This window comes from Chryseosolibacter histidinae (assembly GCF_018598225.1).
Lineage (GTDB): Bacteria > Bacteroidota > Bacteroidia > Cytophagales > Cyclobacteriaceae > Chryseosolibacter > Chryseosolibacter histidini.
On record NZ_JAHESF010000005.1, the window covers coordinates 229,732 to 287,402 of the forward strand.

Sequence of the window (57,671 nt, forward strand, 5' to 3'; positions counted from 1 at the left end):
AAAAATGGAGAAGTGGTTTCGTCCGCGCGCGACATTGGTTTCAAAGACAGATCTTCTCCGTTTGTCTCTGTGAGCTGACGCAGCAGCCTGGACAAATTATGACAACGCTTCACCACCACGTGGATCACTTCACCCTCGCGCTGCAGCTGCCCTTCTACCATCAGCAGCTTTGATTGTATGATCTCCTTACGGTATTGGTTGAACAGGCTTTGAAATACCACCAGGTTGGCACTGCCTGTTTCATCTTCAATGGTGATGAAGCAGATGCCGCTGGCGGTGCCGGGCCGTTGGCGTACCAGCACAAGGCCCGCAACTTTTACACGGTCTCCGTCTTTGGCGTCAGCCAGCTTTGACAGGGGCAGCACATGAAGTCGGTCCAGCTGCTCTCTCACAAAGCTCACCGGGTGTGCTTTGAGCGAAAGCGATGTGGTGGCATAATCATACACAACATGCTCTCCCTGCGTCATGGGAGGAAGCATGATTTTCTCAGCGGCGGCATCTTTGGATTGCTGGCCCGTGAAAAGTGCTTTGGGATGGTCTTTGGTGGATACTTCCCACAACGCCTGCCGGCGGTCGAGGCCGATGGACCTGAAAGCATCTGCATCGGCTAATCTTTCGAGTACGGTGTCTGGCAGCGCCAGGTCGCGAAGCTGGCGAATGGATGTATACCCGTCTTTTCTGCCGTTCACCAGTATCTTCATGTCGTCTTCACGAAGGCCTTTTACCTGCCTGAAGCCCAAACGAACGGCGCAGTATTTACCATTCTTTTCTTCTAACTGGTTTTCCCAGTCAGCATAATTGATATCCACGGGACGAACTTCCACGCCATGTTTTTTTGCATCGATAATGATCTGCGCGGGCTGGTAAAAACCCATAGGCATACTGTTGAGCAGGGCGCAGGCAAAAACATCGGGATAATAACACTTGAGCCACGATGACACATACACCAGAAGGGCAAAGCTCACGGCATGGCTTTCGGGGAAACCGTAAGAGCCAAAGCCTTCAAGCTGCTTAAAGACCCGCCGGGCATAATCTTCTTTGTAACCGTTTTTGATCATGCCGCTGATGAGCTTGTCTTCAAAATAGGAGACTTTTCCTTTTGCCTTGAAGGTGGCCATGCTGCGGCGAAGCTCATCTGCTTCGGTCGGCGTAAACCCTGCAGCGACAATGGCTATCTGCATGGCCTGCTCCTGGAACAACGGAACGCCTAATGTTCTTTTTAGTATCTCTTCAAGTTTTTTGGAAGGATATTCCACATCCTCTTCTTTATTACGCCGGCGAAGATAAGGATGCACCATATCCCCCTGTATAGGCCCGGGACGCACAATAGCTACCTCGATCACCAAATCATAAAAACAATTCGGCCTGAGCCGTGGCAGCATCGACATCTGCGCCCGGCTTTCGATCTGGAATACGCCTATGGTATCGGCATGACTTATCATTTCATAAACCTCACGAACATCCTGCGGAATGTTGGCCAGCGTAAGATGGCGGCCGTGATGTTTTTTGGCGAGGTCAAAAGCCTTGCGGATGCAGGTGAGCATGCCCAATGCCAGCACGTCGATCTTCAGAAAACCGAGGGCTTCAATATCGTCTTTATTCCATTCAATACACGTGCGGTCCTCCATACGTGCATTCAAAATGGGGCAAAGGTCCGACAGCTTGCCTTGGGTGATCACAAAGCCACCGGTGTGCTGCCCGAGCTGACGCGGAAAGCCCATGAACTGTGCCGTGAGCTCCAGCACTTTTTTGATGGTGGGGTCATCCGGGTTTATTCCCTGGCTGATGATCCTGGCCCTGTCGAAACCTTCATCGGCAAAGTCCCAGATGAGCCCGGCGAGTCGATTGATGGTATCAACGGAGAGGCCCATCGCTTTGCCTACATCCCTGATGGCCCCCTTGTGGTGCTGCTGGGTAACGGTGGCAACGATGGCCGCCCTGTCACGACCATATTTTTTAAAGATATATTGCATCACCTCTTCACGGCGCTCGTGCTCGAAGTCTACATCTATATCCGGAGGCTCGTTGCGCGCGGAAGAAATGAAGCGTTCAAACAATAAGTCAAATTTTGATGGATCTACAGAAGTGATTCCCAGGCAATAACAGACCGTGGAGTTTGCTGCCGATCCGCGCCCCTGGCAAAGAATGCCTTGCTTCCGCGCATACCTTACAATATCATGGACAGTAAGAAAATATTCAGCATAGTTCTTCTGCTCCACAAAGGCCAGCTCATACAGAATGGAATTTTTGATCTTTTCAGGTATTGCTGCACCATAGATCTCTCGCGCTCCCTGCCAGGTGAGAAACGTTAGCTCTTCCTGCGGCGTGCGGCCATCGGTGGTGAGCTCTTTCGGATATGTGTATTTTAATTCCTGGAGGGAGAACTGGCAGGCATCTGCAATTTCCTCTGTACGCGCTATTGCATCGGGGTATTGCCTGAAGAGGCGGATCATTTCGTTGTTGGGCTTCAGGTAACGCTCGGCGTTGGGATGGAGCCGGAACCCTGCTGTATGAATGGTGCATTTCTCCCGTACACAGGTAACAACATCCTGCAGCTCTCGGCGCAGGGGATGATGATAGTGCACGTCATTCGTAGCCACCATCGGTATTTGCAACGCTGCCGATAGTTGCCAGATCCGATGCAATAGCTTGGCGTCATCACCATTGTATGCGCGTGAGGCCGCCAGGTAAAGGTGCTTGCCAAAAGTATCGCGATATTCTTCTAGCGCTTCTTTGAAGTCGGTGCCGAAGTCGAACATTTCATCCAGTGTGGCTGGTGGCAGTACAATGAACTTTGATCCCTGCGCATGCTGGTATACATCGGCTTTGTATAAATGGCATTCCCCTTTTTCGGCGCGCAGGTTGCCCGTGGTAAGCAATGCCGATATGCGCGCGTAAGCTTCAACATCGGTAGGGAAGGCCAGCAGGCTCGGACCATCCAGCAGATCGAGACGACATGCCGGGATAATGCGTATGCCCAGCTTTTTCGCGGTAACATGCCCGCGCACAATTCCGGCAAAACTGTTGCGGTCTGTGATGGCGATCGCTGTATAACCATACGCTGCAGCCTGCTCCACAAGCTCTTCAGGATGCGAAGCGCCGCGCAGAAAACTGAAATTGGTGGTAACCTGTAACTCCGTGTACTGCATATCTCACTTCGTTAAGAAAAAAATCCGTGAAGGAACCACTGATATGTTTTATCATCGTAATGCCCGAGCCGGAACAGCCAGTACCGGCGCCCTTCTTCATCTTCAACGTGATAATAGTCGCGATGCTGACCTTGCTGCAGCCACCATTCCTGCTCGATGCGTTCGGGGCCATCAGCTTTCACGATCTTGTGCACCTTTCCCTGATGCCTGAACAGCATCGGCGGATAATCGGGTATCGGGGCGCTAACCTCGATCTTTTCAGGCACCGCTAAAAGTTGAATCGGGCGAAGCTTGTCTCTCCAAATGGTGGTGGGTTTCTCCTGGAGCGATGCAGCGGGTTTAAATGATCGCTCGGGCCAGTAATGTTCCGTAGGCAGATAACGGTGGATAGACTCTGCGCCTATCTTGCCTGCCAATCGATCGAGCAGCTCTGACAGTCGCTCATCTTCCAGTCCACCGCCGCCTTCCCACAACTTGTCCTGCCGTGGAAAGTGATCTTCCACCTTAATCGCTTCCAGCTGGAACAGCTCAATGCCCAGCGCCGGCTCGAGCGTAGGCAGCTTAATCTCGAACAATTTGAAAAGATGCTTCACATTATGCGAGGGGCGACTGGTGGCGATGTCTGCCTGCACTACTTTTCCATCTACACGATAACCTTTGAAGACTGCTGCACGCAGTCCCTTGTATTCATTGCGCAGCCGCAGGCATAATGTTTCGAGCAATTGCTGCAAGGCTATTTCTATTGCTGTTGCCGTAGTCACCGGCTCGAGGCAAGGCAACCGTTCCTGGTAAGGCTCCAGGGGCTGCACGGGCTGGATCGGTTCTTCTTCATGGCCGAGAGCCTGATCCAGGCGCATAATGAAGTGTTGGCCGAAACGACGCCTGAGCGAGGCGCGTGGCATTTGAATAAACTGGTTGATGCGCCGAAGCCCGAGCTTGTGTAAACGTTCAACAACTTCCGCCTCCAGGCGCAGTGCCTCGGGTGGCAAGGGCAGCACCGCTTCAATATGCCGGCCACTGTCAATCACAAGCGGTTCTTTTCCAAAACGCGCCACAGCCCACGCGGCTCCCGGTGTATCGGCTATTGCCGCACGAACATCGTAGCCGCGTATGTTCAATCGCCTGACGATATCGGCGAGATAAGGTGCATCTCCGCCCCAAAGGTGCGCGCATCCTGTAACATCCAGCAGAAGGCCATCGGGGAGATCAACTGCAGCGAGGGGTGTGAACCGGATGCACCATTCAGCAAGGCGTTTGAGTAATTTACCGGCAAGGTCCGGCATGTCGTCAAGCACTTCCAGGTCGGGAACAAAAGCTCTCGCATCAGCCAACGCCATGCCTGCGTGCACACCTTTGATCTGGGCACAGGCATTGGCAGCCATAACCATCATTCTTCCTTGCACAGGCGCGCGCAGTACAAAAGGCATCACACGAAGCTGAGGCCGGCGGAGGGTGAACCAGTCCGTAGCCAGGTGACGGAACCATATCGAAACAAAGCGCCGCATACATCATCATCCTGCTTTCTTTTTCTGTTCGTGGAAGAAAGGAGGCAGCTTGTAAACAGGCCTGAATGCTCCGCGCTCCCACATGAGGTTCCAGGCACCAGGCCTGCCGTTCCTGACGCGCAGCAGCTCAACCTGCCAGTGCGGAAAACCAACACCGGGCAGATCGTCAATGGGCTCACTGGCAAGGGAGGTGATCTTCCAGCGCGTGACACAGGCTGTAGTGCCTACGTTGCCTGCACCGCGCCTCAGAACAAAACCTGTTGCCCGGCTCTGCTCAACGGCCAGCTGAAGCCGCCGCGATGCCGTGAAGCTTAGATCATGCACTTCACCCACCACCGCTGCCAGCGCGCCACATTTCAGCGCTTCATCCATCGCCCACAAAGCATCTTTCTCTCTTTTTACATCGATGAATATGAACTGGTCAGGCGCTATACCAAAATTTTTTAAAGCAGGCGGAAAGAGCGTTCGGGAAGTACTGATCCAGAGCGACGTTCCGCCGCTGCGCATCAAAGGAGCAAGCAGGCCTGCAATAAAACCGCTGGTAACAGCAGCATTTTCAGCTGTGGGTGATAAAAACTCATGTACAGCGCCCAATGGAAATGAAGCATTCGGAAAAGCATCTTTCACAGGTCCGAGTCCCAGATCTACGGCCGCGCTGTTCAATGGCCTGAAGCCCTGCAAAAGAAGGATTTCATTTTGCAGTTGTGAACGCATATCCACCTTATTTGAAACCAGCGCAGCCATTGTTCCATTCCCTTCCGATAATCCATTGGGTCTTGAATTATTTTTACAAATATAGTATGTTTAACTAATATTGTTAGTTTATAAAAACTAAATAAATTAGTTGTGTAATTTTGAGCTGCGGAGTAGTTTTAGCGGGCAGAAGGCTTTTTAAAGTGGAAACTGATATCTTTAACACTATAATTTTAACCCCTAAACTAACACTATGCGAGATCTCATGCTGATGGTTCACTTTATTGGTTTGTCGATGGCCTTGGGTACGGGCTTCGCCAACCTCTTTCTGAGTATGGCTGCCGCCAAGCTTGAACCTGCCGAACGTGGCCCCTTTATGTTCAGAACCCTGGTACTGATCCGCATGGGCCACATAGGTCTTGGGTTGCTGCTGATCTCAGGATTTTATCTCATCACACCATTTTGGAAAATACTGGGACACATGCCCACGCTGATTGCCAAGCTGTGTTTTGTAACACTTCTCGTGATACTGGTTTCCATCATCACCGTCATCGCCAAAAAAGCGCAACGACAGAACAACCCGGCCATGCTCGCCAGGCTCAAACCGTTTGGCATGCTTAATTTTTTTGTGGGCTTCACCATTGTAGTGCTGGCAGTATTGTCATTTCACTAGGCAGACACCGATTAAAGAAATAATAAAATGGATAAAAAATATTTCGCACTATACCTCCTTCCTTCACGGCCCGACTTTGCCCAAACAATGACCGATGAAGAACGGGCCATTATGATGAAACATGTGGGCTACTGGACTGACCTTATGAACAAAGGCAAGGTGGTGGCGTTTGGCCCGGTGTTGGACCCGAAAGAAGTTTATGGTCTGGGAATTATTGCCGTGGACAGTGAACAGGAAGTAAAGGACTTTATAACCAATGACCCGGCAGCAAAAATTAACCGGTACGAGTACTTTCCAATGAAAGCAGTCGTACCGGCTAAGTAGATAATCACTAGGAAAGACCATTACTCCCAGTCGGTATCGGTCTTCTTATATTTTATCCTGTCGCTGATCTGTTGTTCTAATACACCCAGGCAAGTAGGCTTACACCATGCCGGTTGCAGGGCAGTGCCATTATCGGTGGTACACCATCCGGTCATGTTTTCAGGTTCAGTAATTTTCTTGGTGCCGGTGTCCCCTTTCATTTTGATGTTCCGCAGGCTGGCCCTGTATTTCCCGGATTTGATCTCGAAGATCAGCTGACCTGTAAAGTTTCCGGTTTGCATGATGGTGGGTGTCGTCGCTGACGCCACTTTGAGTTTTTTAAAATCGATTGTCATGAAGAGAAGGTCTGCGGTAACTGTTCCGTCGCCGGGTTGAATGTTGCCGATGGTGGGCACGGTCTTGAGGAATTTAACCATTTTATCAACCGTGATGGAGTCTTCATTGAATACCTTCTGATAAATGACTTCGCCATCCGAGATCTTGAAGCTGCCGAATTGGGTCACCTGGGCCTGCAATGCGGGAGATAACAATAAAAGGAATGCGTAAAAGAGGTTTCTCATGTTCCGATGGTCATATTGGTTTGACGGTGAAGATACGCCATTATTACAGACGTAAAAAACGCTTTCATGGTGATTTACATACATGAAGTAAGGTTCTTTGGGTTGTTTTACTGGCGACTTTCCGTGAATAATATGCCGAAAAAGCTGCGGCAGCATTCCTGTGCCCGAGGATCTTTTTGAAGACATATCGTGATGTTCAGCGGAGAAATTCCCCCGGGGCGCATACGGTGATAAAAGGGGGAAAATCCCGTTACAATAAAATTCAAATGCCTATAATATTGTATCAGCAAACAGATATTTATATTAGGTAATGCAACAACACATTGGCTTACGGCATTGGGTACTGAATCACATATATGAAAGTAAAAATCGGTATTGCTGACGATCAGCAGCTATTTGTTAAGTCGTTGGGCGAGCTCATCGATCGTTTCAGGAATTTTGAGACAGTGGTCGATGCGTTGAATGGCGAGCATTTGCTGGAGCGGTTGAACAGCGCGCAGCACCAGCCTGATATTATTTTGCTGGATGTGAATATGCCAGTAATGGACGGCATCGGCGCGGCCAGGTTGATTGCCGAACGGTATCCCAGTATCAAGATCGTTGCGCTATCAATGAAAGATGATGATACCACGGTGATCAATATGCTGAAAGCGGGCTGTTGCGCCTACCTGCTGAAAGATATCCATCCCAATGAGTTGGAGAAGGCTTTGGAAGAGGTACATCAGAAAGGCTTTTACAATGCCGACGTGGCCAACATCCGCTACCGGCGGCTTCTCTTGCACGGGCATTCGGCAGAGCATGTGAAATTGAGTGACAGGGAGCTTACGTTCCTGAAGCTGGCGTGCAGCGACCGCACGTACAAGCAGATCGCGGCTGAAATGAGTCTGGCGGAGCGCACCATCGATGGTTATCGTGAAGCTTTATTTGAAAAATTCAACGTGCAAAGCCGCGTGGGAATGGCCATGGAAGCTATCAGGAGAAAGATCGTTACTGTTTGAATTAAAATAATTTTCTCAACCTTAAAACCCCTATTACTATGGCAGTACGCTTTGATCTCAACAAAGGCCTTTGCGAGGCCCATGCAACCAACAGTCTCACCTTCAGCGAGGAGGGTAATGACCTGTTTCTCGTTCTCAGGGTGAAGATAAAAAAATCCCAGCCGTATCCCGGAGAAAATTCCGGAGATGAAATTCAGGAGGCGTTGGCAAACGACAACATCACAGAGAATTGCCGGAGTTCAATCGACCCGGCGTACAATCACCTTAAAGGTGGCGTCTGTGAGGTCGAGATCAGAAAGAACGACCTTAAGAATATCACCGGTGACTCGACGTTGACCATCCGCGCAGACATCGACCCTAAGCTTCCATACACCAGTTTTGGGGTCATGACTCTCCTCAAACGCCGCAAGGTGGCTTAAGCAGGCTCGGCGGGTGCTTATGGGCAGTTCTTGGCCGCACCCGCCGATTCCATTGATTCCATTTGTTTTACAAGCGTGCTCCAGGCATCGGTGGCTTCATAAGTTAATAACATATCTTTTTGTGGTTGCCGCGGAAAAAAACGCATGATCTTCTGTATCAGGCTATACCTTGCAACCGGCACTTCTATCGGGCTGGAGATTGAGATGCCATGATAGGTCAGGCGTGGAGCGCTCTTAGGAAGTCCCTTACCACGGAAGAGCCGGGGCACACATTGTTTCTCCAGCGCAAGCATTTCGTCTATCCATTGGCGCTCATCCTGCTCGGTAGTTTGCAGGTTGTTCAGGAGTGAGAACAGGTCCACCAGCTTTGGTTTCAAGTACACACCTTGTGACTGAAAGAAAGACCTCCGCAGCTCGCAAAAAATGGTGGGAAGCCTGTGCGTCAGTTTCACGGTCAGCTGTGCCAGCAATACCCCCAGCTTATCAAAATGATTGAGATTACAGGCCGACACCGCCCGCATGTTCAGGCGTACAGGAAAGGGACCGCGGGTATTTTCGTTGTCTGTAAAACACTGTATGACATAGAGCGCCAGTGCATCGGCCGGAATGCCCGGGTCATCTACCAGCTTTTGGAATAGCTTCTGATAATCATAGTCTTCAAAACCAAGCAATGTCTGTGGAGCGATCAGGTACTCCACGTTGTGGCGCAGCGTGTACCCTGTATTGAACACCTGCATCAGGCAGTTCATCATGATCATCAGGTCGATTTTTCTTTCTCCCATGGTCCGCGAAAGCGCCTGGCTAAGCTCTTCCATGGTAAGCACAGGCACGTTGACGTTGGACTTTATTATTTCCGTCGGTCCCGTCGCACCGGAGAATATTCCGAACCCATTGCCATGGTCCCAGGTAAACAGGAGGTAGCGATTGGCCTGATACTTTGATAAAGTTTTCAGGACGAGAAAATTTTGCAGGTCGTCAGGTTCTGTGACCAGGAGCCCCGGCCTTTCTTCAATGATCTTGATCGCGCTGGTGCGCCCGATGTTTACCAGCTCAAAAAAATAGGTTGTGAAGTTCTTCATGTCCCGGTCAGGGATAACAAGATCAGGATTCGTTTGCAGGATAGCCTCGAGATTACCTTTGAAGAAATTGATGCAGAATACAATAGCAATGTTGTCAGGTAGAACTACGGTTGTAAGCTTGCGCAGCATCTGCACCAGGGGTCTCATCGTGTCGGTGTCGACAGCCTTGATCAGATAGAAAACTGTCCATTCCTTTTCCATTGTGTGGGTTATTTTTTATTTTAATGTTGATTGGAAAAAAACCTGAACTATATCGCTATCGGGTGCCTGGTCTTCTGCACATCGGCCATATTAGGGCAGCCCCTTAGGACGGTAAGAGTAATTCAATATACACAAAACGAGGGCTTGAGCAGTTACTATGTTACAAAAATCGTCCAGGACAAATATGGTTTTCTTTGGGTAGGCACCCAGGAAGGACTTAACCTGTTTGATGGTATCCGGTTCCGGATCTTCTCGGGTGAATCGGTCGAAAAGCACAACATTGGCGGTAGTTTTATTGGCGACCTTGTGGAAGACAGGAAGCGATCGCTGCTGTGGGTGGTCACGTCTTATGGCGACGTCTGTGCGATCAACCTTGCCACCCGGATCGTTGAAAAAAAGATCTCACACGATGGCGAAGGGAAAAAATTTTCAGAGAAATGGATCCGATGCCTGCAGTTACAGGGCGACATTCTATGGATCTGCGGCCTCAACACCATATCGGCCTACAACGTGGAGGAAGACAGGTTCCTCGATACAGGCCCGTTGCTGCAGACCATGGCCGCGCAGGGAGAATGCAACATTGCAAAAATGGTTCGTGACAACAGCAACAGGATGTGGTTGTTCAGCGAGGGCTATGGTGTGGTGGTGATTGGTGAAGACCTGAAGCCGGTCAGGTCTTTCAATGAAGCGCAGTTTTCCAGCCCCACTCAGCAGAAATTACTCTTCCGTGAGGCGATTGTCAACGGCGATGCCGTTTATACTGCAACAAGCCGCGGCCTGTTTGTTTTCAATAGTGGAAAAAAAAACAACGCCCCGTTCTTTACAAAAGGGAATATGCCCGGCCTTTCTCACCAGCCCGAGATCCGGGCCCTTGTATTTACCGGGCCGTCTACGTTGCTCTTCTCAACCCCGTCGCGCGTATATTCTTTTGACACGGGTGTAAAAAAGATCACGGAGATCGAGGATGAGAACCCTGACAATACGGGGCTGCGGTCAGTATTCCAGATGCACTATGATTCGTTGTCAGGAAAGATTTGGGCAGGGTCTCAATCGGGCCTCAGCGCATTTACACTTGAGGAAAGCGCTTTTCAGGCTTTTTCAAAATCACGCGTCAGCAGTACAAAGATCAAACATCTGTATGGTGTCTTGCCAGTCTCAGACCGTGAAGTATACGCCGGCGACGAGAACGGTGTTTATTGGATTGATACCCATACGCGCGAGATCGTGCGCATGGATACCAGCAGCGGAAACTTTATGCTATTCGGAGACGCTGCTAAAAACATCTTCCTTTCCAACCTGAGCGGTCTTCACCTGGTCCGCAACAAAAAGCTTATTGCAGCGCACAAGGTCTTCCCGGAATTGCACCGTCTTGAAAGCGATCTCCTCAGCAGCGGCCTGCAGTACAACGACTCACTCATTCTTTTTGCCAGCGCTATTCAGAAAGGCCTTTATGTATGGAATAGTCAGTCGCGTTTGCTTACAACCTTTCATGGCGACTCTGCCCGCCATGCCATTCCCGGTCTGAGCATCATCAATTACCTGTTCAGGGGCGCCGGCCCCGATGTATTTGTGCTCACCGAAAAATCGGTTGTGCGTTTCAATCCTGTCACAGGCGTGCATAGTGTTCATAAGATCGGTAGCCCGTCATCAAAGGAGAATTTTAACCTGATGGACATGTGTGAAACTGATAGAAGCTATTGGTTTGCAACCTATGGCGCCGGACTGGTTGAAACTGATAAAGACCTCAATCCAAAAGGTTTCATCACTGTGAAGCAGGGGCTGAGTAACAATTGTATATACCGGGTGTTCAATTACAACGACCGGTCTGTGATTGCAACATCTAACAACGGCTTATCGATCATCAACACCGGCAACTATGATGTCGATAAATATTTCAAAGCCGATGGATTGCATGGAAGCGCGTTTGAGCAGCTTTGCGGCTATACACTGAACGGGAAGATCTATGCCGGCGGCGCTGACGGATTTACCATCATTGACCCGGTATATTTGTCGGTGAACAGAAGCGCGCCTGCTTTATACATGCAAAACATCAGGATCGAAACGCAGGCCGGAGCGGTAGACACCTGCAACCTGGCAATCCGCGAGATCGTTGTGCCGAACAACGTGCTGCAAACAACGCTCAACTTTAGCGCGCTCAATTACCGGAATCCGCGGCGGGTTAGTTACCAATACAGGATCGATGAGCTGGGCGACGAATGGATCGACATCGGCAACCAGGATTTTGTGAACCTCATCGGCTTGCGCCCCGGAACGTACAGGTTCCAGGTCAGGGCTTCGAACGAAGAAGGCATACGCACCGAGCCGTTGGAGCTGACCATGACCTACCTGCCAAAGTGGTATCAGACAATATGGTTCAGGTTGCTCCTGCTGTTGTCAGGAGGGCTGGTCATCTACGGTATTCAGTTATACCGGATCGGCCAGATAAAAAAACAACAACAGATCAGGAGGGAAATAGCCAATGACCTGCACGATGATATTGGCAGCACATTGAACTCGCTGAAGATCTTTGCACACCTTGCCCAGCATGATGCGGACAATAAAGAGCATGTTCTTCAGATCGAAAGTTCTGTTTCAACGGCTACCGTCAGCCTCCGGGATATGATCTGGGTGCTTGATGACGACCAGGACTCCCTCTACGAGCTGATGGAGCGCATCAAAAAATTTGCGCTGCCTGTATGTATGGTCAATAGCATCAACCTCGTTACTTCAGTAGATGCTGCTTCGGGCATGCTGGTCTCCAAAAAGGCGAAGCGGAACCTGCTGCTGATTGCCAAGGAATCGGTGAACAATGCCATCAAATACGCCGCCTGCCAGAATATTCGTGTAACACTTATTCAAACAAAAAACCTTCTTACACTCAAAGTGGAAGATGACGGAAGAGGTTTCAACATAGGAACGTTAGTGCCCGGTAAAGGGCTCGCCAGCATCCGTTACAGGGCGGGACAGATCGCGTTCAAATGCGATATTATTTCAATTCCCGGAAAAGGCACAACGATCGAGTTGTCAGGGAAGGGATAACAACAAAGGTTGCTGTGATAACGCCCTGGTAGCGCACGATGTTATTGTTTGAATTCCTTCACCAGCATCTTTTTGTATTCTTCTTCTTTCCATTCAACGGTGGCGGCATGCGATGCGGCCAGGGAGTCTACTTTTATGGAGGTGGAGAAATAACCGTCGTTGCCTGTAAGCATATATAGTGTATCCGCAGCCGCAGCTTTTGTCTTATGCTCTTTGAACGATTGTACCTTCAGCACGATGGCTTTATTCTTGCCAATGTTACCGGTGATAACGAGTGTTGCTCCGCGTTTATTTTTTACCAGCAGCCCGTCAAAGCTATCGGTGCGCGGCGCGTGGTAGTTTGAATAGATAAACGATGCGATCAGCACGATGGCCACGTAAGCTGCCGTTGCGCTGATGATTGTACGAGCCACATCCAGGTTTTTCTTTTTACTCGCGAGCGCCGCTACATAGGTTGTTTTGATGCTGCCCGGTGCCTTGTAGTCAAATTCAATGTTCTCGGGGAAAAGCGCATTGGAGGCGTATACATGCGACGCGATCAACAGCAGATAGGGTAACGCAAAAAAAAGCCAGTGCCAACACGTGAGGTGAACAAAAACGGAAGTGGTAATGGTGGCCGCAGCATAGATCCCCCAGAGCCAGACGCTCAGGTCTTTCAGCTGGGTTGCGGTGGTCTCTAGTTTTGTGATGGCGCCAGATACCAGCCCGGCTCCCAGCTCGAACCAGTATTCATCGTCTTTAGGGGTGCTCATGACAGCTCGTTTACGTAATAGATATGCTCGTGCTGGGGATTTCCGGTACACTTCAGGTAAACCTTTTTCAAGGTAATGGTGGATATATTGTGCATTTCCATTTCTGATTTTGTCATGGAGATGGAGTTGCCGACCTTTTTCAGGAAGGGTATTACGATCACACCTTCTCCTGGATCATAGATCACGTCTGCCTTGCACGACTTGCATTCGAATTTTTGAATGGCCATAATGTTGATTTTAAGTGAACTGATGTATCAGCGCCTGTATGGGCAAACCGGGAAGGGGAACAGGCTAACCTACAAGCCCATCCCCGCACCGGCTTTAAACTGCTAAGGGGTTTATAAGATCAGATCTCAAATTCTCCGGTATCTATCCACTCCGCTTTCAGAAGCGACCACCAGTCTACCGCCAGCTGGCGTAGCACATATTCATAGGGGATCCAACCATAACCTTTGTTGCCCCATCCAGTACCCCATGAGTTGCGGATCAGCAACGCGCCCGTGGTGGTATACCCATTGTTCCTGTTCACGATGGTAACAGTATCGTCATAGCCTGCCGCTACTACAGCATGGCCGCCCACGATCGTTTCACCCTGAACAGGGTAAGGGATCTTTCCGTCTGCGTTGCTCTGATCGATGGATGAATAACAAGTGAACCCGAACATGGCCGGTACCCCCGCGGCAAGCCACGTTTTAATGCTCTGAAGTAATGCTTCGGGAGTCACACCTTGTGCATCGTGCCTGAAATAGCTGATGGATTGATAATTTTGGGCAAATGAATAACAGAATGCCAAAGGTTCGGTATCAAAGTTATTGATGCGGTAAGGCCAGTACCGTTCGGGGCATACGCCAAAAACGGTAAGCGCTTCCATGGTGGTGCGCAGGTAGGCACCGGTGTCGCCGGTCCAGTTAAGAAGGTTGCGCGTAGCTTTATATAAGAAAAGGCGCGAGGCGTCGAGATGTGTGCCGAATGCCTTTCGTTCAAAATATTCCAGGATGCCCACGCCTGCGTTGGCAGTGCATGAGCCCAGCGCTCCCTGATCTTCTACCGGGGGGAACCATGCGGCGAGGTTGACTGAAGATGGAAGCTGCGGATCTTTGAGGATGCCCATCTGGTTTGCCATGTCCCTGATAGATCGCTTCACGCCCCTGGATCGCCTGTTGGCGCTCACTTCTTCGATGTTGGTGTGGATGCTGAAATCGCGGCAGTCCGGAAGCTCACGCAGCCATCCCATACCTTTCTGTTCCGGCGAAGGCTCTGGTGCGAAGCGTGGAAAGGGAGTGCTGGGCTCTGTGGGAAGGTGGTCCCTGACAGCAAGACGTGCCATGATCTCTTGCAGCTCAAGTACCTGATCGAGCGTCTTCATGTTCTTGTTGTTGGATTTAATTTTGCTCATAGTCTTTATGGATAAGGTTGTGTACTTTTGACGGTGCCGGTGCATTTATGCAGGCTGGCAACCAGCTTGTTGAAACTGCTATATTTTAATTTTGAACGACACGGCGTAGTATTGCTGCCACGCAAGGCCCGTCAGTGGGTCGCGCCCGCGAACAAAATCAACCCCCAGCCTTGAGGTGGCTTCACGGTCTTTGGAGAGGTTCACATAGATCGTAGCGTTTAGCAGGGGGTGATCTGTTTTTTCCTCGATGTTGTTATGGAAATCTTTGAGATACTGGAACGAAATGCTGGTGCCAAGCAACGAATAGCTTACGTTCTGCTGGGTGCCTGATATATTGACAGCGTACTGATGCTGGAGGAAGTTAGCTTCAAACACCACCATCAGGGCGTACCGGGCAATGTTCCCGTTTTTACTTTCCGGCGACGCTTGATAGATCCTGTCATAATTGAAGCCTATGCTGGGTTTCCAGAAATACCGGGAATCGCCATTCGAAATGATGCCACCTGTTGCTCCGGGAGCGTGCCACGTATTGGGTGTCAGACCTCCGATGACATTGGTTGCCAGCACGGGAAAGACCGTGAGCATGCCCTGTAGTTTTTCCTCCTCCTTGATCCTGTCATTATTCCAGGTTGTTGCTGCGTCAACGACAATTGCGTTCAGGAAACGTCCGCCGTTGATCATCAGTCCGGCCTTTACGTTATTCTGTGGTTTGTCTATGATATTGTTGTAGTGCCACTCCACCATGGGCATAAATGTGGTGGTCTGATTTTCTATTCCGATACCCAGTGCCGCATGGATGGCAATAAACTCATCCTTTTCTTCTGGAAAAGTGGCTGTGACGCTGGCTGGTTTTTCGGCTTCTTTTGTGTTTTCAAATATGGTCTTCCGCAACTTTACGGCTACCTGACCTTGAATGGTACCTGCAGATGCCAGGATGAAGACCGCCGCAATGAGGTGTACAGCATTTTTCATAGTTTTCCATGGATTAGGTCTACACAATCTTTAACCGTCTGGCACTTGCCACACTCAGACCCTGATACCCTGTCAGGATCCTTATAAGAAGCAAGGATGCCGTTGAACTTTTCAGGCAGCACATACCTGACCTGGTCTGATGACAGGCCGATGTTGGCGATGAGGTAGTGCCTTTCCAGGATCGCGGAGGGGTCGGTGATCTTCGGCTTTATGCCCATCAATACGCGCCTGACCTTGTCCAATATTTCATTGCGCATTTCCTCGGCGCGAAGAGCGTTTGCAAGGGAATTGATGATAACGTCCTCCTCTGCCGTAGCGGAGGCTCTTAGCAGCACAAGGATTTTTTTTGTCTGCTGAGCGGTGAGTGGTACTTTAATAATAAGATCATCCATAGGGGTGTTGGTTAGGATTGAATTTTTGTTTTGCCTCTGCGGCCACCGGATGGGCGCAAATCATGAACAAAGATGTCAGTCTATGTTAACCCTGGTTAGCGTAAAATTCCCCTTGTGCATACCGTATTTTTCCCGTTCCAGGCATTTTGCCTGCCATGCACGCCGGCCTGTAACTCCGGGCAAGAGCCTCTCGAATGCTCTATTACTTACAATTTTGTATATATATTACTTATAATTTTGTATATTCGTCTTAAATAATGAAAAATGAGCCGGGTTATTGGAGAATTGGAAGAGCTTATTCTATTGGCGGTCTGGATCCTGGAAGGTGATGGATACGGCATTTCAGTAAAAAAGGAAGTGGAACGCCACACGGGCCGCTCTATATTATTGGGTGCCGTGCACATTACGCTCTACCGCCTGCAAGACAAGGGTCTGCTGGAATCAGAGCTTGGCGGCAGCTCTGAAAAGAGAGGAGACCGGCGGAAGCGACTCTTCCGGATCACTAAAAAAGGAATGGTACAGCTGCGGGCGTCGCAGGAGGTACGGCAAAAAATGTGGAGCCTGATCCCGCAACTCAAACCTGGGTCATGAGCAACCAAAGATCATTCGCACGCAGATTGGCCGGCACACTGATTGAACGGTGGGTGGGCCGCGCATACGTCGAGGAGTTTCTGGGCGACCTCGATGAAATGTATGAAGATCGCCTGGCAAGGGGAAAATTCATCGCCGAAGCAATGTATTGGGTCGATAGCATCCATCTGATCTTCGGCTTCTCGTCAACGGAAAAACAACAAAGTCATTCTATGTTTATCGGCAACATGATCAAGATCGCCTGGCGTAGCGCGGTGCGTCAAAAGCAATTCACCATTCTTAACCTGCTAGGCCTCACGTTGGGCATCGCCACCTGCCTGGCCATCGGACTGTATGTTTACGAGGAAAGCACTTACGATTCTTTTCACGTCAATGGCGACCGGATCTACCGGATCAATCAACCCATGATCTGGGGCGACTGGAACGAGCAGCTCTCCTGTATGGGCCCTGGCATCACCGAGGCGATCAGAGCCGAGATACCCGACTTCGAAGAGGTGACAAGAATTATGTTTGCAGATGAACAGCTGATGAGCGTGACCATTGACGATCAGGCAAAGCACTTCAATGAGGCGAAATACTTTATGGCCGAAGACAATTTCTTCAAGGTGTTCACCTTCCCGTTCCTGAAGGGCGATCCCAACACCGCGTTGAAAGAAGCCAACAGCATGGTGATCACCGCTTCAACGGCCAAACGGTACTTTGGTGATGCCGACCCCATGGGTAAGCTGATCGATGTTAAATCCCCAACCGGTACAAATGCACTCTTCACGGTTACCGGCGTGCTTGCCGATGTTCCCGCGCAATCACACCTGCAGTTCGATATGCTCGGCTCACTGGCTTCTGTTACAGGATTCGATAGTGGCCGGTCAACCTGGATCTGGACCATTTTCGGCACCTACGGAATGGTGAAGGAAGGAACGGATGTGGCGGCGCTGACAAAGAAACTTCAGGCGCTTCCTCCCAAGTGGGCTGAGCCAACAACGCAGGGAGTCTTCAATCAAACATTCGAGCAATTCACAAAAGGCCAGCCATGGACAATTTATCTCCAGCCCTTACGGGATATCTACCTGGCGAAGTCGCCAACCTTCAACCGGTTTGGTCCTTCAGGCAACCCGGAGTTTGTGATGATCTTCGGTGCTATTGGCGTGCTCGTGCTCTTGCTGTCGTCCATTAACTTCATGAACCTTTCCACGGCACGATCGAGCAACAGGGCCAAAGAAGTTGGTGTGAGAAAAGTGCTGGGCTCGGAAAAAAATACACTGGTGCGGCAGTTCATCGTCGAATCGGTTTTGTTTGTGACGGTGGGCACGGTGGCGGCATTGGCCATTGTACAACTTTCGTTGAATGCTTTTAATACCCTGGCTGAAAAACAATTAGTGTTGCTGCCACATTTTACCAGTCCGTATTTTCTCGGGGTCATCATCGCTTTTATATTGATCGTTGGGCTTGCCGCGGGAAGTTATCCGGCCTTGTACCTGTCGGCGTTCAAACCCGCAGAAACCCTGAAAGGAAAACTAAGGGCTGGCTTCAAAGGCACCGGCATCCGCAATGGCCTGGTGGTGTTTCAGTTCACGGTCTCCATCGCGCTGATCATTTGCACTTTCTTCGTTCAGAAACAGCTGAACTACACGCGCACCATAGATGTAGGCATCACCAAAGACCACGTGCTGCAGCTTTACAACATGCATCAGTTGGGTGAAGGCGCTGACGTGCTGAAGGCAAGGCTCGAAAACAATCCCGCCTTCACAGTGGTAGCCAAATCGGGTTTCCTGCCACCCAACGTCTGGACGGGCGACCGTTACAGGGCAGAAGGTCCGAATCAACCCGTGGTAGATCTCCACTACATGCGCTGTGACGAAAATTACCTGCCGTTGCTCCAGGCGGAGTTTATCATCGGCCGGAACTTTGATCCTGCCAACGCCGCGGACAAATACAATATTATCATCAACGAAGAAGCTGCCAAGGTTCTGGGCTACGGATCGAAAGAAACATGGCGCGAGAATTCGCCATTGGGAAAATCCGTTGTGCAGTCGTTCGGCTCGGAAGAGAAGCTCCAGATCATCGGTGTGGTCAAAGACTTTAACTTCAACAGTGTGAAGCAAAAGATCGGGCCCTTGCTGATCATGCGCAATGACAATGACAAACACTGGAGCTACGGCGCAGGTTTTCCTTCGTACCTGTCCATGCGGCTCAACCCTGGCTCGGTCAGCAGCGGAGACGAGCTTCAGCGGATCATCGACGGAGTCAAGGCAGAGGTCGCGAAGGTAGATCCCGCCGTCACGTTCCAGTACAGTTTTATGGATGAAGAGTTCGACAACACTTTCCGTGAAGAGCGAAAGATGAGCGTCATCCTGAACCTGTTTACCGTGCTGGCGATCGTTATTGCCTGCCTGGGGTTATTCGGACTGGCTGCATTCTCCGCCGATCAGCGAAAGAAGGAGCTGGGCATCCGGAAGCTGCATGGCGCCAGCGTTCGTCAGCTGGTGTTCCTGTTCTCGTCAGAATTCACCAAGCTTGTGGCACTGAGCATTGTGATCTCAACACCACTTGCATACCTGGCAACGGACTACTGGCTCAGCAACTTCGCTTACAGAACACCGATCAATATCTGGGTGTTTATGGCCGCAGGTGTCACGGCCATGTCGATCGCAGCCTTCACCGTTGGCTTCCAGTCATTTTCCGCGGCCAACGCCAACCCGGCGGAGGTGCTGAAGAATGAGTAGTTAAAGCGTGAGCCGAGCTCGCCTCATATAATGGTTGCGCCCATGTTCATGAGTTGCAGCAAGGCACTTAAGCGAACTTCTTCTACCGTCAATGCGCCCAGCGAAGCGTGCATGATAGCACAGGCACCGGTAGCATGCGGGTCCAGTGAAACATGAAGATCACGCATAATGGCTTCGCGCGCCGTGGTGGAAACGCACCCATGTGTATAGAAGCCAACGATGAGCACAGCGTCAGTGCCGAAAGCGCTGAGCCAGTTGCCAATGTCCGAACCGGTAAAAGCACCATAGACATTTTTGTGAAATTCCTTCTCGAGGTCATTCTCAGGCAATGGACCCAGGCCCTCATAGAATGACGCGCCCCAGGTGCCGGGAACAAAAGCAAGTGATTCTTCTGGCTTGTTAAAATGCCGCACCCAGGCGATCGGGGTTTTTGCCACGCGCGCCTCGCTCACATGTTTTTTAATGGCCTCTATCGCTGAAAGATAATTGGGTACAGGTCTTTTTCCGTTATCGGAGAATTCATTTTGTGCATCAATGACGATGAGCGCTTTCATATTGTTGAATTATGTTGATGCAAGGTGTGGCGGGAATCGTCAGCCGGCAATCCAGTTCTTGCTGATGTTGGCTCCTTCCCAACCGATCATGGCAAGCTTGCGCACTTTGCCAAAATGATAGTTGCCCAACGAGCCTTCTTTGGTGATGATGCGATGACAGGGGATCAGGTAAAGAATGGTATTGGCGGCAACAGCTGAGCCAACAGCCCTTGTAGCATGAGGCTGCCCGATGATCTCGGCGATCTGCTGAAAAGAAGCCAGTGAGCCGAAAGGTATCTTCACCAGTGCTTCCCAAACTTTTATTTGAAAATCGGTTCCTCTCACCAATAGTTGCAGGCTGTCGTGGGCAGCATCACCTGCCTGAGCCGGCCCGCTGGCAAAGATGCGGTGGATATAACCTTGCGTGTAACTGGGTTTGTGTACCAGCTTCGCCAGCTTCCATTGCCTGGCGAACAGCTCAAACTCGTCCCTGCTTTTTTCCTCATCGATGAACTTCAGGGCGCATATGCCTTTTGATGAAACCGCTATGAAACACATCCCGAAAGGTGAAGCATGATACCCGTAAAAGATCTCGAGGTCTCTTCCCTCGCTCTTGTACTGCTGCGGACTCACACCTTCTATCTTCACAAACAGATCATGCACCCTCGATTGGCTGGAGAGACCGGCCAGCTCCGCGGCATAGATCATGTTTTCAGTCTCCTTGATCTTATGCTTCAAATAATCAAGCGTGAGATACTGCAGAAATTTCTTGGGACTGATGCCCACCCAATCCGTAAAGACCCTTTGAAAATGGAAGGGACTCATGTTCACCTTTCCGGCGATCGTATCCAGGTCCGGTTGCTCCGTAAAGCTTTCGGATAAATAGCTGATCGCTTTTTCAATCCTGTAGTAGTTTACGATCTTATCAGACATAATCGTCAAACGTAATTAACTATCAACCGGTTGGCGAATTAGTACATCCTTTCGGATGAATACAATCCAGATCTTGCTATTCAGATGGCGCAAATCCCTCTCTAAAATGCCGTTTATACACCCTATGTTTTGTGTATATTCTTCTGAATTTTGAAACGAAGGCCGGATAGATCGGCGAAACCGGTAATTAATAAATCTAAAATTGTAGTGTATGAGCAAGGTTAAAGTAGCAGCATTTTCAGTCTCCCTGGATGGATTTGGAGCCGGCGTGGAACAAAGTTTAAAAGACCCACTCGGCGTAAGAGGTGAGGAGCTTCACACGTGGATCGTTGGAACAAAAACGTTTAATCGCATGGGTGGCAGGGACGGCGGAAGGGAAGGAGTGGACAATGACTTCGCGGAGAGATCGATGGAGAATATCGGGGCGTGGGTCATGGGCCGCAATATGTTCGGACCGGTTCGCGGACCCTGGCCTGACAACGAGTGGAGAGGCTGGTGGGGTCAAAAACCACCGTATCATGTTCCCGTATTTATTTTAACCCATCATCCAAGAAAGTCTGTTGACATGGAAGGCGATACCACGTTTCATTTTGTTACAGGAGGCCTCAGATCTGCGCTGGAAGAGGCAAAAAAAGTAGCCAACGGTAAAGACATACGCATTGGTGGTGGTGTTTCAACCATCCGTCAATGTTTGCAGGCAGGTTATATCGATGAAATGCACCTGGCAATCTCTCCGGTTTTTCTGGGCTCCGGCGAACACTTATTTTCAGGACTGGATCTGACTGCCCTGGGTTTCAATCAGGTTCAGAAAATAAATGGCGAGGATGCAACGCACATTATTTTGGCAAAGAAGTAGTGGTTGTCTTTCGTATTTAAACATTCGGAAAGGGATTGTCCATAAAAGCGATCTCCCAATAGTAACCATCGAGGTCTTTTATATAACCGCTGTAGCCTCCCCAATCCCTTCGATGCGGTGGATCGGAAACAGTGGCCCCGGCAGTCACGGCCTGCGCTATGATCTGATCAACCTCCTGCGGGGTTTTTACCATATGGCCAAGGCTAAATCCTGGAAATCCTGTTCCATCGTTTTTGGTGTTTCCATCTTTGGCAAGCTTTTCTTTTTCAAACAGGCTCAGCCAGGTGCCTTCCAGTTGAAAGAATGCGATTTGCAGATCTCCATCGCCCTGAATGCCATCTTTTGAAGGAAATCCCATTCCCTCTTTGTAAAAGGCGAAAGACTTGCGCAGATCGTTGACACCGAGGGTGATCACGGTAATTTTAGGTTTCATGGTTGAATGGTTTTGTTCAGGAGTTCCTTGCCGACTGTACAGTACAGCAATGTCAAATTATTTAATTTTGTCGAAGCGTTTATCTAAATTATATAAACGATACACTTATGACTGTAAGAGCTTGTATACCCGTAATTCCCAGCGCCGACCTGGAAAAAAGCCTGCATTTTTGGGTTGAGGGCGTTGGTCTTACGATGGATCGGCCAATGCGACACGACGGCAGACTGATCGGCTGCATGGTCTCCAACGAACACACCTGTTTCTGGCTCAACGAACGGGAAGGAACAACGGTCAGTCCCGAGGGCTATGACGGCATCAAACTTTACTGGACACCGGCAGACATCCATGAGATGAGAAGTCGCCTCACGCAACTTGGATTCGAGGTGTCGGCCATCGAAGATAGAGATTATGGCCAATCCGAATTCTTTGTTACGGACGATGACGGTCACTCACATTGTTTTGGTGTTGCCACAGATTCGATAAAAAAAGTATAGCCGGAAAGTTGGTGCTCATTGTCTTAGGTCCGGCGCCCGTTTCACCTTGTGTGAAAAATTGAATTTGAAGGCACATTGGATCTTATTGGCCACCGCGTGAAAATCATCGCTGAAATTATCTCGTCTTCCGTATTGATATTCGATGCCGAACAGGGCGTTTTCAACCGGGTAGTACCGCAGGTTGATCAGTATGTATTGTCCCTTTCTAAAAGCATCGTGGGCTTGGAGGTCTGAATTTGTGATGGTCAGCACAGAATAACCGATGGAGCTTTTGAGCTTTGGCGCCCAGTCAATTTCGGTGAACAAAAAAAATCCCCATACAGGAAGCGCTTTACCTTTTACGGGCGATGTAGAATTTCCGGAATTGTTCTCTAAAGCCACATCGGGTGACGGATCAGCTATATAATTTTCAAAACCCTCTCCGAGCTCGGCTTGCATCTTAAATCTTGTGCGCCTGGTTCCATCGATGACGGTACTGACATTGACACCCCACCCGATATCGCTCCCGCTTAAATGATAGGCCGATGTGTCTGACTGATCCTTCCAACGGAGATATTTTACAATGCCTGCCATTTGTGTATAGCCCCATCTCCACTGGTGCCGGTAATGCGATGCCACATTGGGTAATGGAAACTGCGGTCTGGTATTCGCGATGTCTACCGTGTTGGCGTAATCAGTTCTGTCTGCTGTGCCTCCTGGCCTTTCGAGTGCAACTGCAAACCTGTTGGTGGTTGTGCGCACGGGTGTGTACCGGAGCTGTATGTTCAAAAAAAAGATCCTGGAGCTTGGTCCCCAGTAATCCAGCGTAACGGGAAACACATCTGTATCCATAAAGGTAGAAGGGGTCTGGCCTGCCAGGAATTTTCCCAGCTGACCGAAACCGTTCACTAAATGAAGGGTGGTTTGGCCGGCATCTTTTCCGAAACCAAAAAAATCAAAATCGAATTGTGTTTTTAGATCACCCAGCGATGTTTTGGTGACGCTTCTTACACCAACTCTTGTTTGCCTTACACTGATAAAATAATTTCCGGCGGGTGCGAATTCACCTTTGTGCCCGGGTAGTTTGGTGGGCCGCATCACATCGAACCATGCCGGGTCAATGGTATTGAAATTGTAACCTGCATCTGTCAACACATATCCGTATACTTCGAAGCTGTTCTGATCGTTTTGCGTAAAACCAAAAAACGGAAGCAATGAAGCCAAAATGTAAACCCCGAGGGTTTTGCACCGATTTGTTGCCACGATCATTGCTTCAGTTATGACATTATTGCGTGGCCAGATTTCTCCAGAAACGTTCAAGGCTTTGGTCTCCTCCGAAAAGTGTAGTGAAGATGGTAGAGTCGGCCAACAGAATATCACCCGCTCTTTCTGCATTGGGAGGCATCCACAAAAACATATTAAACTCCCGGTTGCCTGCTTCTATAAAAGGATGCGGGTGCGTCATGTCTATCGGCTGGCGGGCAAGCACGTGAATGAGCCCAGGGTCGTCGGTTGTAACAGCATAATGCGGAAGATGCATGTGAAAATTAAAAGTGCTGACACCCTCGAGCCAGCCGCGCTTATCGTAGTCCAGTTGCCTCGAGAGTGGTACCAGTTGATTTTTCGTTCCTTTCATTGTTGCCGGCCTTAGGCCAAACCTGTTTTCTACAGGAACGCCCAACCCTTTCATCAGCGATCTGGTGTATTTTCCAAAGCGTTGCTGGCGTGGCACCAGCGGGTCGCCATGATGCATGTATTCCAATTGCCGCTGACTTAGATCTTCACAAAAGCCTACATCGTGGTGCGGGCCGAGGATCAGGCAGGTGCCTTCTTTTTTTAAGAATTGTTTTAGTGCGTCGATCTCGTCCTGCGAAGCTTCCTGTTCTGTTAGCACGTGATCAAGGCCGAATACAAGGAGTGTATCCGTGTCGTCAAGTATACGTTCATCTATCGGCAGTCGCTGGCCGGCCTGGTCGATGCGCTGGTAGTCGGGAACAGGATAGCCGGTGATGCTCTCAATAACCTGCTGAAATCTTACGATGCTGAGATGGAAAAGCTCCAATGTTCCTGCAATACCTTGTAAAAATTGTTTTTCGGAAAATTCTTCCGATTCATACAAAGGCCATCCAACCCTGCGCACTTCCGTCAGGGTTGAAAAACGATTGTCAAGTTCGGTTACATCCCTGTTCGCTTCCCACGGGTAGCTCCATGTCCAGTAGATACTAAATCTTTTTCTGCCGCTGCTATACTTGCGTGGTTTAAATATGCCGTTGTAAGCACGTGGTGATGGATAGCTCATGAGATCGGTTGTTAAATTATTTCAGCGTGGCAAGGTATTTCAGCGCCCTTATTCCCGGCAAAAAGAAATAGGCACCTCCCGTAACAGTAGTGAAAGCGTTGAGGCCCTTTACCTTCTTTTTAATGGGCCGTTTTGGAATGGTCATTTCGAACGCACCGTTTACACTTCCGGCAAAGGGATCATTTTCGTTCAGCGCTTCAAACTCCGGGTCATTGGCCCACACAGAGATCAGGAACTCGAATTGCCTGGAGAGGTCGGCGCAGCCCGCGAAAACGGCAATACCCCGGTTGGCGCCGTCATCAGGAGCATCGTCAGGAAGATAAGGACCATAAGTGCCACCCCTTCGGATGATGAGCCTTCGATCCATGATCCTCGATACCCTGGTGTCACGTACATTCATTCTTCTGATATGCGCACCAATGGGACAGGCATACCCGTGCGGATCCATTTTTTCATAGTCAAAATTGTTGTTCCTTCTGTCATCAAATCCCAATGCGCGATCGTCTCTTTCTGGCGACAACACCAGTGGCGCTCCGGTTTTTCTCCACCGGCCCATCAGTTTTGCCGCCACCAGTTCCTGCTCCTCTTCTGTTTTTCCATTGGCCCTCAGAAATTCGCGGAAGGCCCCAACATGCTCGCGCATCTTTCTATAGGCAAGAAAGCTTCCGTTCCTTGAAAGAATTTCCGGCCGGGGTTGATCGGGGATCAGGCCTGTTTCGTCAGGGTATCCAAGAAAAAATTCTCCGGGTTTACTTGCCTTCGGCGACCCGGGTGTCGGTTCGATTCCCATTCCCTCGATGACAGGAGTGGTGAGGCGATCGCGATAACCGAAGTGTTCGTGCACATAATCATAAGGAGGTACTGCTTCCAGCAGCAGCGATGAAAGTATCTGTACATCGGGATTATCTTTAAGATAAGCGTCATGCCTGGTGACACATCGTTTTCTTTCCTCCTTGTCTTTAGCAAAGAGTATCACTACTGCATGGAGATCTTTACTGGTGATGTTGTCTTCCCAGTGATCAGGATGATGGATGCCGGTATCACCAAGAATTGATGCACGGGCGGCCATCCCCTGGCGGAATGGTTCCGGAAATGTTGCAAGCGAAGCTTCGTCAAGTCCCAGCCTGCGCAAGCCCTCAAAGGTAAAAGCCAGGCTTATCCACCGCATGTCAGATTCGTTTGCGGCCATCACGGCCCTGGCGGTACCAACAATATCAGTCAAAGCGTTTATCCATTTGCGCCCACCGGCAGCGGTGCGAAAAGTCATAAAATTATATTGCGCAATAGAAGCGTTTGGACGTGTTAGGAGATAATGTTGGATATCTTCCAGTTCGAGCATTGTGTTTATTTTAAAAGGGTTTATTGCATCTGGTCCAGCATCTCTGTAAACGCTTCTTTCAGCTTCAGCGCTTTTTTTACTTCATCGGCCGAAACATAAGGGTATTCGCCATACTCCAAAAAGCTGGGGCAATGATGCTCGCGGAAAAAGCTGATCACAGCGTTAACGTTGGTTCTCCAATCTTCAGGCCACCCCTCCAGGTTAACGAACACAGTGGTGATGCCTGTGGCGTTGAAGAGGGCCACGGCGTCTTCGATGTATTTATCAAAATCGGTATCAAAAATTCCCTGGTACATAAAGTGTAAACCAGAGCCTACATCAAATAAAACCCACCGCAGGTAGTGAAGCTTAAGGGGCGCAAGAACATCAGGACTCGCCTTGACGGCCTCTTCAATGGTTTTGCCATAGTCGCGAATAGCCTGCTCTTTGCCGGGTTTAACCTTGGCAATGACGGAAAAGCCATAGTTGGCAGGTGTCTGCGGAAAAACGGGACCGTAACGACCCTCTTCCTTTTCAAAATAACCTTCCTTGGGAATAGAAAGTGCGGCGGGCGTTGCCCAGCCATCTTTTAAGGTGTGTACCATAATTATTTTGATTTAATTAATTGACAAACAATGATAGCTAAAACCGTTGCGCTGATTGATGAAGACCGGTATGTTTTACGGCATATAACGGTATTTTACTTTGCTCCAGGAAATTTTTGATCTAACTATACATGGGCGGCAACTCCTGCATATTAAATATGAGGATGTGGAGTCGAATGTGATTTTCCGGGTGCTGATAAAAAAATGAAAGCGGAAGCTTATGGGTAAGACAATGCGGGCGGTGAACAACGATTTCTCGGGAAAAAACCTCCGTAATACTTCATTCAAAAATGCTGACTTGCCCAATGCTTTGTTTCTTAAGAGCGACTTGCGCGGCGCAGATTTTAGCGGAGCGAACCTGGCCGGGGCCAAATTTGAAGGGGCGAAAACGGGAATTACGCCCTTATACACGGTGCTTATATTCATCGCTGTGTTGGGAGTGTCTTTGCTCTCGGGATACATAGCAATGCTTACCGGCCAATTGATTCAATCCATGATCCAATCACCCAAACAAAATGTTTGCATAGCCGGATACCTGTCAGCTGTGATCATCACTGTTTTTGCGGTGTTTTCAACCTGGCGTGGTGTTGGATATGCCGTCAGGCAATTGATCGCTCCGGTGTTACTTTCCGCGATGGCGCTGGTGGCGATTGGCTATCTCACAGGACTCGGAGATGGTCATGCGATGCGCTATTTGATCCTCTCATTGGTGCTGATCGTTGCCATGTTTGTTGTTGGAACCGTTGCACGCGCACTGGCCGGTTCATTATCTGTATTGATATTTTGGGTCGTTGCCGTGCTCGGTTCGGTTTATGGAAGAAGCCTGGGTGGCGGAATCGGTACGGTAGTGATGGCCATAGCCTGTGCACAAATCAGCAAGCGTGCACTCAATGGCGATCATGGGTTTGAGGTGTTGAAAAATATGGCATTATCCATGACTGCAAAATTCGGCACCTCGTTCAGGAATGCCAAACTTGATAACGCTGATTTTTCACATGCAATACTCCGCAATGCCGACTTCACAAATGCCCGTACCCCGCTCGTGCGATGGGGAAATAGCAAAAAAATCAATTGTAAAAAATAATAAACCATTGCGCCTGGCGCTATCAGGGAAGCCCTGCTTGTGCGTACCCTTTGCTCGAAGACTTGCATCAGAAGTATTGGGAATGGGTATACCTATGCCTGGCGCAAGTCTTCTGGCTTGCGCGATGGCATGCGGGTGACTTGTGCCTGAGCTCCGTTTAAGTCTTTAGACTTCATTTTCCCAGACAGATTCAGCAGTCAGAAGACTGCAATCATGAAAGGCACAAGTCCTGCTTGCGCGCATACCTCTGCAGGAAGACTTGCGCCAGCTGGGTGGGTGAGGAGAGTGTATCTAGCCCGGGTGTGCAGTCCATTAAAAATAATCATGAACCCAGGTACTTAAATCTTGTGAGTCTAGTGTTTTACAACACAATTCTACCTATCTTCCTTACATAACCCTAAAATTTATGGCTATCAAAAATTGGTTAATTGCAATGGTGCCTGCATTGTGGTTAGTTGCTTGCGAGGAAGATCCTGACACCAAGTCTCAAAACACATTTACATTTAATTCAAAGGTATATGCGGCAGAGGCGATACGCTGTGATGTCAGGTCCTCTTATTATTTAATACAAGCTTCTATTGGACTTCCCAGTGAGTCAAGGTACTCATTTTGTGATGTGAAATTTTTTGGAAGTAATAGTACCTTGCCGGTAGCGGGAACCTATAAAGTTGTTGCAGGTGCCACACCGCCGAATACGCTGCCACTTTCTGATGAAGTCGTTATCACGATAGCTGTTGTAGAGACCAAAAATACAGGCGCTGAAGAAGGACAATCAGGCACACTTACAGTAACGTATGTCAATAACCGACCTGTTTTAGATTTTACTGCTGTTGTGGTAAAGAACAGTGGAAACAATCTTTCCAGCACTGCCTCAGGACATTTTGGCTGTCAATAGAAATACTGGGGCGCTCTTTAGATTTCATTTCTCAATAGATTCAGCAGTCAGAAGACTGCAATGATGAAAAGGCACAAGTCCTGCTCGCGCGCATACCTCTGCAGGAAGACTTGCGCCAGACGCGTGTTTTGAAAACACCTTCTATATCATGTGGCTGGCGCAAGTCTTATGGCTTGCGCGATGGCATGCGGGTGACTTGCGCCTGAAAATCCGTAAAGTCTTTAGACTTCATTTCCTCAAACAGTTCCATTATATTCACCCAATGGAGAAACTTACTGTACCGTCGCGCTGGTATCGTCTGATCCCTGTTGCGTTCATCACTTACAGCCTGGCGTATCTCGACCGCGCTAATTTCGGTTTTGGTACGGCGGGCGGCATGGCCACAGATCTTGGTATCGATCAACGCACCTCTTCCTTGCTGAGCTCGCTTTTTTTCCTGGGCTATTTTTTCTTTCAGATCCCGGGTACGTTGTATGCCGTTCAGCGAAGCGCCAAAAAGCTGATCTTCTGGTCGCTGATCTTATGGGGAGCGCTGGCAACGGCAACCGGTATGATCAACGATGTGAGGGTGCTGATCGTGATCCGGTTTATGCTTGGCGTTATGGAAAGTGCCGTGATGCCGGCGATGATCATTTTGCTGAGCCGTTGGTTCACCAAGTCAGAGCGTTCACGCGCCAATACCTTCCTGATCCTTGGTAACCCCGTTACAATTCTCTGGATGTCCATTCTTTCAGGCTATCTCATCAACGCTATGGGGTGGCGCTGGATGTTTATCCTGGAGGGCTTACCGGCGATCGTCTGGGCCTTCATCTGGTGGCGTATTGTTGATGACACACCTGAAAGGGCTACATGGCTTACTTCCGACGACAAGGCAAAACTTCAGCAGGTCCTGGAACAGGAACAGCAGAACATCAAACCGGTAAAAAATTATGCGGAGGCCTTTCGCTCACGTGTGGTCATCCTTTTGTCGCTCCAGTATGCATTCTGGAGTGTAGGGGTTTACGGATTTGTGATGTGGCTTCCTTCCATCATCAAAGCGGCTCCCGCTATGGATATCGTCAAAACGGGATGGCTATCCGCCTTGCCTTATGTGTTTGCCATCGTGGGCATGCTGGTGGTATCTCATTATTCTGATAAGCTTCAGCGACGCAAGGAGTTTATCTGGACCTGTCTCCTGATCGGCGCTATTGCCTTTTACGGATCCTATCTTATTGGCGGCGATAATTTCTGGCTTTCATTCACATTGCTCACCGTCGCGGGCGCTGCCATGTACGCACCTTACGGGCCTTTCTTTGCCATGATCACTGAATCTCTCCCGAAACATGTAACAGGCGGTGCGGTTGCACTGATCAACAGCTTCGGCGCCCTGGGCTCGTTCGCCGGTTCTTACTTCGTCGGTTACCTGAATGGGACCACCGGAGGCTTCGGTGCCTCTTATAACTTCATGGCTTCAGCGCTGCTGATCTCCGTGGTGTTAACGCTCGTGGCAGTGAATGGCAGGCAACATCGCGAAGTTGCAAGTCCCGATGTTGCATAAATTTTTTGTAACCTCACCTTAACTCAAAAAAAGCCCCATCATTGGGGCAAATCTTTTGGCTATGTTGGGAAGGTCTCACTTCAACTCACATGCCGATGATTTTACAAACACCGGATTGCATCGGCTGTATTTACCATCAAAAACAATTTCAAAGTCTTTGTTGGGACTCAGTGATTTCAGATAATAGTCTGTGGTGATCACTTGCGCGCCAGAACGGATGGCTGCTTCAAACCTGCGCTTGTCTCCGGTTCGCGCCTCTCTGGTGTCGGCATCAGAACGGGTGCGTACCATAAACCCTTGCTTTACCCGTGCAGCGATATCTTTCTCCTGCTCGATGGGATCGTTCATGATGAAAAAAGCCGCATGTGGATTCTCTGAGTCGGTATTGGCGAACATGGGTCTTGCATAGGCTTCATCTCCTGTTATGTACAAGTCCGTGAGATCTTTTCCGGCATCCAGTACAAAAAGTATTTTTCCCCTCGCTTCGGCAAGATCTGGCCAGCCTTTATCCACGATTGCCTTTCTTAACGTTTTTTGTTTTCCTTTTACCTGTTTCGGCGTGATCAAATGATCCACATCCAAGACCTTAAGAATTTCCTTATCGAGTGCGTCCAATACTTTTTTATCAAACGGGATAACTTTTGCAAAACCAGGCTTGTCAAGTCCTGAGGTTTTGGGATTGATGGTAATGATGATCGGAAGGTGATCGCTATGTGACTGCGACCAGTCCTTAATGTCAGATAGACACGCCTTGAAGGTAGCGCAATGACTTCTGAAATCGATATCAGGCACATGAAGCACTTTGAAGCCAGGATCTTTCATGGCCTCCGGGTTGTAAGGCATGGCCTGCACGCCCTGGGCGTTGAGCATGTCAAGTCCTTTCGGATGTGAGAACCGACCGCCCTCCGGATCGTAGAGCACATCTATCTCCAAACCTCTCAAGCCAAGATCTAATTGTTCCGTAAGGGAAATGTGTGCATAGTCTAATCCTTTTGCTTCAGGACGTTCTGCCAGGATCAAATCCATCAGCGGCTTTTCGATACCGATCTTGTAACTGTTATGACTGCCGATGACCTGCACCTGGTTCATCTTCAGGTGAACGGCGCCCCCGGAGTGCTGGCCTCTCAATGCGGCAAACGACAGGCAAACGAATACTACTGTTAAAGTAAAGTGTTTATGTAAGTGGTTCATAGGTGATGTACGATGAGGTAAAAAAAGGTCGAAGGCTACACTGAGCTTTCGACCTTTCATGATCAGCTTATTTTTTTAATCGGCTGACAACTTTCTAGTATCCCTGATTTTGCACCAGGTATCCTTTTTCATTGGAAGCACCGTCGATTGCTCTCTGAGGGATCGGGAACAACCTTTTGCGCACATCGGTATCGGTCTTGCCTGTCCAGATCCCTTCGTATTTGCCAAACCGTATTTGATAGGTCCGTCTCAGGCCTTCCCAGTACAGCTCGAATCCTGATTCGCGGAACAACGTATTCAGGTCAATAGAAGTCAAAGCTTTGGGCGTTTGCGCAGGCCGCGCGGTTCTGGAAGTTCTCAGCGTATTAACATCCGCCAGCGCTCCGGCGTTGTCGCCATTTCTCAGCTTGGCTTCGGCACGCATCAGGTAGACCTCTCCCAACCGGATCAACACAATGTCTACGCTGCTGTAAGAGCAACAATTGGTAGCGGTATGGCTGAACTGGTATTTCGAAAACCTGTGACCTGTGTTGTGCAGACTTCCCTGTTCCGTAAAATCGACATTGAGCGTATGATCTACATAGCGGAGGTTTGCGCCGCTGGTTCTTCTGTTGATCACGGGATAGATCCTTACCTTTCCATCGTCGCAGGTCATAATTTTACCGGTGGCATCTTTTCTGGGGCCCCATATCACACCACGAATAATTCCTCTGTCGATCTCAAACTTGGTAGCGTCCACACAATAGTAATGATTCGCGTCATTCAGAGGCGTTACGCCTGTAAGATCTTTGAGGGCGTCAGGTATAACGGTGTTCTTCTGATAAAAACGGGCATCTGTCTCGGCCAGATCGGCGCTGCCATAAGCATCAACCCAGGTTTGAATAAAATCAGGAGTGGCTGCCGCGGCATCGGTTCCCCTGGTGCTTGGAAATTCCGGTCTTGGAACCTGGTCACCGGAGATCGACCAATAAGCCCACCTGCTGTGCTCGGTTTCAAGCACACCTCTTTGGTCTTGTGCAAAAATAATTTCCGGGTTCGTGTGGTTATTATCGTTGAACAGATCGAAGTATTCGGGTGACAATGAATGAGACCCTGAAATAATGCTGCTTGTATACTGTATCACCTTATCCATATCTTCTTTCTTAAAATCAGGTACGCCATAAGGATCGCGATACACGGCAGCGTTCAGGTATAAACGGGCCAGCAAAGCGCGTACAGCGTCCTGGTTAAGTCTGCCGGAGCCGTTGTCATTATTCATAACATCCACCACCGACAGAAGCTTACTTTCAATATAATCGACTGCCTTTTGCCCCCTGAGAAGCTCGGACGTCTGGTTCGGATTGTCTTTTTTGAAAACAAGACCCCAGTTGTCGAGCGCCAGCATGTTGAGGTATGCCTGCATGGCTACCATTTCATAAAGCGCATGCTGTGCCGCCTGGTTACCCTTGCCAACTTCTTCCTTTAACTTGTCTTCTGCAACTACCGCTCTCGACAGGCATATTGTGATGTAAGTCCAGGCATCTGTTACCAAAGCGTTGCTGGGGGTCACAAGATGCTGGTGAACCGCTATGTACTTGCCGCCGTCATACCAGTCAGTACCGCCACGGAAAGGAAGGATCGCCTCATCGGAAGCAACTTCCTGAAGTCCGAAATTTACCGTATGCATCCACACCTGGCGGAGAAGGCCATACACGGGCGCGATCGATCCGCTGACAACTTCTGCCTGGCCTGTTCCGGTCAGAGACTCGTCGAGAATATCTTCCTCCAGGGAGGTACAAGCGAAAACTGCGAGTAAGAATATACCTATCGGCAGTGCTTTATTAAATCTTATATTTTTCATCTGATTTCTTTTTCTAAGTGTTATGAAGAGAATCGTTCGTTTTCCTGTCAGAAGGTTACATTAAGACCGACCATGAAAGTTCTTGCCTTTGGATAAGTGAAATAGTCTACGCCAAAGGTTTGAATACCTCCTGAGGTTGTTCCTGTATTGATCTCAGGGTCATATCCGGAATAGTCTGTTATGGTGAACAGGTTTTGACCGGTTACTGACAGGCGCACATTCTGGAACACGTTTGACAGGCCGATCTTGGATGCGCTCAGGTTATATGCCAGTGTGGCGTTATTCAATCTCAGGAAAGCCCCACTCTCCAAATAACGTGTGGATACGGTATTGGCGTTTGTAATTGCCTCATTAGGATACTGAACCGCAAAAGCCGTGGTATTGTTGGATTTGGTCAATAGTGGCCTGGTGAACAGGCTCATGGCCGTATGATTGTATACCTTGTTTCCCGCCACGCCATTGAAGTTGATACCCAGGTCAAAATTTTTGTACTTCAGGTTCAGGTGATAAGCATACATGAGCTTGGGAATAGCGCTGCCCACCACGCTCCGGTCGTTGTCGAGGTCTGCACCATCCGGAACATTGTCCTTGTACCTATTGAAGCCGTCTTCACCAATACCTTCAAATTCCTTCATATAGAAGGCACCTATTGGCTCGTTGTTGATATAGCCATTGATGGTGGCGCCAGTCTGGCCGGCGCCCTGGGCCACGCCTGTGGTCAGCACCGTATAGGGAGAGTCTTTTACTTTGTTTTGAATGAAGGTGATGTTACCGCCTATACTATAGGAGAAGTCTCCGCGTGTATTGCCATTATAATCCAACGTGAGCTCGATGCCGTTGTTTTGGATTTTCATATCCCGGATGTTGGTCCAGTATGTAGCGGTAGGCTGAACAGGATCGGCAGGCACTACTTCCAGGAGGATATTGGATGACTGCTTATTGAAGTAATCCACACTACCGCTCAATTGATTGTGAAACATCGCGAAGTCAACGCCTGCATTTATTTGAGTAGATACCTCCCATTGCAGATCGGGGTTCGCTATACGTGTAAACACTATTCCATACGGGTAACCGCCAATAGAAGTGGCGTTGGGATCGATGGGATACGTGTTATAGCTTGAGGTACCTGTTGCTAAACGGTCTTCCGAATAGCTGCCTTTTGTGATCTTGGAGGGGATCTCCTGGTTACCCGTTTGACCCCAGCTTGCACGCAGCTTCAGGTTGTCGAAAAGCGGGCCGTTCATGAAATTTTCATTGCTGATATTCCAGCCCAGCGCAACAGAAGGGAAATAACCATACTTATTGTTTGCGCCAAACTTCGAAGATCCATCGGCGCGAAGGGTTGCCGTGAACAGGTACTTATCGTCGTAGCCGTAGTTAAGTCTTCCGAAGTATGATTGCAACTCGTTCTTAACGGCAGAGGCGGTCACTGACGTAGGTGTATTACTTGGGGTAGGCGTGGTTGGACTGGTATGGTCCTGGTACCTGGGGTCGATATTATTATTGGCGAAGCCGTTGTAGTTAAACGTCCTGTTCTCTTCCAAGAAGTTTTGGTAAGAATGCCCGGCCAATACCGTAACGTTGTGAACACTTTTATGCCAGTTATAAGTAAGTGTATTCTCTACCAGCTTATTGGTGTTGGAGGCGATGAGCGTGGAAAGTGTGCCGTTTGAAACATTAGACTCATTGATAACAGCCGGGTAGGGTTTGTACTGCTGGTCTTTGACGGTAGCGGAGTAGTCAACGCCGAGGTTCAGCTTATAAACAAGGCCGTCGAGTATTTCTACAGACGGTGCGATGCTCGCCAGAATGCGGTTATTGATGGCCTCATCGCTATAGAGCTGATACCTTTTCAGGGGATTCAGGGCATTGGTAGGCAACAGGGTAGGCTCACCATCGGTATATGCCGGAATGGTGGGGTTCAGGTTGATCATGTCACTGAGCGTGGAATTGATGCTCGGGCGCAAATTTTCCGTGTGAGACGCCGTGAGGTTGTAGTCTATATTCAGCCTGCCGTTGATCGCTTTTTGATTCATGTTCAGCTTGCCGGAATAACGTTTCAGGTCGCTTTTCTTCAGGATGCCTTCCTGGTCCTGAACGCCGACGGATGCATAATAGGAGAATTTCTCTGTGGCTGCGCCGCCGATGGAAAAGTCGAACTTTTTTGAAAGGCCTGTTTGAGTCAATTCATCCTGCCAATCGGTGTTTCCCCCCAGGTCGGTCAAAGTTCCACCTGCGGCCACTACCTGCTGACGGAACTCGTCGGCACTGAACACATCTATTTTATTAGACAGGGATGACCATGCCGCGGAAGCAGAGAAATTCATTTCTGTTTTTCCGGATCTTCCTTTCTTCGTGGTGATAACCACAACCCCATTCGATGCCCTGGCACCATATACGGCTGTAGCGCTGGCATCTTTCAGCACGTCTATGCTTTCAATATCGGCGGGGTTAAGAAAGTTCAGGGGGTTGGTGTCAACGCCCTGCGTTGAATTGTCGAGCAAAAAGCCATCCACCACGTAAAGAGGTTGTGTTCCGGAGCGCAAGCTTCCGATGCCACGGATAATAACGTTTTGCGCAGCACCGGGCTCACCACTCGTGCTGGTCACGTTTACACCTGAAATTTTTCCCTGTAAAAGCTGCCCGGGGTTGGTAACAACGCCCTGGTTGAAGCTTTCACTCTTTAAAGAAGTGATGGCACCCGTTACATCAGATTTTTTCTGTGTACCGTAACCTACCACCACAAGCTCTGCCAATGTCTGGGCGCTGGAGACGAGCGACACGGAAATTTCTGACTGATTTCCTACCGTCACTTCCTGTGTTTCAGTACCAACAAAGCTAAAAACCAGAACGGCATTTGACGATGATACAACGATCCTGTAGTTGCCCTCGGCGTCACTCACGGTTCCGTTTGTCGTGCCTTTTTCGTGGATGTTAACACCAGGCATCGCCACGCCGTCTGCATCTTTTACTTTTCCTGTCACTGTTTGCCCTTGCAGATACAGGTGGTCTTTTGCCAGTACATGTTGCGGAAGGCAGGCAAGGGATAACGATCCCACTGCCAGGAAGCACTTTAAACTGAGTGCTCGCAGTTGGCTCCCCGGACGGAGCAGGTGGTACAAAGTTTTCATTGAATAAGGCGTTAAAGGTTATAAGATGAATGATTGTTTTAGCCTGGTCTCCAGGCCTAATGAAAAATACAAAATAAAAGAGGAATTGAGAGCGGAAATGAAACTCTATGTTAAGTTTAAGTTAGTGATCCACTAAGATTTTGGCGGTGGGAGGGGGGAATAGTTCATGTGGAGTGCACTGGGACTTACTGGCTCAAGAATTATAAAATTCCCATGAGCCATTTCGAATCTCGATTAATTTAGATACTTTGGGGTGAGCCCATCATTCCGGTCTTTAAATACAGGACTAGGAATGAGTGGGCTTTTTCATTTCATGGACCGGAAACAAATTATTAAGCCAAATAAGCAATAACATCTACGTTTAAAGAAACTCCTATGAGATTAATCACTATCTGTTGCATCCTGCTGATTCACTTTGGCCTTTATTCACAAGACACTAAGAGGAAACTATACAAGGAAAAAAATAGCAAGGGCATTGTCGAAGAAGTAGCCTTTGATAAAATGATCTCCCGGTATATCACCTATGCAATTACTGGTGAACAAAATCCTACGGCTGGTATAAAAGTCGATCTGGCAAAGGCAACTGGTACGCTTACAGGATACATTATTAACGAAAAAGGGTTTGATGTTTTGATCGATGTAGGTTTGGGCGTGACGGAGGGAAGTGCTGCGATATTCGATAGCTACAAAAACCTGCATTCGGATTTCAATGCCACAGTGAATTTTGTTTGGACTCCGCGGTGGTCCTCCGCATTAATGTACCCTAAGATTGCCGATGTCGTTCGAACATCCCGGCAGATTTTCAAGACAAATCTGTATACTAACAAGACAGATTCGTTGTTGACTGTGCTTTTGATTATAAAGGCGAATAAATTGAAAGTTGAAGACAGTAACGGAAACTTGTATCCATTTTCTGCAACGGACTACCTCAATGAACAATTGCTTGATTCTAAGCTGGTGGGGGATGAGGAATATGACGACGCAATCAAATATATAAAAAGCATCATAGCCAACGAAGATCAGATAACATCTGATGGATTTAAGGACGAGGATACTGTGAAATTATCATCAACACAACAGCAACTCCTTCGCGATCTTGCCAAGCGTTATGTGCCGGAAATAAAAACAAACAAGCTTGTGTTCATGTACAAAACACTTTCCTTGACAAAAGCAAGATCTGACTTAATGCTTGCAGATCTTATTAGAGCCATGGGTAAAATCATCAGCGGGCGTGATGAAAATGTGAACTATCAGCTTGCGCTGGCGGAAAAGTACTGGACGGTTAAGAATCTGAAATGGGTAACTTTTACTCCGTTTGTGAGACGTCAGGGATTTTCGTTGTTCGATCAAAGTGCGTTGAACAGAACTGATACCTCCAGCGTCACCTTCGGACTAGGAATAAGATTCAATCAATTGGTGGATTGGCGAACCGGGTTGTTTCACTGGAAAGCTGGCCTCGATTTCTTTCGGGCCAACAACCTGACCGATTTTACAAAAGTCGAATACGTGCAGCGGGACTCCCTCACCTCCGACAAAGGCAAATATCTTTATTCGGAAAAGAAAGGCGTGAGTTATACTGGTATGACACTTGATCGCGATTTCGGAATTGCGTTCTCCATCGAAGCGTATCTGTTCTTGTCAAAACGAAACTTCTTTCCGGGCGTATATGTCAAGTATGACATTACTCAATCGAAGGTTCTTAAAAATGATAATGTCTCTGTGATAGAATTCGGGTTTCCATTCAATATCAACTCACCTGATAAAAGTAAAAGCGCATTGTCCGTTGCACCGTATATGCGGTTCGCAAATCTTAATGCAGTTGACAATCCGGAAATCGCTAATGAAATTGAACGAGACGATTTTCAGATAGGCCTTCGTATAGGACTTCCGATTAATATCGCTAGCAATGGAATGAAATAGCACGACTAAGTCGAGAGCGGGGAACGTGTGTAGACTTGTTCACCCCAACAGGTTCGGCAGTCAGAAGACTGCTGGTGTGAAAGGCACAAGTCCTGCTTGCGCGTATGCCCTTTGCTGGAAGACTTGCGCCAGGAAAATTCGGTTATTTCTCAAGTTTTCTCGGAAGTATTTTCCATGGCCCATAAGCAGGTACGATACCTGTTCCTCCACAAGCCGAATGCCAGTGCGACCAGGCTTTACCTCCTGTTCCATCACAGCCACTGCAGACCATTAATGGACCTTCATGTTGTATTGCTAGTATTCCAGTTCCACCACATGGCTCATGCCAGTGCGGCCAGGATCTTCCTCCTGTTCCTTCACAGGAAAGACATTGAACTATTGAAACCCCTCCGGGATTTAGTTCAATAATTGTAATCTTACTCATGTGCTCAAATCTTTTAGTTGTTTGGTATCCGTGTTATTTTACAACAACGAAGCCGGTTTCTAGTTCTCTTGGTCTACAGACATCACATCCACTACATGAATTGAGATCGTTATTACAAACCATGCCTGGCGCAAGTCTTTTGGCTTGTGCGATGGCAGGCGGGTGACTTGTGCCTGATCTTCTGTAAAGTCTTTTAGACTTCATTTACCCCAACAGATTCGGCTGTTTCTATGCCTCTAATTGTTTTGCGCTTCGGTGATAACAGGTAAGTCTATTTCCGGCGCAGCCGGAAGAGGACGTACAACCGCTTTGATTTTAGACTTCGTCTTTTTTGCTCCGATCATCTTGATCTTTTCAAGATTCACTGGTTGACAGATTACTGTGTTGAGTGCATTCTTGATTTCAATTTCTTCAAACTTGCTTTTGTACTTCGCTTTTAATTCACGTCTTAAAAGATTGATCACTTTGTTGTGGTATAACAATCCAGCGATAGTGTAGGTTTCTAGTGCTGAGAATCGGTTCCAGAGAAAGTCAAGGCTTTTCTTGATAACACCATCTCTGCACAGATATTGAAGCTGTTCAACGCTTTCCTTGATCTTGCTGCTATCGCTGAGATCAACTTTGAAAACAAGTTTGGATTCAATGGGCTTAGTGAACAGGATCTTATACAAATCAAGTTCTCTTCCATTGGTAAGTACCGCCCATTCTACACCCTCGTTCGCGCCGTAGTTGATTGCTTGACGAAGGTGTTTATCGGAGAGATCGAGTGACAGGGCTTTGACTTCAACCAAGAAATGGCGTGTCCCTTTCGTTTGGATCATGTAATCGGCATACGTGCCTCTGATCATGTACTCCGTTTTGATTTCATCAAGCGATTCAAAACCTAACACATTGCTGAGAAGATCATTGACGAGTAGCCGGGTTCCTGATTCGTCCAGGTCGCCAAGCTGTTTTTTGCCGAAGTATTTCTTTTGAAATGTTTTTAGGCTGGCTATAAGCCTTTGTTTTTTACTTGTGGGGAGCATAAGCGAAAGGGGTTTAGGTGGAGTAAATACAAAAGCCCATCATCCGCCAGTTCTTTGATGGCAGTGATGGGCTCCTCTACGTATAAAATTAGATTTTCTTTGACTGAAACCAAAGTTATGTTTGAGCCTCAATTGCATTAATTGGTACTTTATTGTTTGGATAGTAATACAGAACTGGCGTCAATACTTTGTACTTACTTACCAAAAACCATCTTTCATGGGTATGACTAGTTCCCTGAGAGTCCGAAATACATAATATCTCATTTCTAAAAATCGACCAATAACTAATCAGTTGTGAGAATAATTTTTTGCGCATTTGATTCCGTTTACTCATAAAACCAACAGTCAGAAGACTGCCATTGTGAAAGGCACAAGTCCTGCTTGCGCGCATGCCTTTGCTGGAAGACTTGCGCCAGGCGAGGTACCTCGTAAAAATTAGCACATTTTATATTGAATCTTAAAGTCTTATATACACTATAAGAACACTTTAGTGAAATTTGACCGTTATTGGCGCCTATTGTGAAAAAACGATACTGAAAATATCATGAAGGAGAACGGGAAAAAATTATCAGAACTAACAGACCAGGAATTGTTACAAGAGGCAAAAAAAATAAAGTCAGCTTCCATCACTAATGCGGTGCTGGTTGGATTTCTGGTAGGAATTGTGTTCTACAGTATTATGAAAAACAGCTTGGGATTTCTTACACTAATCCCTTTGTTCCTTTCGTATAAATTGATCAATAATTCAAAGTATAATAAGAAGGAATTGGAAGCCCTTTTAAAAGAACGGAATTTGATATAATCTATGGGCCGTTGCCGTTTGGCATAGGTGTAAGTATCTTGCAGCTAAGGACGTAAACCAGGCCCAAACATCAGATTCCTCATTATGTATTGCGATTGTTATGTATTGACGCGCACCAGAACCAAAGAACTTGCTTACCGTTACCTGAACACTTTTGCTCCGGATAGAGAGGCGCTGTCAGACGCATAAGAAGTGCCTTATGTGAGGGAGGTGACCACGCATGAATTCGACAGATGAGCTGATCGATTATTTGATAGCCAATCCTACGGACCGTTTTTCAATTTCCTGGAGGAACAAAGACAGGAGCACAGGTCTTCATAACATCGACCTGTTCTTTACGAATGACGGCCATTTGATTTTAGGGTTGTCATGCATCGCGAATGACGAAGAGGCGGATGAATGGCTAAAGAAGATAATGGACTTTTGCCGAGAGACAAATGGTTACATAACGTTCGAGCAACCTCCGCCGCTGAACGCAACAGACTTTTTAGCGATAGTTGCAAGCCTCAAATAAATTTTACTTCAACTCCAACACCGTACCGCATGAGACTACAGAAAGCATTTTTGATCGGTTCAGCTACTTTGTTTCTTAATTTCTGTTCCGCGCAAACAGGTGCAGTAGAAAATTCCGGAACCCTTATTATAACAAGCGGTGGAAAAACTGCTGACTCGCTTTTTATAAAAATGCTGGGAGGGCCAGACGCCAGTGTGATCTTCATCCCCACGCCGGCATCTTCACTGCGATCTGACTCTGGGGTGATCTGGAACCCTGATCAGGAGGAAAACAGAATGGAATTCAGGCGTGAGCTGATGAAACGCTTCAAGGTTAACGACGTCGTTGTTCTGCACACGCGTGACCGTAACGTGGCTAACAGTGAAGCGTTTGTAAGGCCACTGCGGCAAGCCAAGGCTGTTTGGATTTCCGGTGGCAACCCTGGACGATTTATGGCGGCTTACCTGGGTACGCTGTTCGCGAAGGAGCTTGAGGCATTCCTTAATCGTGGAGGGATCCTTGCCGGTGAATCCGCCGGCGCCATTGTGCAAGGCTCCTACACGATAAGAGGCAACCCTGACAAGCCTGTGCTCATGGCGAAGGGCAGCGAACGTGGCCTGGGAATTCTAAAAGCAGTGGCTATCAATCCCCATCTGAGCAGCGCCAAACGTGAAAACGAACTGGTTACCATCATTGACACATATCCTGATCTGCTGGGTGTTGGCATTGATGACGATACCGGCTTCATTATTCAAAACGGTATTGGAAAGGTCTTTGGAAAAGGAAGAGTAGCCATTTACAACAACACAAAGTATAAGAGCGGCTGGTATTATTGGCTCAAGCCCGGTGATGAGTTTAACTTTCTGAAACGTGTTCCGGTGAACGTGACTCCCGAGTAGCTGACAGTACTCATATATATACAACCCCCTCATTAGGGGTAGGCCTGACTTTCGGCGTCTTCTCAATAACATGTTGGCGCGTTTATCACGGTAGCGTCTTTTTTAAATCAGGCCTCTATTCAATCACAATATTAAAAGCTGATGTTATTCCGATTGAAATTTGCAACCCTAATGCTATTGGTACTTGTTTCTTGTGGAGGCCCTCCGGATGGCGTACAGGGGGTGCTGCGCAAAGCTGGCGAGAACCGCCCGGAGCTGGAAAAGGTCATTGAGCACTTCAGCCGCAGCGGAGACGAGGAAAAGCTGAAAGCCGCCTATTTTCTGATCGAAAACATGGAAGATAAAGTAGCTTTGGATGGAAAGCACGTCAGAAATTATGACATCATCTTTGAAATACTGGATTCGCTGCATCGAAACAAGGTAAGAATTCTACCGGTTTCTCCGGTGGTTCAGCACGTTTGGGATTCGCTCACCGGCATCTATGGCGCACCGTCACTTTCGCAAGCCCATCCCGTACCTGACCATCGCGTTATTAAATCCCGGTATTTGATCGAGAGCATTGAGCAGGCCTTCAAAGTGCGGCAGGAAGCTGACGATGCAAAAAATATAGACTTTGACCAGTTTTGCGAATACATTCTCCCTTACAGGATTGGCACTGAAAGACTGGAACCCTGGCGGGAACACCTTCGCTGGCAGTACGCAACACTGCGAGACAGCCTCAAGGGTAAAAGCCGGGTGCAGATCGCTGAGGCGATCAATACCCATTTAAAATCGTTTTTATATACCAATCATACCTTATGGTCATATCCCTTCGACGTGCCCGTGAGCAAAATGGAAAAGGGAAAACGCGGCGCCTGCAAACATATTGTATTTTACACTGCCATGGTGATGCGGGCAAATGGCCTGCCCGTTGGTATTGATATGGTGCCGCGCTGGGGAAATCACAGCAAAGGGCATGAGTGGAATGTGCTGCTCCAGGAAAATGGCGAACATTTTCCTTTCGATGCCGCGCGAACGCCTTTTGGTGGCATCCGTGAATACCCATATAAGCCTGCCAAAGTATTCAGAATGACATTTGCTTCTCAGAAAGAGCGCCTTCCTCCGCAAGAAAGCAACCCTGAAGACGATATTCCCGTGGCGTTGCTGGACCCATACTACAAAGATGTTACCGCTGAGTACACAAAGACGTATGACGTGCGCATCGAATTAACGCAGCTGCCAGACGCAGAAAAACGTTACGCTTTGATCTGTACATTTGACAGCAGGGAGTGGGAGCCCCTCGACTTCGGCAGGATAGAAGGCAAGCACGCTGTATTTAAAAATATGGGCACCGGCATAGTTTACCTGGCCATGTATTTACAGGATGGCGTACTTTCTCCCGCCAGCAACCCTTTCACAATAGACACGAATGGGGCGGTTCGGTACTTGAGCGCATCCCCTTCGTTAAAACAGGATATGACGCTCACCCGGAAATTTCCATGTTTCCCATCCACGCAAGAGCATCTGAAGACGATGATCGGAGGGCGGTTTCAGGGCGCAAACAAAGCCGACTTCAGCGACTCCGTAAATCTTTTTACAGTCACCACCATTCCGGCCCACCGCACGGTTACGCCGGTCAGCAGCACTTCAACCTATCGCTACATCCGGTATATTTCCCCGTACAACAAAAGGGCCTGTGTTGCAGAGCTCGCATTTTTTGGAGGCCGCAAAAAAACCGATACTACAAAACTGCACGGCCGCATCATCGGCTACCCGGAAGTATCACCGCACATCGGCAACTTTTACCACGAGGCGTTCGATGGTAAGCTGGAAACATATTTTCAGGGCGGCGCTAAAAACGGATATGGATGGGCAGGACTTGATCTGGGCACCCCGCAGCACATTACTTCCATTAGCTATTGTCCGCGGAGCGACACCAATTTTATAGTTGAAGGCGATACGTACGAGCTTTTCATATGGTTAAACGGTGGTTGGCAATCCATGGGCAGGCAGGTGGCCAACGAGCCCTTGCTGCGATACAAACAAGTGCCGGCGGGGGGCTTGTATGTATTGCATAATCTTTCACGCGGCAAGGAAGAACGTATATTTACCTATGACGATGGTCATCAAGTCTGGTTCTGACCCATCACAACCTACTACTCGGTCAGAAGGTAGCCAGCGTGCTTTGATCGCCATCGCGGTGCTTTTCTGCCTGAGCCTGATATTCAATTTAAATGGCGGCTTTTGGAGCACCCTGCTGAATCCCTGCTACCAGTTGGTTGCCATCCTGGGCATTACTGTTCTCGTCCGTTTATGGGCCAGGGAAGACATCCATGTGAATATGCTCGACCTGTCTATCATTGGCCTCCTGGCCTGCCAGTTCATCACGCGCACCTTACGGCTCGGCTACGTGCCCGACCTTGAAAGCCTGATGCTGCTGCAGCTGATCCTGTACTATCTGGCAGTGAGGAGCATCCGCTGGACGACAGGCAATGTGTCGTTGTACTATAGCCTGGTAGTTGCTACCGCCACCGGCGTATGCATCTATGCTTCCCTCGAATTCTTCGGTGTGGCAGAATCGCAGAATGCCAGCTGGCCGTTAACCGGAAATTTTTCAAACCCGGGGCCGTTGGCCGGCTTTTTATCGATCGTATTTCCCATGGCAGCGCTGATGGCTCTTCAACATTATCGCTGTAACCGCCTGCAATGTGTTGTATTTGCCGGCGCCGCACTGCTTTTTATACTGGTTATTTTTTGGTGCCAGTCCCGGGCTGCCTTGCTCTCTTTGCTGCTGGGCATCGCCGTTTGTATTGCCGCGTTAAGGTTCAAGGCTCCGCGTAAACGTGCATTCCTTCTTTTGATCATTCCCATGATGGTGCTGGTGATATTCAGCAGCACGCTGGATTCTGCCGGAGGTCGTTTACTGGTCTGGAAAGTATCTTTGCAGGCCTTTATAAAGCACCCAGTATTGGGTTCGGGACATGATTTTTTCCGGGTAGATTACCCCAACTACCAGGCCGCGTATTTTGCCTCCGGAACGGCCACTCCCGCGGAAATATGGCTTGCCGGCGATGTTGACCATGCCTTCAATGAAGGCCTGAAATTGGTCGTGGAGAATGGCATCGCCGGGCTCGCCCTCCTGATGGTATCGCTGTTGGCACTGATGAACATTCTCAGGCAGATGCAAAAAGATCTTATCTGGATCTCTTCCATCGCCTTGCTGGTGGCCTTTGGGTTGTTTGCGCAGTTTTCATATCCGTTGTATTTCCTTTGTATAAAACTTCTGCTGCTGAATCAGGTCGCCATCATATCAGCCAACAGCCGTACCTCCATTTTTCATATCAGAAATACTCCATTGGCGGTGCTGATGGTTGTTATTGCTGGACTTACGTTGTTCCGAAGCGCCAGAACCTATGTTGGCACCAGATACTGGCGTGAAGCACATTCCTTTCAATACAGCGACCCAACGCAGGCCCAGGTCAGGTTCAGCCTGGCGCACCGGTACTTGTCCCATGATGGGCAATTCCTGCACGCCTATGGATCATTTCTTTATGACACTGATCTTCCTCGCTCAATTAAGCTGATGGAAGAAAGCCTTTCAACGTACACAAGCCGCAAGACCATTGAAAGACTCGCCGCTGCGTACGAAAAGCTTAAACGGCTCCCGTCGGCGGAAGCAATGTATCTGAAAGCGCACTATATGATGCCCATACGGCTTCGCCCGCAGGAAGATCTGATGGAATTCTACTTCAGAACCGGTCGGCCAGAACGCGCTGCCTACTGGGCGCGTCACATCCTTGTTACGCCAGTGAAAATTCAACGCTACGAAGCCAGGGTCATTAAACAAAGGGTTAAAAAGAAGCTTGCCGCTCTAATAAGGCCATAAACCACTGCCATTGCTGTTCAACCATTGATTTTGCCGATTTACCGGATGGCTACACGCAAATGTCCTTAGGTAGTGTAGGGTGACAGTTATAACATCGCGTCTATACTAAGAGTTATCCAAACCTAACACCATAAAGGATATGAAAATAAACCGCTCATTCGCGCAAGCCTTGTTGCTTGCGTTGACCATCATCGCTGTCTGCTGTTCAGAAGAACCTGCCACGCAACCGTATGTTCCCTCACCCGATTACTGGAAATACCAGGGTGAAGAGAACATGCTCTCAAAAGTTGTTAAAGACCTGGAAAACATGCCGGATGCCACCAGCTTTCAGACAAAGCTTGCCGGGCAACCGTTGTGGAAGGAAAGCCAGTCGCTCATGCTCGAAGGCACTCCTTCTATCCTGATCCCGGTTGCCAATCAAAAGGGTGACCGCATCAAGGCAGTGGTCGTAGTGCGGTATAAAAACAAGAAGAAAACAATTGAATATGAGTTGGTTTTCCGGAAGGAGCTTCAAAAAAAAGAAGGCCCGTATTACCACAGGACCCGTGCCGCCTGGCGTGTATTTTAAAGCCCTTGACCGCACTATACTGAATAAAAAGAATAATTCACCAGGCTTCACCATCCGAAAACTGCCTGCGGCGGAAAAACAAAACCCACTTTCCAGAACCACGGGCCAGGTATGCATTGAGCAGGAATATGAATACTGCTATTATACCGAGGCATGCACGAACGGCGAATGCGAGGTTACAGATGTTACCTGCGAAACAAGATACGAATGGATCTGCTGGTGGGAAGATGAGGAATGTTATGATGAATGTGACAGCAATTGTGTGAACTATACGGGCGACCCCTGCACTTGTAACAACGACTGCGGCGGCGACGACGAGCCGTGTTACGATGAATGCAATCCCGTATGTGTAAACTACAACGGAGGCTGCTCATCGCAGGAACCGACAGACGTCCTTAACCACGTTGTGGATCCTTGCCTGCATGCCCTGACTCAAAACCTGTCCGACCGCAGCGCTTTCCTGCATTATATGTTTGGCAATAGCCCGGATTTCGACATGGAGTTCGCAGACGCTCCGCTGCCTATAGGCTTAAACCACGACTTTGCGAACACGGGCAAACAAACAGGTGCGAATGGCTACTTTAAGATCGTGACAACGCTCAACTCACAATCACTGCCCCATGCATCCCAGGAATTTATTACGTCTACGTTGATCCATGAGATGTACCACACCTATATGTTGCTGATGGATCCTGCCCATTCGAGCAACGCAGATAGTCATGATTTTATGGCGCAGCCAGACGTCATTCAGGAGATGGCGCAAATGCTGCGGCAAATGTATCCTTCACTCGATGTGCAGACATCCATCGATCTTTCCTGGGGAGGACTCGAGGGCACTGCAGCATTTGGTAACCTCCCGGCAGCAGACCGCGCCAGGATCAACACCACTAATAACGATCACCAACGCGCTGCCCATGGTACACCCTGTCCATGATGAGCCGAAAAGATTTTTTCTGACCAGGGTGATTTAAGGCAAAAAATAAAGCCTGCGACTACAATGAATCGCAGGCTTTTTTTGTTGAACGGGTGTAGGTTGCGTCAGAGGAGTGATCAAGAACCACCCTGGCCGAAAACTTCCCTGAGGTCTTTCACCAACAGATCAGGAACTTCCATGGCTGGAAAATGGCCTCCCTTTTCATGAAAGATATAGTGATCTGGTTCACCTGTGAAAGACAGCAGTTTTTTAAAGAGGGTCTTATCAGCATTTTTGCCGAACACTGTCACGGCAGAGCGCACCTTGGGTGGTGTCCATTGACTGGAAGCCTGCGAGCCCTCACTTCCCCAGTTGAAAGCCATGCTCATGTTCTCATACAGTACATCAGCGCTCGAAGCGCCATTTTTATTAAACCAATACAAGGAAACATTCGTCAGGATCTGATCTATGCTGATGGCGTTCTCTGGCAATTCCTTGTCTTCATCGGTCCATTCTTTGTACTTTTCAACGATCCATGCCAGTTGTCCCACCGGACTGTCTGAGAGGGAATACGCAATGGTTTGTGGCCTTGTGGATTGTATTTCAAGATAGGCGGTGCCGTTCTTTTTGTATTCTTTCATTCGTTCCAGCCTTGGCTTTTCCTCGTCAGACAAAAAAGAAGTATCCGATGGAAACATACCCAGGCCTGCCACGGAATAGAAGTCAGTGTTTATGTGTGTTCCGGTCAGTTTGTGGGCTGCTACTGCTGCCATGATGCTTGCTATGCCCGCGCCCATATCGCCACCGTGCACAGCAAATTTTGAGTATCCTAAATTCTCCATCAGCGTGCTGAAGGCTGCAGCGATCCGGAACATATTCCATCCCTTCTCTTTCACGGGCGTTGAAAAACCGAACCCTGGAATAGAAGGGATAACCAAATGAAATGAGCCGGTTCCTTTGTCGGCAGGCGGATTGGTAAGGGGTTCAATTACGTTGACGAAATCTGCGAAGGAACCTGGCCAGCCGTGAATCAGCATGAGCGGAGTTGCGTTGGGATCGCCCGACCTGATGTGAAGGAAGTGGATGTTCTGGCCATCAATTTCAGTGATGAACTGGGGATATTGATTTAACAAAGCCTCCTGTTTTTTCCAGTCGAATTGGTGGCGCCAGTAATCTGCCAGTTTTTTTAAATAGTCTGTCGGTACACCCTTTTTCCATCCTTCGTTGATCGTTTCGCCGGGCCAGCGCGTGTTTGACAGTCGTTGGTTCAGGTACTCGATCTCTTGTGCCGGGATCTGGATCTTGAATTGTTTCATCGCTTTTCGGTTTTGTTTAGAACAAAGTTGGCTCGGGATGCCTGCGTAAAGCGATAACAATTGTTAAGAAATGCTACTTTCTGTTCCTGATCCTGCTTAATGAAACGGATGTGATGCCCAGAAACGATGCTATATAGTGTTGGGGCACTCTTTGCAGGATATGAGGGCTTTGCTCCAATAGCTCTTTATACCTTTCCTCGGGGCTGTTCTTAATTCTTGAAAGAAACAATTTTTGATAGTACATCAATCGCTGAAAGGTCTGCTTTTCCAGTTCCTGTTTGATCAGTGGCGAGCTTTCGATCATCGTTTCATGGTCTTTTTTATGTAGTATGTGGAGGATACACGGTTCAATGGTCTCGATCGAAAATAAGCTCGGTTCGTCATTGCGAAAGCTCTCGGCAGACGAGACCCCTTCTCCTTCAAAGAAGAACTGAAAGGTTATGTCTTTTCCATCCTTATTAAAAGAGAGCCTGATGCAACCCTTTTCTATGTAAAACATTCGTTCAGAGATCTGGCCTTCTTTCAATAAAACTGTTTTGGTGGGTATTTCTTCACGTTTAAAAAAATGCCTGAACTTTTCCCATTCGGCATTGAGCTGTTCACGTCCTTTTTCCATAGCGTAAATATCCCAGGTGTTTTTCTGCCTAAAAGATAACTTGCCGGGCTCAGATTCTGAACCCCGGGGAAGAGATTGTTTGAATGGATCCTGAAATGAATATCTGACTTTATGGTGGGTATACGCAATGGATTTGAGCATATTGCGAAACAGATTAAAGCAATAACGCTATGAAACAAAGACTCTTGTTGTTGGCATTTTCACTTTTTACAACCCTGGCGTCCGGGCAAAAACCGGTATTTAATGTAAGATACTCAGAGCTTTTAACAACCTACATTTTTGCCAAAAACCTGACTGCAGGGTACGGCGACAATCCATTCAAGACGGAGTTTAAGAAATCGAAATACGCTACAGAAAAATATCAAAGGCTTATTTCACAGCTTGATACATTGGGGATCAACTATACCTATCAATTTTCAGAATATCCCTATGGTTCAAAAATGCGGGGAATGACAGAATCGATCCTGAAAAAGAATTTAATTGCCTCTGATAATTTAACGGATTTTAAACTACGCTCCGTAGGACTGATTCCAAATTCGTCGCTTAACCAGCTCACGAATATACTTTCAGCCTTCATGCCCGTTTACAACGAGTTAATTTATCTTCCCAATAAGTCAAAATTCGAACTTCAACTTGCAGCTATTTCAAATTTTATAGTTACTGAAAACATCCCGGGCTATTTTGAAACAGGAATTAACTTCTATAATACAGTTTGGGATAGCTCCATTCCTTTTGAAATTGCTTTTTATCCTTTGCCGAATTCAAAAGGCTTCACGGCAGAAGCCTTCCTCAATAATTCGGTGAGTGCAATCCAAACAGACTTAACTGACTTCAATGTATTGTTGAGTGTCATGCTTCACGAAATATTCCACATACTTTATGACGAGCAATCGGTAAAAGTTAAAAATGAAATTGATGCGTATTTTCAGGCAGAGTTCATCAAAGTGTAGTACTTATGCTTATTTGTTATTGAATGAAGTTTTAGCCACCGCATTAGGGAATGGGTATGTTTTTGAAAATCTGAATAAGGCGCGCGATACCGGCACATGGTACAATTGGCGTTATATAGATCTGATGGCCAAACAGGTTTACCCGGTAATTTCAGACTACATAAAAGGAAAGAAAGCCATTGATAAGAATTTTGTAGATGCCTATATCAAACTATATGAGCAAAATTATTCAGGTTGGATCAATGAACCTGATCATGTAATGACTTACAGGTTTGTATTATCAGAAAACCGGCAGGATTTCAGGTCATTCAGAGCCTTATATCCGTATTGCACATCGTATGAAGCAGCAACGCCGGTCTCAGAAGCCAGTATTGAGAGGATAAAAGAAACCCCCTTGACAAAGATCATTATTGTTTCTAAAAGTCATGCTGTACAATTATCACTCATTAAAAGAAAGTTTCCGGAGCTAAAAACATGGAAGTATAAAGCCGACGAAGAGTTTAATTTTAACATTTTTCTTAACGACAAAACACAACTGTATATTATCAATCAACACGAGACCCCAACAGATGTGTTGATAAAAAGACTGGAACAGCCCGGGAAGTAAATACATCACTAACCAACTGCAAGAAGCCCTGCGAAATTGCCTGTAGTCGATGCCCGTATGGGTACCCAGGCAGTCACGGAAACCAGTGAGCGTTTTTCCGGTAATAATATTCATTTTTGCTATGGGTCACTTTCTTGTGAAGGAAACCTGTTTCTTATAACATCAAAACACTATAAGTCAATGTTTTTGCTCAGCTATATCAGGTCTGCCTGCCACGCCATACAGGCACAGGGATTGAAAGTAATAGTCATTGTTGCGGGTTGCAGCTGTTTTGTTTTTTATGCAAAAGGCCAGACAACATTGCCAGGTTATTACAAAACCGACAAAAAATTCAATGATGAGCTGAAACAAATTGTTGCCGATGTGGGCCTCGATAGTATGTTTAATGTTGGGGACGATGGCACCGAGAAGATCTCGCTTGCCGTGATCGACCTTAATGGGAAGCAACCGGTCTTCGGAGGTGTTTACTATGACAATTTCATCTACCCGGCCTCGGTATACAAAATGTACGTTGCCATGGAGATCCTGAAACAAGTTGATAATGGTAAATATGCTTTAACGGATCCGCACATTGTAGCATCACCCAACGATGTTGACCGCTCGCGTGAAATAAGCTTCGATCCCAGGCCGTTGATCATGAACAACGACACGGTTACCGTCAATTATTTACTGGACCTCATGATCACCCGCAGCGACAACTCAGCGGCGAATTGCCTGATCGATATCGCGGGCCGGCCAAACATCAATAAGACCATGGCAGCCTACCGATGGGCCGGCAGTGAGGTTACGCGGAAATTTCTGAGCAGAAAACGTGAAGATCCTGGCTATGATACAGTCAGAAGCACGGAGACCTGTGCCTTGCATGCGGCTGATTTCATGTACAAGATCCAAAACAACCAGCTGGTAAGTCCGTGGGTGAGCATGCAAATGAAAGCCCTCCTCGGACGGCAGCTCGATAACACCAAACTGTCTCCCGGTTTGCCAGCGAAAGCCATGTTCTATCACAAGACTGGCTGGTGGAGCTATTACACGAATGACGTTGGTATTGTGGATGATGGAAGGATAAAGTATGTGATCGCGCTTTTTACGCCTGTGCGGGAAGAAAAAGTCAGGCCGCGCCTTAAAGAGCTTTCTGGCAGGATCTATGATCTGATTGTAAAGCGGAATACCATAAAGAATTCTCCCAGGTAATAAAAGGATCAAAACACTACAGCAATTGCCTCGCTGCCGGCAGTAGCTGTCAAAATTTCATTCCATAAATGAAAAGACGTCGCAAAAAAACTGACAGTAGACCGGCCGATGCAACAGATTTGAACAGGCACAGAATTTGAAAAGTTGAGGCAGAAACGAAAACAAGATTTAAAAGAAAGGAGGATTGAGCTATGATGAACAAAGGCTTAGTTAAATCTAATGGCAGTTTATTCCCGGCCATTCCTTCGTTGCTAGATGATTTCTTTGGCAGGAATTGGTTGGACTCCACTGTGGCTAATTGGAGAACATCTGGGGCCACGATGCCGGCTGTCAATGTGCAGGAGACCAATGACGATTATCAGATCGAGGTTGCGGCTCCTGGCATGAAGCGGGATGATTTTAAGATCGAATTAGACAACAATGTTATCACGATTTCTTCCCAACGGGAGGATAGCCACGAGGAGAAGGACGGTAACTACACCCGCAGAGAATTCAGCTATCAATCATTTCAGCGCTCATTTACACTTCCTCAAAACGGAGTGAAGGGCGAAGAGATCAAAGCAAGATATGTTGATGGCATTCTGCGGATCACCGTTCCGAAAACGGAAGATGCCAGGAAAAAGCCCGCTAAGCAGATAGCAGTGGCTTAAGAATAGGCGGGGACTACCCGCCTTTTTTTTGGATTTGAGGGAAAGGAGGAGTTATGAAATTGGCAACAATTGTTTTCTTGTTTCTGAATCTAATCCAACAACCCAGCGGCACACGCCAGTCCGAAACGGGAATGTTACATTGCTACGTTCCAACGGAACAAGATGTAACAAGGGTAGCCCGTAGCCGTCATGAATACTTCGTTGAGTCACGGCTCAAGAATGAGGTTTCTTATGATCCGGTCAGGAGTAACGATTGGCGCATGGCTGCTGAAGGACCGGTAATTCGGAATCATTCGTTTCCATCCTGGAACTATCAGCAATTGCCAATGGGGAATAATGCACGGAAGGAAAGGTCGTATGCTGTCCTTCCGGATAGTTTTTCTTTTCCTGATGCAAAGAAACGATTGATGGAAACACCGCTAAAACGAACCGGCCGGAAGGAACATGAACGGGAATACTATGAAACATAATGTTGAAATATGTCAAGCTGAATTTTTTTCATCTTCCGGCCGACAGCTTGACAGTATTCTGTGAACAACAAGTGCCTTGAGGTCGTTTGGTTTACAATCTTGTGACTTTTGCATAATTATTGTTAGCCGGATTTTGTAAATAAAATTAAAAACGCCATGAGCAGCGTTTCAAAATCAGGTGGTCTTTTTGCAAGGCAAAAGGCCGATAAGATCAGGGAGATTGTCTTCCGGCAGCATGGAAAGACTCGAAGGATCTTTGACATAAACATAAAAGCGATGTAGAAAGGAGGATTGTTTTATGAAAGTGCGAAGAGACAAGGCAAAGAATGATGGTAGAAATAGATGGATAGAGAATAGTTTCAATCTTCCGGGTATGTTCGATGATTTTGTCACACGCGATTTATTCCGCCCTTCGTTCAGCAGTACAGGCGTTTCGACTCCAGCTGTGAACGTCATCGAAACAAACGATGATTTCCGCCTGGAAATGGTGGCACCTGGCATGAAGAAGGAAAATTTCCACCTGGAACTGCAGGACAATGTTTTGACAATTTCTTACGATCACGAAGATAACCGCGAAGGTGCAAGGCGTGATTGGAAGTACATCACACGCGAGTACAATTATCATTCATTTTCAAGGAGCTTCTCTTTGCCGGAAACGATAGAGTCTGAAAAAATTCAGGCAAAATATGAGGATGGCATATTGCATGTCATCATTCCGAAAAAGGATGACGCAAAAGGAAAACGCTCGCGTCAAATCAATATCACGTAACGACCCATTACGATCATAAAATGTTTAACAAACTCAGAAAGGAGGATTTAATTATGAAAACGTTAGTTAGAACCAACGGAAATCTTTTTCCGGCCATTCCGTCTTTGTTGAATGACTTTTTAACAGACGATTGGTTTGATTCATCGCTGGCAAACTGGAGATCATCCGGCGCTACATTGCCAGCTGTCAACGTGCGGGAAACAAATGACGATTTCAGCATCGAGGTTGCCGCCCCCGGGATGAAACGCGATGATTTCAAAGTGGAGCTGGACAACAACGTGCTTACGATCTCTTCTGAACGTGAAGATAATCGTGAAAAAAAAGACAGTGATGGAAACTATACACGGAGAGAATTCAGCTATCAATCGTTCCAGCGGAGCTTCTCGTTGCCGGAAAACAAAGTTGAAGGTGATAAAATAGCTGCGCGTTACGTTGATGGTATCCTTCACGTGACCGTTCCCAAAAGAGAAGAGGCCAAGGTTAAGCCAGCGAAACAAATAAAAGTTTCATAGCTGAGAGGCGGGGTACCCCGCCTCACTATTGCTCCCCAAAATTTGAATGATGAATTTCACGATGGGCACTCTGACTTTGTTCCGGGCCCGATTTCAACAGGCTGTCGACAGACCATCGGCCGCCACCGCAATCATATAAACCCTCCTTTTTGATTTCTTAAGACATTAGCAGACTAAACCACGGCCACCAAACATGCCAGTCTGTAACACGTTATTGTGCCGGCATGATAACTGAAATTTTTTCTGATACAGGGTCATTCTGACATTTTGAAATGGCTGCAGCCAAAAAAATGACAGCACAGGCATAGCCGCCAGAATTGAAAAAATGTTCTGGCGCGTAGTTTGATGGCCGCAAAAAGTCCAGCTGCCGAAGGCACTGCTAAGGGTTCTGCGATCGTAAACCCAAGTAATGATTACTCAATTTTTAATTAGATGACAGACTAACTAAAGAAGGAGGCAATTATGAAACGTACAATCTTAGCAATCATTTTATCAGCTGTCCTGGGAAGTGCCACAACCGTTGGCATTCTCGAGCTAATTGAAAAGGACGATTCTGTAAAAATAGAGTATATAAATTCTACGCCAGTAAAAAACGTTTCCGTAAAAGGGGCTGCGGCAACAAAGGTCGATCCCATGGATTTCACAGCCGTTGCCGAGAAAGTGATGCCCTCCGTTGTTCATATCAAGTCGGAGTCACGCGTTTCCGGACCTGAGCAGACCTTTGAACACAGACAACTGCCGGATCCCTTCAGAGATTTTTTCGATGATCACATGCTCGACAATTTCTTTGGGCCCAGATTCTGGCATCAACGCCCACATGGCAATAACGGCCCAATGTTAAGGATCGGCACAGGTTCTGGCGTGATCATCAATGAGAACGGTTACATTGTAACGAACAACCATGTTATCGATCAGGCCGATGACATTGAGATCACCCTCGATGATAACCGGATGTTCAAGGCCGATGTCATTGGAACAGATCCATCCACCGATTTGGCGTTGCTTAAAATAGACGCGAAAAATTTGCAAGCCCTGCCATTGGTTGACTCTGACAGCGCAAAAGTAGGTGAGTGGGTTCTTGCCGTAGGTAACCCCTTCAATCTTAATTCCACCGTGACTGCGGGTATCATCAGTGCGAAGGGCCGTACGCTTAACATACTTGATGATAAATCGGCAGTAGAGTCTTTCATCCAAACAGACGCTGCTATTAACCAGGGAAATAGCGGTGGTGCGTTGGTAAATCTACAGGGTGGTCTTGTTGGTATTTGCTCGGCCATCGCCAGCCCAACCGGTGCATATGCAGGGTACGGGTTTGCCGTTCCCACCAATATCGTGAAAAAAGTGGTGGAAGACCTGCTCGCGTATGGCGAGGTTCAGCGCGGAGCACTTGGTATCATGATTACCGATGTAAATAGAAACCTTGTAAAAGAAAAAAACCTTGAAGTAGCCACCGGCGTTTATGTGGACAGTTTGCTTGAGAACAGCGCTGCAGGACAAGCTGGTGTAAAACCTGGTGATGTGATCCTGGAAGTGGACGGTCGTAAAGTGCGCACATCCTCTGAGTTGCGTGAGCTTATTGCGCGCCATCATCCCGGCGACAAAGTGAAGCTCAAAGTCGACCGCTTTGGAAAGGTGAATGACTTTACTATCACCCTTACCAGCCCGGAAGGAAAATCTAAAACTTCCAGAAAGGATTTGCCGCCTGTGCTGTCGTCACTTGGCGCAGCGCTGAGGGACGCTGACGAAAAAACCTGCCAGAGGCTGGGCATCGATGGTGGTGTGGAGGTGACAAAATTGTTCTCTGGAAAACTAAGCCGGACCGGAATGAAGGAAGGCTTTATCATCACTGCGGTGGATGGTAAAAAGGTGGATAGCATCCAGGAGCTTTCTTCGAAGCTGAGATCTAAAAAGGATGGCGAAGGGGTCATGCTCGAAGGCGTTTACGAAGCGGGAAGCGGAACATACTACTATGCATTCGGAGTGTGATTCTTGATCCGACTGACAAGCTGCAAGCCTTGCCGGGTGTAATCACAAGGCTTGCAGCACATCCCTATCCAAGTAAAAAAGTGATTGAATGATTCAGGAGCGATGGACTACAAGGACTACTATAAAATATTAGGCGTTGCAAAAGAAGCGCGTCCGGATGAAATCAAAAAAGCATACCGGAAGCTTGCTGTAAAGTTTCATCCCGATAAGAATCCAGGTGATAAAGGAGCCGAGGAACGCTTCAAAGAGATCAGCGAAGCATATGATGTACTGAGTGATCCTGAGAAGCGAAGGAAATACGACGCACTGGGAGAGAACTGGCGAAACTTTCAGGGATCGGACAGAGCAGGTCACCAGTATTCAACGCCAGGGGAGCAACAGTACCACTATGAGTTTGGCGGTGATCCGTCCGGGTTCTTTGATCAATCGGGTTTCTCTGATTTCTTCGAATCCTTTTTTGGAAAGGGCGGTGGAAACAGGCGCGCCGGTTTTGCATCCGATTTTGATTTTGCGAATCCTGGAAGCGACCTGGCTGGAGAATTACTGCTGACCTTGCAGGAAGCATATGATGGCACGAAACGGATCGTTGACATTAACGGTGAAAAGATCCGCGTATCTATCAAGCCTGGAGCATATGATGGCCTGCAATTAAAAGTGAAAGGCAAGGGTGAGCAGCGTGCAACAGGAGGAAGATCCGGAAATCTTTACTTGACAGTTCGCGTACAGGAACATGAAGTGTTCAGGAGAGATGGTGATGATCTTTACATGGAACTGTCTGTCGATCTCTTCACGGCTCTGCTGGGCGGCAAACAGGAGATCATTACATTGTCAGGCAAGGTGCAGCTTGCTGTACCGGAAGGAACTCAAAATGGAAAGATGTTAAGGCTGGTAGGGAAAGGCATGCCGGTATATCGAAAGCCCGGACAATTTGGTGATCTGTATGTAAAGATCAACGTTGTTCTGCCGACATTTCTTTCTTCGGAACAGAAGGAGATGGTGCGCAGGCTTAAGGAGATGCTGAAACCTCAATTTGCATGAGTATGAAAAAGGGATAGTAGTGAGCTAACCATATTTTACAAAGGAGGTAATTATGGCACGGAA

51 protein-coding genes (2 of these 51 only partly in view) are annotated in these 57,671 nt (G+C 48.0%); 28 read left to right on the forward strand and 23 right to left on the reverse strand.

What is annotated here, in order from left to right; translation table 11 throughout:
- The 3 genes in view from KK083_RS07320 to KK083_RS07330 are tightly spaced (at most 11 nt apart) and all read right to left on the reverse strand, a layout consistent with a single transcriptional unit that may run on beyond the window.
- Positions 1-3,149 carry the 5' portion of an error-prone DNA polymerase gene (locus tag KK083_RS07320; protein ID WP_254162018.1) on the reverse strand. It extends 73 nt beyond the left edge of the window, so the window shows 3,149 of its 3,222 coding nt (coding positions 1-3,149); the start codon lies at positions 3,147-3,149; the stop codon falls past the left edge of the window.
- Positions 3,150-3,160: 11 nt separating this feature from the next.
- Positions 3,161-4,654: a Y-family DNA polymerase gene (locus KK083_RS07325; RefSeq protein WP_254162020.1), complete on the reverse strand. Its 1,494-nt coding sequence runs from the start codon at positions 4,652-4,654 to the stop codon at positions 3,161-3,163.
- A 6-nt stretch (positions 4,655-4,660) separates the two neighbouring features.
- A complete protein-coding gene (locus tag KK083_RS07330; RefSeq protein ID WP_254162022.1) occupies positions 4,661-5,368 on the reverse strand; it encodes an ImuA family protein in 708 nt (235 codons plus the stop codon).
- A 232-nt stretch (positions 5,369-5,600) separates the two neighbouring features.
- On the opposite strand from KK083_RS07330, the gene KK083_RS07335 reads away from it, so the two are divergent.
- Together KK083_RS07335 and KK083_RS07340 are read left to right on the forward strand one after the other, a co-directional pair.
- Positions 5,601-6,020, forward strand: a complete 420-nt coding sequence (locus tag KK083_RS07335; protein WP_254162024.1) for a hypothetical protein — start codon at positions 5,601-5,603, stop codon at positions 6,018-6,020.
- A gap of 27 nt (positions 6,021-6,047) precedes the next feature.
- Positions 6,048-6,344 carry a YciI family protein gene (locus KK083_RS07340; protein ID WP_254162026.1) on the forward strand — a complete coding sequence of 99 codons (297 nt, stop codon included), beginning with the start codon at positions 6,048-6,050 and terminating at the stop codon, positions 6,342-6,344.
- Positions 6,345-6,364: 20 nt separating this feature from the next.
- Here KK083_RS07340 and KK083_RS07345 read toward each other — a convergent pair whose 3' ends face one another.
- Entirely contained in the window at positions 6,365-6,904 is a 540-nt protein-coding gene (locus tag KK083_RS07345; protein ID WP_254162028.1) for a hypothetical protein, read from the reverse strand.
- A gap of 356 nt (positions 6,905-7,260) precedes the next feature.
- Here KK083_RS07345 and KK083_RS07350 point away from each other — a divergent pair, with 356 nt between their 5' ends.
- The gene (locus KK083_RS07350; RefSeq protein ID WP_254162030.1) at positions 7,261-7,902 is read left to right on the forward strand and encodes a response regulator transcription factor; all 642 of its coding nucleotides are present in this window, start codon (positions 7,261-7,263) and stop codon (positions 7,900-7,902) included.
- Positions 7,903-7,940: 38 nt separating this feature from the next.
- The gene (locus KK083_RS07355; RefSeq protein ID WP_254162032.1) at positions 7,941-8,321 is read left to right on the forward strand and encodes a hypothetical protein; all 381 of its coding nucleotides are present in this window, start codon (positions 7,941-7,943) and stop codon (positions 8,319-8,321) included.
- Between the two features lie 17 nt (positions 8,322-8,338).
- On the opposite strand, the gene KK083_RS07360 is transcribed toward KK083_RS07355, so the two are convergent.
- On the reverse strand, positions 8,339-9,601 hold the full coding sequence (locus KK083_RS07360) for a clostripain-related cysteine peptidase (RefSeq protein ID WP_254162034.1): 1,263 nt from the start codon (positions 9,599-9,601) through the stop codon (positions 8,339-8,341).
- A 144-nt stretch (positions 9,602-9,745) separates the two neighbouring features.
- On the opposite strand from KK083_RS07360, the gene KK083_RS07365 reads away from it, so the two are divergent.
- Complete coding sequence (locus KK083_RS07365) at positions 9,746-12,640, forward strand: sensor histidine kinase (protein WP_254162037.1); 2,895 nt, start codon at positions 9,746-9,748, stop codon at positions 12,638-12,640.
- A gap of 41 nt (positions 12,641-12,681) precedes the next feature.
- Here KK083_RS07365 and KK083_RS07370 read toward each other — a convergent pair whose 3' ends face one another.
- From KK083_RS07370 to KK083_RS07390, 5 genes are all read right to left on the reverse strand, one after another.
- A complete protein-coding gene (locus tag KK083_RS07370) occupies positions 12,682-13,392 on the reverse strand; it encodes a hypothetical protein (RefSeq protein WP_254162039.1) in 711 nt (236 codons plus the stop codon).
- Positions 13,389-13,619: a hypothetical protein gene (locus KK083_RS07375; protein ID WP_254162041.1), complete on the reverse strand. Its 231-nt coding sequence runs from the start codon at positions 13,617-13,619 to the stop codon at positions 13,389-13,391. The genes KK083_RS07370 and KK083_RS07375 overlap by 4 nt, the downstream gene beginning before the upstream one ends.
- Before the next feature lie 119 nt (positions 13,620-13,738).
- Positions 13,739-14,788 carry a C1 family peptidase gene (locus tag KK083_RS07380; protein WP_254162043.1) on the reverse strand — a complete coding sequence of 350 codons (1,050 nt, stop codon included), beginning with the start codon at positions 14,786-14,788 and terminating at the stop codon, positions 13,739-13,741.
- A gap of 78 nt (positions 14,789-14,866) precedes the next feature.
- Positions 14,867-15,760 (reverse strand): hypothetical protein, encoded by an 894-nt coding sequence (locus tag KK083_RS07385; RefSeq protein WP_254162045.1) that lies wholly within the window; start codon positions 15,758-15,760, stop codon positions 14,867-14,869.
- Positions 15,757-16,152, reverse strand: coding sequence for a hypothetical protein (locus KK083_RS07390; RefSeq protein ID WP_254162046.1), 396 nt, complete (start codon positions 16,150-16,152; stop codon positions 15,757-15,759). Before KK083_RS07390 ends, KK083_RS07385 begins: the two co-directional genes overlap by 4 nt.
- 264 nt (positions 16,153-16,416) lie before the next feature.
- Here KK083_RS07390 and KK083_RS07395 point away from each other — a divergent pair, with 264 nt between their 5' ends.
- Complete coding sequence (locus KK083_RS07395; protein ID WP_254162048.1) at positions 16,417-16,743, forward strand: PadR family transcriptional regulator; 327 nt, start codon at positions 16,417-16,419, stop codon at positions 16,741-16,743.
- Positions 16,740-19,466 (forward strand): ABC transporter permease, encoded by a 2,727-nt coding sequence (locus KK083_RS07400; protein ID WP_254162050.1) that lies wholly within the window; start codon positions 16,740-16,742, stop codon positions 19,464-19,466. Before KK083_RS07395 ends, KK083_RS07400 begins: the two co-directional genes overlap by 4 nt.
- Positions 19,467-19,489: 23 nt before the next feature.
- Here the strand turns inward: KK083_RS07400 and KK083_RS07405 are convergent, their stop codons facing one another.
- Together KK083_RS07405 and KK083_RS07410 are read right to left on the reverse strand one after the other, a co-directional pair.
- Positions 19,490-20,020 (reverse strand): cysteine hydrolase family protein, encoded by a 531-nt coding sequence (locus KK083_RS07405; RefSeq protein ID WP_254162052.1) that lies wholly within the window; start codon positions 20,018-20,020, stop codon positions 19,490-19,492.
- Between the two features lie 39 nt (positions 20,021-20,059).
- Entirely contained in the window at positions 20,060-20,932 is an 873-nt protein-coding gene (locus KK083_RS07410) for a bifunctional helix-turn-helix domain-containing protein/methylated-DNA--[protein]-cysteine S-methyltransferase (RefSeq protein ID WP_254162054.1), read from the reverse strand.
- Between the two features lie 211 nt (positions 20,933-21,143).
- On the opposite strand from KK083_RS07410, the gene KK083_RS07415 reads away from it, so the two are divergent.
- A complete protein-coding gene (locus tag KK083_RS07415; RefSeq protein WP_254162056.1) occupies positions 21,144-21,788 on the forward strand; it encodes a dihydrofolate reductase family protein in 645 nt (214 codons plus the stop codon).
- A 16-nt stretch (positions 21,789-21,804) separates the two neighbouring features.
- Here the strand turns inward: KK083_RS07415 and KK083_RS07420 are convergent, their stop codons facing one another.
- On the reverse strand, positions 21,805-22,221 hold the full coding sequence (locus KK083_RS07420) for a VOC family protein (RefSeq protein ID WP_254162058.1): 417 nt from the start codon (positions 22,219-22,221) through the stop codon (positions 21,805-21,807).
- 107 nt (positions 22,222-22,328) lie between these two features.
- Between KK083_RS07420 and KK083_RS07425 the strand changes: the two genes are divergently transcribed.
- A complete protein-coding gene (locus KK083_RS07425; protein ID WP_254162060.1) occupies positions 22,329-22,715 on the forward strand; it encodes a VOC family protein in 387 nt (128 codons plus the stop codon).
- Between the two features lie 15 nt (positions 22,716-22,730).
- Here KK083_RS07425 and KK083_RS07430 read toward each other — a convergent pair whose 3' ends face one another.
- The 4 genes from KK083_RS07430 to KK083_RS07445 all read right to left on the reverse strand — a co-directional run bounded on the left by KK083_RS07430 (position 22,731) and on the right by KK083_RS07445 (position 26,916).
- The gene (locus KK083_RS07430; RefSeq protein ID WP_254162062.1) at positions 22,731-23,918 is read right to left on the reverse strand and encodes a DcaP family trimeric outer membrane transporter; all 1,188 of its coding nucleotides are present in this window, start codon (positions 23,916-23,918) and stop codon (positions 22,731-22,733) included.
- 61 nt (positions 23,919-23,979) lie between these two features.
- Positions 23,980-24,993: a hypothetical protein gene (locus KK083_RS07435; protein ID WP_254162064.1), complete on the reverse strand. Its 1,014-nt coding sequence runs from the start codon at positions 24,991-24,993 to the stop codon at positions 23,980-23,982.
- 16 nt (positions 24,994-25,009) lie between these two features.
- A complete protein-coding gene (locus KK083_RS07440) occupies positions 25,010-26,215 on the reverse strand; it encodes a Dyp-type peroxidase (RefSeq protein ID WP_254162066.1) in 1,206 nt (401 codons plus the stop codon).
- A 137-nt stretch (positions 26,216-26,352) separates the two neighbouring features.
- Positions 26,353-26,916 carry a hypothetical protein gene (locus KK083_RS07445; RefSeq protein WP_254162068.1) on the reverse strand — a complete coding sequence of 188 codons (564 nt, stop codon included), beginning with the start codon at positions 26,914-26,916 and terminating at the stop codon, positions 26,353-26,355.
- 220 nt (positions 26,917-27,136) lie between these two features.
- Between KK083_RS07445 and KK083_RS07450 the strand changes: the two genes are divergently transcribed.
- From KK083_RS07450 to KK083_RS07460, 3 genes are all read left to right on the forward strand, one after another.
- Complete coding sequence (locus tag KK083_RS07450) at positions 27,137-28,000, forward strand: pentapeptide repeat-containing protein (protein WP_254162070.1); 864 nt, start codon at positions 27,137-27,139, stop codon at positions 27,998-28,000.
- Positions 28,001-28,406: 406 nt separating this feature from the next.
- Entirely contained in the window at positions 28,407-28,895 is a 489-nt protein-coding gene (locus KK083_RS07455; RefSeq protein ID WP_254162072.1) for a hypothetical protein, read from the forward strand.
- 262 nt (positions 28,896-29,157) lie between these two features.
- Positions 29,158-30,432 carry an MFS transporter gene (locus tag KK083_RS07460; protein WP_254162074.1) on the forward strand — a complete coding sequence of 425 codons (1,275 nt, stop codon included), beginning with the start codon at positions 29,158-29,160 and terminating at the stop codon, positions 30,430-30,432.
- 75 nt (positions 30,433-30,507) lie between these two features.
- Here KK083_RS07460 and KK083_RS07465 read toward each other — a convergent pair whose 3' ends face one another.
- The 3 genes from KK083_RS07465 to KK083_RS07475 form a co-directional block, all read right to left on the reverse strand.
- Positions 30,508-31,623: a phosphatidylinositol-specific phospholipase C1-like protein gene (locus tag KK083_RS07465; protein WP_254162075.1), complete on the reverse strand. Its 1,116-nt coding sequence runs from the start codon at positions 31,621-31,623 to the stop codon at positions 30,508-30,510.
- Positions 31,624-31,717: 94 nt separating this feature from the next.
- Complete coding sequence (locus tag KK083_RS07470) at positions 31,718-33,463, reverse strand: RagB/SusD family nutrient uptake outer membrane protein (RefSeq protein WP_254162077.1); 1,746 nt, start codon at positions 33,461-33,463, stop codon at positions 31,718-31,720.
- Positions 33,464-33,510: 47 nt separating this feature from the next.
- Positions 33,511-36,522: a SusC/RagA family TonB-linked outer membrane protein gene (locus KK083_RS07475; protein WP_254162079.1), complete on the reverse strand. Its 3,012-nt coding sequence runs from the start codon at positions 36,520-36,522 to the stop codon at positions 33,511-33,513.
- A gap of 447 nt (positions 36,523-36,969) precedes the next feature.
- Between KK083_RS07475 and KK083_RS07480 the strand changes: the two genes are divergently transcribed.
- On the forward strand, positions 36,970-38,514 hold the full coding sequence (locus KK083_RS07480) for a hypothetical protein (protein ID WP_254162081.1): 1,545 nt from the start codon (positions 36,970-36,972) through the stop codon (positions 38,512-38,514).
- Between the two features lie 660 nt (positions 38,515-39,174).
- Here KK083_RS07480 and KK083_RS07485 read toward each other — a convergent pair.
- Positions 39,175-39,963, reverse strand: coding sequence for a type I restriction enzyme HsdR N-terminal domain-containing protein (locus tag KK083_RS07485; protein WP_254162083.1), 789 nt, complete (start codon positions 39,961-39,963; stop codon positions 39,175-39,177).
- A gap of 1,022 nt (positions 39,964-40,985) precedes the next feature.
- Here KK083_RS07485 and KK083_RS07490 point away from each other — a divergent pair.
- From KK083_RS07490 to KK083_RS07515, 6 genes are all read left to right on the forward strand, one after another.
- Complete coding sequence (locus KK083_RS07490; protein ID WP_254162085.1) at positions 40,986-41,279, forward strand: hypothetical protein; 294 nt, start codon at positions 40,986-40,988, stop codon at positions 41,277-41,279.
- 29 nt (positions 41,280-41,308) lie between these two features.
- Positions 41,309-42,157: a cyanophycinase gene (locus KK083_RS07495; RefSeq protein WP_254162087.1), complete on the forward strand. Its 849-nt coding sequence runs from the start codon at positions 41,309-41,311 to the stop codon at positions 42,155-42,157.
- 171 nt (positions 42,158-42,328) lie between these two features.
- Positions 42,329-44,278, forward strand: a complete 1,950-nt coding sequence (locus KK083_RS07500) for a discoidin/SUN/FTP domain-containing protein (RefSeq protein WP_254162088.1) — start codon at positions 42,329-42,331, stop codon at positions 44,276-44,278.
- Positions 44,256-46,022, forward strand: coding sequence for an O-antigen ligase family protein (locus tag KK083_RS07505; RefSeq protein ID WP_254162090.1), 1,767 nt, complete (start codon positions 44,256-44,258; stop codon positions 46,020-46,022). Before KK083_RS07500 ends, KK083_RS07505 begins: the two co-directional genes overlap by 23 nt.
- A gap of 139 nt (positions 46,023-46,161) precedes the next feature.
- Positions 46,162-46,590, forward strand: a complete 429-nt coding sequence (locus KK083_RS07510) for a hypothetical protein (protein ID WP_254162092.1) — start codon at positions 46,162-46,164, stop codon at positions 46,588-46,590.
- A complete protein-coding gene (locus tag KK083_RS07515) occupies positions 46,508-47,524 on the forward strand; it encodes a hypothetical protein (RefSeq protein ID WP_254162095.1) in 1,017 nt (338 codons plus the stop codon). Before KK083_RS07510 ends, KK083_RS07515 begins: the two co-directional genes overlap by 83 nt.
- A 116-nt stretch (positions 47,525-47,640) precedes the next feature.
- Here KK083_RS07515 and KK083_RS07520 read toward each other — a convergent pair whose 3' ends face one another.
- Together KK083_RS07520 and KK083_RS07525 are read right to left on the reverse strand one after the other, a co-directional pair.
- Positions 47,641-48,819 carry an epoxide hydrolase family protein gene (locus KK083_RS07520; protein WP_254162097.1) on the reverse strand — a complete coding sequence of 393 codons (1,179 nt, stop codon included), beginning with the start codon at positions 48,817-48,819 and terminating at the stop codon, positions 47,641-47,643.
- Positions 48,820-48,892: 73 nt separating this feature from the next.
- On the reverse strand, positions 48,893-49,435 hold the full coding sequence (locus KK083_RS07525; RefSeq protein ID WP_254162099.1) for a Crp/Fnr family transcriptional regulator: 543 nt from the start codon (positions 49,433-49,435) through the stop codon (positions 48,893-48,895).
- A gap of 170 nt (positions 49,436-49,605) precedes the next feature.
- Here KK083_RS07525 and KK083_RS07530 point away from each other — a divergent pair, with 170 nt between their 5' ends.
- The 9 genes from KK083_RS07530 to KK083_RS07575 all read left to right on the forward strand — a co-directional run.
- Positions 49,606-50,385 (forward strand): hypothetical protein, encoded by a 780-nt coding sequence (locus tag KK083_RS07530; RefSeq protein WP_254162101.1) that lies wholly within the window; start codon positions 49,606-49,608, stop codon positions 50,383-50,385.
- Positions 50,386-50,404: 19 nt separating this feature from the next.
- Positions 50,405-50,992 (forward strand): hypothetical protein, encoded by a 588-nt coding sequence (locus KK083_RS07535; RefSeq protein ID WP_254162103.1) that lies wholly within the window; start codon positions 50,405-50,407, stop codon positions 50,990-50,992.
- Positions 50,993-51,172: 180 nt separating this feature from the next.
- The gene (locus KK083_RS07540; RefSeq protein WP_254162106.1) at positions 51,173-52,183 is read left to right on the forward strand and encodes a serine hydrolase; all 1,011 of its coding nucleotides are present in this window, start codon (positions 51,173-51,175) and stop codon (positions 52,181-52,183) included.
- A 191-nt stretch (positions 52,184-52,374) separates the two neighbouring features.
- A complete protein-coding gene (locus KK083_RS07545; protein ID WP_317195214.1) occupies positions 52,375-52,833 on the forward strand; it encodes an Hsp20/alpha crystallin family protein in 459 nt (152 codons plus the stop codon).
- A 768-nt stretch (positions 52,834-53,601) separates the two neighbouring features.
- On the forward strand, positions 53,602-54,072 hold the full coding sequence (locus KK083_RS07550; RefSeq protein WP_254162108.1) for an Hsp20/alpha crystallin family protein: 471 nt from the start codon (positions 53,602-53,604) through the stop codon (positions 54,070-54,072).
- Between the two features lie 53 nt (positions 54,073-54,125).
- Entirely contained in the window at positions 54,126-54,584 is a 459-nt protein-coding gene (locus KK083_RS07555) for an Hsp20/alpha crystallin family protein (protein ID WP_254162110.1), read from the forward strand.
- Between the two features lie 462 nt (positions 54,585-55,046).
- Positions 55,047-56,570, forward strand: a complete 1,524-nt coding sequence (locus KK083_RS07560; RefSeq protein ID WP_254162112.1) for a Do family serine endopeptidase — start codon at positions 55,047-55,049, stop codon at positions 56,568-56,570.
- 84 nt (positions 56,571-56,654) lie between these two features.
- Positions 56,655-57,608 carry a DnaJ C-terminal domain-containing protein gene (locus KK083_RS32635; protein ID WP_317195215.1) on the forward strand — a complete coding sequence of 318 codons (954 nt, stop codon included), beginning with the start codon at positions 56,655-56,657 and terminating at the stop codon, positions 57,606-57,608.
- Between the two features lie 52 nt (positions 57,609-57,660).
- A protein-coding gene (locus KK083_RS07575; protein ID WP_254162114.1) for an eIF2A-related protein crosses the window boundary here: on the forward strand, positions 57,661-57,671 show its 5' end (the start). Its footprint extends 3,040 nt past the window's final position; the window shows 11 of its 3,051 coding nt (coding positions 1-11); the start codon lies at positions 57,661-57,663; its stop codon lies beyond the right edge, outside the window.

Coding starts and splice junctions, on each gene's coding strand:
- KK083_RS07325 (WP_254162020.1), bottom strand. CDS start 4,654: ATGCGGCGCTTTGTTTCGATATGGTTCCGTCACCTGGCTACGGACTGG.
- KK083_RS07330 (WP_254162022.1), bottom strand. CDS start 5,368: ATGCGTTCACAACTGCAAAATGAAATCCTTCTTTTGCAGGGCTTCAGG.
- KK083_RS07335 (WP_254162024.1), top strand. CDS start 5,601: ATGCGAGATCTCATGCTGATGGTTCACTTTATTGGTTTGTCGATGGCC.
- KK083_RS07340 (WP_254162026.1), top strand. CDS start 6,048: ATGGATAAAAAATATTTCGCACTATACCTCCTTCCTTCACGGCCCGAC.
- KK083_RS07345 (WP_254162028.1), bottom strand. CDS start 6,904: ATGAGAAACCTCTTTTACGCATTCCTTTTATTGTTATCTCCCGCATTG.
- KK083_RS07350 (WP_254162030.1), top strand. CDS start 7,261: ATGAAAGTAAAAATCGGTATTGCTGACGATCAGCAGCTATTTGTTAAG.
- KK083_RS07355 (WP_254162032.1), top strand. CDS start 7,941: ATGGCAGTACGCTTTGATCTCAACAAAGGCCTTTGCGAGGCCCATGCA.
- KK083_RS07360 (WP_254162034.1), bottom strand. CDS start 9,601: ATGGAAAAGGAATGGACAGTTTTCTATCTGATCAAGGCTGTCGACACC.
- KK083_RS07370 (WP_254162039.1), bottom strand. CDS start 13,392: ATGAGCACCCCTAAAGACGATGAATACTGGTTCGAGCTGGGAGCCGGG.
- KK083_RS07375 (WP_254162041.1), bottom strand. CDS start 13,619: ATGGCCATTCAAAAATTCGAATGCAAGTCGTGCAAGGCAGACGTGATC.
- KK083_RS07380 (WP_254162043.1), bottom strand. CDS start 14,788: ATGAGCAAAATTAAATCCAACAACAAGAACATGAAGACGCTCGATCAG.
- KK083_RS07385 (WP_254162045.1), bottom strand. CDS start 15,760: ATGAAAAATGCTGTACACCTCATTGCGGCGGTCTTCATCCTGGCATCT.
- KK083_RS07390 (WP_254162046.1), bottom strand. CDS start 16,152: ATGGATGATCTTATTATTAAAGTACCACTCACCGCTCAGCAGACAAAA.
- KK083_RS07395 (WP_254162048.1), top strand. CDS start 16,417: ATGAGCCGGGTTATTGGAGAATTGGAAGAGCTTATTCTATTGGCGGTC.
- KK083_RS07400 (WP_254162050.1), top strand. CDS start 16,740: ATGAGCAACCAAAGATCATTCGCACGCAGATTGGCCGGCACACTGATT.
- KK083_RS07405 (WP_254162052.1), bottom strand. CDS start 20,020: ATGAAAGCGCTCATCGTCATTGATGCACAAAATGAATTCTCCGATAAC.
- KK083_RS07410 (WP_254162054.1), bottom strand. CDS start 20,932: ATGTCTGATAAGATCGTAAACTACTACAGGATTGAAAAAGCGATCAGC.
- KK083_RS07415 (WP_254162056.1), top strand. CDS start 21,144: ATGAGCAAGGTTAAAGTAGCAGCATTTTCAGTCTCCCTGGATGGATTT.
- KK083_RS07420 (WP_254162058.1), bottom strand. CDS start 22,221: ATGAAACCTAAAATTACCGTGATCACCCTCGGTGTCAACGATCTGCGC.
- KK083_RS07425 (WP_254162060.1), top strand. CDS start 22,329: ATGACTGTAAGAGCTTGTATACCCGTAATTCCCAGCGCCGACCTGGAA.
- KK083_RS07435 (WP_254162064.1), bottom strand. CDS start 24,993: ATGAGCTATCCATCACCACGTGCTTACAACGGCATATTTAAACCACGC.
- KK083_RS07445 (WP_254162068.1), bottom strand. CDS start 26,916: ATGGTACACACCTTAAAAGATGGCTGGGCAACGCCCGCCGCACTTTCT.
- KK083_RS07450 (WP_254162070.1), top strand. CDS start 27,137: ATGGGTAAGACAATGCGGGCGGTGAACAACGATTTCTCGGGAAAAAAC.
- KK083_RS07455 (WP_254162072.1), top strand. CDS start 28,407: ATGGCTATCAAAAATTGGTTAATTGCAATGGTGCCTGCATTGTGGTTA.
- KK083_RS07460 (WP_254162074.1), top strand. CDS start 29,158: ATGGAGAAACTTACTGTACCGTCGCGCTGGTATCGTCTGATCCCTGTT.
- KK083_RS07465 (WP_254162075.1), bottom strand. CDS start 31,623: ATGAACCACTTACATAAACACTTTACTTTAACAGTAGTATTCGTTTGC.
- KK083_RS07470 (WP_254162077.1), bottom strand. CDS start 33,463: ATGAAAAATATAAGATTTAATAAAGCACTGCCGATAGGTATATTCTTA.
- KK083_RS07480 (WP_254162081.1), top strand. CDS start 36,970: ATGAGATTAATCACTATCTGTTGCATCCTGCTGATTCACTTTGGCCTT.
- KK083_RS07485 (WP_254162083.1), bottom strand. CDS start 39,963: ATGCTCCCCACAAGTAAAAAACAAAGGCTTATAGCCAGCCTAAAAACA.
- KK083_RS07490 (WP_254162085.1), top strand. CDS start 40,986: ATGAATTCGACAGATGAGCTGATCGATTATTTGATAGCCAATCCTACG.
- KK083_RS07495 (WP_254162087.1), top strand. CDS start 41,309: ATGAGACTACAGAAAGCATTTTTGATCGGTTCAGCTACTTTGTTTCTT.
- KK083_RS07500 (WP_254162088.1), top strand. CDS start 42,329: ATGCTATTGGTACTTGTTTCTTGTGGAGGCCCTCCGGATGGCGTACAG.
- KK083_RS07505 (WP_254162090.1), top strand. CDS start 44,256: ATGGTCATCAAGTCTGGTTCTGACCCATCACAACCTACTACTCGGTCA.
- KK083_RS07510 (WP_254162092.1), top strand. CDS start 46,162: ATGAAAATAAACCGCTCATTCGCGCAAGCCTTGTTGCTTGCGTTGACC.
- KK083_RS07515 (WP_254162095.1), top strand. CDS start 46,508: ATGAGTTGGTTTTCCGGAAGGAGCTTCAAAAAAAAGAAGGCCCGTATT.
- KK083_RS07520 (WP_254162097.1), bottom strand. CDS start 48,819: ATGAAACAATTCAAGATCCAGATCCCGGCACAAGAGATCGAGTACCTG.
- KK083_RS07525 (WP_254162099.1), bottom strand. CDS start 49,435: ATGGAAAAAGGACGTGAACAGCTCAATGCCGAATGGGAAAAGTTCAGG.
- KK083_RS07530 (WP_254162101.1), top strand. CDS start 49,606: ATGAAACAAAGACTCTTGTTGTTGGCATTTTCACTTTTTACAACCCTG.
- KK083_RS07540 (WP_254162106.1), top strand. CDS start 51,173: ATGTTTTTGCTCAGCTATATCAGGTCTGCCTGCCACGCCATACAGGCA.
- KK083_RS07545 (WP_317195214.1), top strand. CDS start 52,375: ATGATGAACAAAGGCTTAGTTAAATCTAATGGCAGTTTATTCCCGGCC.
- KK083_RS07550 (WP_254162108.1), top strand. CDS start 53,602: ATGAAAGTGCGAAGAGACAAGGCAAAGAATGATGGTAGAAATAGATGG.
- KK083_RS07555 (WP_254162110.1), top strand. CDS start 54,126: ATGAAAACGTTAGTTAGAACCAACGGAAATCTTTTTCCGGCCATTCCG.
- KK083_RS07560 (WP_254162112.1), top strand. CDS start 55,047: ATGAAACGTACAATCTTAGCAATCATTTTATCAGCTGTCCTGGGAAGT.